Annotated in this window: 64 protein-coding genes (1 of these 64 only partly in view); 32 read left to right on the top strand and 32 right to left on the bottom strand. The window is 67.5% G+C overall.

All coding sequences use genetic code 11. From position 1 onward, the window contains the following. The 4 genes from V9G04_12350 to V9G04_12335 form a co-directional block, all read left to right on the top strand. Positions 1 to 98, top strand: partial view of a CDP-alcohol phosphatidyltransferase family protein gene (locus V9G04_12350; GenBank protein ID MEI2714048.1) — the 3' portion only. The gene continues 643 nt to the left of window position 1, outside the view; 98 of the gene's 741 nt are visible here — the last part of the coding sequence; its start codon lies beyond the left edge, outside the window; the stop codon is at positions 96 to 98. A gap of 49 nt (positions 99 to 147) precedes the next feature. Further along, positions 148 to 1041 carry a sucrase ferredoxin gene (locus V9G04_12345; GenBank protein ID MEI2714047.1) on the top strand — a complete coding sequence of 298 codons (894 nt, stop codon included), beginning with the start codon at positions 148 to 150 and terminating at the stop codon, positions 1039 to 1041. Between the two features lie 147 nt (positions 1042 to 1188). After that, on the top strand, positions 1189 to 1875 hold the full coding sequence (locus tag V9G04_12340; GenBank protein ID MEI2714046.1) for a hypothetical protein: 687 nt from the start codon (positions 1189 to 1191) through the stop codon (positions 1873 to 1875). 91 nt (positions 1876 to 1966) lie between these two features. Further along, complete coding sequence (locus tag V9G04_12335) at positions 1967 to 2203, top strand: hypothetical protein (GenBank protein MEI2714045.1); 237 nt, start codon at positions 1967 to 1969, stop codon at positions 2201 to 2203. A gap of 18 nt (positions 2204 to 2221) precedes the next feature. On the opposite strand, the gene V9G04_12330 is transcribed toward V9G04_12335, so the two are convergent. Continuing rightward, a complete protein-coding gene (locus tag V9G04_12330; protein ID MEI2714044.1) occupies positions 2222 to 2344 on the bottom strand; it encodes a hypothetical protein in 123 nt (40 codons plus the stop codon). 57 nt (positions 2345 to 2401) lie between these two features. Between V9G04_12330 and V9G04_12325 the strand changes: the two genes are divergently transcribed. Genes V9G04_12325 through V9G04_12315 form a run of 3 tightly spaced genes read left to right on the top strand, consistent with a single transcriptional unit; the run spans position 2402 to position 4712 of the window. Beyond that, positions 2402 to 3340, top strand: coding sequence for a cupin domain-containing protein (locus tag V9G04_12325; GenBank protein ID MEI2714043.1), 939 nt, complete (start codon positions 2402 to 2404; stop codon positions 3338 to 3340). Further along, positions 3337 to 4326, top strand: a complete 990-nt coding sequence (locus tag V9G04_12320; GenBank protein MEI2714042.1) for a sucrase ferredoxin — start codon at positions 3337 to 3339, stop codon at positions 4324 to 4326. The genes V9G04_12325 and V9G04_12320 overlap by 4 nt, the downstream gene beginning before the upstream one ends. Further along, positions 4323 to 4712, top strand: a complete 390-nt coding sequence (locus V9G04_12315) for a VOC family protein (protein MEI2714041.1) — start codon at positions 4323 to 4325, stop codon at positions 4710 to 4712. Before V9G04_12320 ends, V9G04_12315 begins: the two co-directional genes overlap by 4 nt. Before the next feature lie 47 nt (positions 4713 to 4759). On the opposite strand, the gene V9G04_12310 is transcribed toward V9G04_12315, so the two are convergent. From V9G04_12310 to V9G04_12275, 8 genes are all read right to left on the bottom strand, one after another. Further along, on the bottom strand, positions 4760 to 5188 hold the full coding sequence (locus V9G04_12310) for a hypothetical protein (protein MEI2714040.1): 429 nt from the start codon (positions 5186 to 5188) through the stop codon (positions 4760 to 4762). Positions 5189 to 5256: 68 nt separating this feature from the next. Beyond that, positions 5257 to 6396, bottom strand: a complete 1140-nt coding sequence (locus V9G04_12305) for a sulfotransferase (protein ID MEI2714039.1) — start codon at positions 6394 to 6396, stop codon at positions 5257 to 5259. Between the two features lies 1 nt (position 6397). Further along, entirely contained in the window at positions 6398 to 7186 is a 789-nt protein-coding gene (locus tag V9G04_12300) for an SDR family oxidoreductase (GenBank protein MEI2714038.1), read from the bottom strand. A 56-nt stretch (positions 7187 to 7242) separates the two neighbouring features. Continuing rightward, complete coding sequence (locus V9G04_12295) at positions 7243 to 8406, bottom strand: hypothetical protein (protein MEI2714037.1); 1164 nt, start codon at positions 8404 to 8406, stop codon at positions 7243 to 7245. 37 nt (positions 8407 to 8443) lie between these two features. Beyond that, positions 8444 to 8947 carry a DUF1648 domain-containing protein gene (locus V9G04_12290; GenBank protein ID MEI2714036.1) on the bottom strand — a complete coding sequence of 168 codons (504 nt, stop codon included), beginning with the start codon at positions 8945 to 8947 and terminating at the stop codon, positions 8444 to 8446. Continuing rightward, on the bottom strand, positions 8947 to 9738 hold the full coding sequence (locus tag V9G04_12285; protein ID MEI2714035.1) for a GTPase domain-containing protein: 792 nt from the start codon (positions 9736 to 9738) through the stop codon (positions 8947 to 8949). Before V9G04_12285 ends, V9G04_12290 begins: the two co-directional genes overlap by 1 nt. A 117-nt stretch (positions 9739 to 9855) precedes the next feature. Next, complete coding sequence (locus V9G04_12280; protein MEI2714034.1) at positions 9856 to 10788, bottom strand: hypothetical protein; 933 nt, start codon at positions 10786 to 10788, stop codon at positions 9856 to 9858. Further along, positions 10785 to 11318 carry a sigma-70 family RNA polymerase sigma factor gene (locus tag V9G04_12275; protein MEI2714033.1) on the bottom strand — a complete coding sequence of 178 codons (534 nt, stop codon included), beginning with the start codon at positions 11316 to 11318 and terminating at the stop codon, positions 10785 to 10787. Before V9G04_12275 ends, V9G04_12280 begins: the two co-directional genes overlap by 4 nt. A gap of 121 nt (positions 11319 to 11439) precedes the next feature. On the opposite strand from V9G04_12275, the gene V9G04_12270 reads away from it, so the two are divergent. After that, complete coding sequence (locus V9G04_12270; GenBank protein MEI2714032.1) at positions 11440 to 11676, top strand: toxin-antitoxin system antitoxin subunit; 237 nt, start codon at positions 11440 to 11442, stop codon at positions 11674 to 11676. Then, positions 11673 to 12089 carry a type II toxin-antitoxin system VapC family toxin gene (locus V9G04_12265; GenBank protein MEI2714031.1) on the top strand — a complete coding sequence of 139 codons (417 nt, stop codon included), beginning with the start codon at positions 11673 to 11675 and terminating at the stop codon, positions 12087 to 12089. The genes V9G04_12270 and V9G04_12265 overlap by 4 nt, the downstream gene beginning before the upstream one ends. Before the next feature lie 70 nt (positions 12090 to 12159). On the opposite strand, the gene V9G04_12260 is transcribed toward V9G04_12265, so the two are convergent. After that, on the bottom strand, positions 12160 to 12942 hold the full coding sequence (locus V9G04_12260; GenBank protein ID MEI2714030.1) for an aminoglycoside phosphotransferase family protein: 783 nt from the start codon (positions 12940 to 12942) through the stop codon (positions 12160 to 12162). Between the two features lie 90 nt (positions 12943 to 13032). Here V9G04_12260 and V9G04_12255 point away from each other — a divergent pair, with 90 nt between their 5' ends. From V9G04_12255 to V9G04_12240, 4 genes are all read left to right on the top strand, one after another. Beyond that, positions 13033 to 13281 (top strand): type II toxin-antitoxin system prevent-host-death family antitoxin, encoded by a 249-nt coding sequence (locus V9G04_12255; GenBank protein MEI2714029.1) that lies wholly within the window; start codon positions 13033 to 13035, stop codon positions 13279 to 13281. After that, on the top strand, positions 13266 to 13682 hold the full coding sequence (locus tag V9G04_12250; GenBank protein MEI2714028.1) for a type II toxin-antitoxin system VapC family toxin: 417 nt from the start codon (positions 13266 to 13268) through the stop codon (positions 13680 to 13682). Before V9G04_12255 ends, V9G04_12250 begins: the two co-directional genes overlap by 16 nt. Before the next feature lie 155 nt (positions 13683 to 13837). Then, positions 13838 to 14068: a ribbon-helix-helix domain-containing protein gene (locus V9G04_12245; GenBank protein ID MEI2714027.1), complete on the top strand. Its 231-nt coding sequence runs from the start codon at positions 13838 to 13840 to the stop codon at positions 14066 to 14068. Further along, positions 14055 to 14402, top strand: a complete 348-nt coding sequence (locus tag V9G04_12240; protein ID MEI2714026.1) for a type II toxin-antitoxin system PemK/MazF family toxin — start codon at positions 14055 to 14057, stop codon at positions 14400 to 14402. The genes V9G04_12245 and V9G04_12240 overlap by 14 nt, the downstream gene beginning before the upstream one ends. Positions 14403 to 14627: 225 nt before the next feature. On the opposite strand, the gene V9G04_12235 is transcribed toward V9G04_12240, so the two are convergent. The 4 genes from V9G04_12235 to V9G04_12220 form a co-directional block, all read right to left on the bottom strand. After that, a complete protein-coding gene (locus V9G04_12235; GenBank protein MEI2714025.1) occupies positions 14628 to 15245 on the bottom strand; it encodes a GyrI-like domain-containing protein in 618 nt (205 codons plus the stop codon). A gap of 4 nt (positions 15246 to 15249) precedes the next feature. Continuing rightward, positions 15250 to 16236, bottom strand: a complete 987-nt coding sequence (locus V9G04_12230; GenBank protein ID MEI2714024.1) for an LLM class flavin-dependent oxidoreductase — start codon at positions 16234 to 16236, stop codon at positions 15250 to 15252. Continuing rightward, positions 16233 to 17375 carry a hypothetical protein gene (locus tag V9G04_12225; protein ID MEI2714023.1) on the bottom strand — a complete coding sequence of 381 codons (1143 nt, stop codon included), beginning with the start codon at positions 17373 to 17375 and terminating at the stop codon, positions 16233 to 16235. Before V9G04_12225 ends, V9G04_12230 begins: the two co-directional genes overlap by 4 nt. Positions 17376 to 17513: 138 nt before the next feature. Next, the gene (locus V9G04_12220) at positions 17514 to 18389 is read right to left on the bottom strand and encodes a TIGR03619 family F420-dependent LLM class oxidoreductase (GenBank protein ID MEI2714022.1); all 876 of its coding nucleotides are present in this window, start codon (positions 18387 to 18389) and stop codon (positions 17514 to 17516) included. A 46-nt stretch (positions 18390 to 18435) separates the two neighbouring features. On the opposite strand from V9G04_12220, the gene V9G04_12215 reads away from it, so the two are divergent. From V9G04_12215 to V9G04_12205, 3 genes are read left to right on the top strand one after another with little or no spacing between them, the layout of a single operon-like run. Continuing rightward, positions 18436 to 18855: a nuclear transport factor 2 family protein gene (locus V9G04_12215; GenBank protein ID MEI2714021.1), complete on the top strand. Its 420-nt coding sequence runs from the start codon at positions 18436 to 18438 to the stop codon at positions 18853 to 18855. After that, positions 18855 to 19328 (top strand): nitroreductase family deazaflavin-dependent oxidoreductase, encoded by a 474-nt coding sequence (locus tag V9G04_12210; protein MEI2714020.1) that lies wholly within the window; start codon positions 18855 to 18857, stop codon positions 19326 to 19328. Before V9G04_12215 ends, V9G04_12210 begins: the two co-directional genes overlap by 1 nt. 43 nt (positions 19329 to 19371) lie before the next feature. Continuing rightward, complete coding sequence (locus tag V9G04_12205) at positions 19372 to 19902, top strand: hypothetical protein (GenBank protein MEI2714019.1); 531 nt, start codon at positions 19372 to 19374, stop codon at positions 19900 to 19902. Here the strand turns inward: V9G04_12205 and V9G04_12200 are convergent. Together V9G04_12200 and V9G04_12195 are read right to left on the bottom strand one after the other, a co-directional pair. Further along, positions 19883 to 21100, bottom strand: a complete 1218-nt coding sequence (locus tag V9G04_12200) for an MFS transporter (protein ID MEI2714018.1) — start codon at positions 21098 to 21100, stop codon at positions 19883 to 19885. The genes V9G04_12205 and V9G04_12200 overlap by 20 nt on opposite strands. Continuing rightward, entirely contained in the window at positions 21060 to 22010 is a 951-nt protein-coding gene (locus tag V9G04_12195; GenBank protein MEI2714017.1) for an EamA family transporter, read from the bottom strand. The genes V9G04_12200 and V9G04_12195 overlap by 41 nt, the downstream gene beginning before the upstream one ends. 76 nt (positions 22011 to 22086) lie before the next feature. On the opposite strand from V9G04_12195, the gene V9G04_12190 reads away from it, so the two are divergent. From V9G04_12190 to V9G04_12175, 4 genes are all read left to right on the top strand, one after another. Next, a complete protein-coding gene (locus tag V9G04_12190; GenBank protein MEI2714016.1) occupies positions 22087 to 22551 on the top strand; it encodes a MarR family transcriptional regulator in 465 nt (154 codons plus the stop codon). A gap of 47 nt (positions 22552 to 22598) precedes the next feature. Next, complete coding sequence (locus V9G04_12185) at positions 22599 to 23210, top strand: hypothetical protein (protein ID MEI2714015.1); 612 nt, start codon at positions 22599 to 22601, stop codon at positions 23208 to 23210. Between the two features lie 179 nt (positions 23211 to 23389). Continuing rightward, a complete protein-coding gene (locus V9G04_12180) occupies positions 23390 to 23788 on the top strand; it encodes a hypothetical protein (protein MEI2714014.1) in 399 nt (132 codons plus the stop codon). Positions 23789 to 23907: 119 nt separating this feature from the next. After that, complete coding sequence (locus tag V9G04_12175) at positions 23908 to 24297, top strand: hypothetical protein (GenBank protein MEI2714013.1); 390 nt, start codon at positions 23908 to 23910, stop codon at positions 24295 to 24297. A gap of 24 nt (positions 24298 to 24321) precedes the next feature. Here V9G04_12175 and V9G04_12170 read toward each other — a convergent pair whose 3' ends face one another. Further along, positions 24322 to 25371 (bottom strand): glycerophosphodiester phosphodiesterase family protein, encoded by a 1050-nt coding sequence (locus tag V9G04_12170; protein ID MEI2714012.1) that lies wholly within the window; start codon positions 25369 to 25371, stop codon positions 24322 to 24324. A gap of 273 nt (positions 25372 to 25644) precedes the next feature. Here V9G04_12170 and dnaK point away from each other — a divergent pair, with 273 nt between their 5' ends. From dnaK to V9G04_12150, 4 genes are read left to right on the top strand one after another with little or no spacing between them, the layout of a single operon-like run. Then, complete coding sequence (gene dnaK, locus V9G04_12165) at positions 25645 to 27537, top strand: molecular chaperone DnaK (GenBank protein MEI2714011.1); 1893 nt, start codon at positions 25645 to 25647, stop codon at positions 27535 to 27537. Beyond that, on the top strand, positions 27534 to 28208 hold the full coding sequence (gene grpE, locus V9G04_12160; protein MEI2714010.1) for a nucleotide exchange factor GrpE: 675 nt from the start codon (positions 27534 to 27536) through the stop codon (positions 28206 to 28208). Before dnaK ends, grpE begins: the two co-directional genes overlap by 4 nt. Before the next feature lie 35 nt (positions 28209 to 28243). After that, the gene (gene dnaJ, locus V9G04_12155; protein ID MEI2714009.1) at positions 28244 to 29416 is read left to right on the top strand and encodes a molecular chaperone DnaJ; all 1173 of its coding nucleotides are present in this window, start codon (positions 28244 to 28246) and stop codon (positions 29414 to 29416) included. After that, positions 29413 to 29841, top strand: coding sequence for a MerR family transcriptional regulator (locus V9G04_12150; GenBank protein ID MEI2714008.1), 429 nt, complete (start codon positions 29413 to 29415; stop codon positions 29839 to 29841). The genes dnaJ and V9G04_12150 overlap by 4 nt, the downstream gene beginning before the upstream one ends. Here the strand turns inward: V9G04_12150 and V9G04_12145 are convergent, their stop codons facing one another. Both V9G04_12145 and V9G04_12140 read right to left on the bottom strand, forming a co-directional pair. Continuing rightward, positions 29842 to 30324 (bottom strand): hypothetical protein, encoded by a 483-nt coding sequence (locus tag V9G04_12145; protein ID MEI2714007.1) that lies wholly within the window; start codon positions 30322 to 30324, stop codon positions 29842 to 29844. It abuts the gene before it with no gap. Then, complete coding sequence (locus V9G04_12140; protein ID MEI2714006.1) at positions 30321 to 31997, bottom strand: M12 family metallo-peptidase; 1677 nt, start codon at positions 31995 to 31997, stop codon at positions 30321 to 30323. Before V9G04_12140 ends, V9G04_12145 begins: the two co-directional genes overlap by 4 nt. Positions 31998 to 32300: 303 nt before the next feature. On the opposite strand from V9G04_12140, the gene clpB reads away from it, so the two are divergent. The 4 genes from clpB to V9G04_12120 all read left to right on the top strand — a co-directional run bounded on the left by clpB (position 32301) and on the right by V9G04_12120 (position 36777). Then, positions 32301 to 34886 carry an ATP-dependent chaperone ClpB gene (gene clpB, locus V9G04_12135; GenBank protein MEI2714005.1) on the top strand — a complete coding sequence of 862 codons (2586 nt, stop codon included), beginning with the start codon at positions 32301 to 32303 and terminating at the stop codon, positions 34884 to 34886. 73 nt (positions 34887 to 34959) lie between these two features. After that, complete coding sequence (locus tag V9G04_12130; GenBank protein MEI2714004.1) at positions 34960 to 35346, top strand: DUF2786 domain-containing protein; 387 nt, start codon at positions 34960 to 34962, stop codon at positions 35344 to 35346. Next, positions 35267 to 35701 (top strand): hypothetical protein, encoded by a 435-nt coding sequence (locus V9G04_12125; GenBank protein ID MEI2714003.1) that lies wholly within the window; start codon positions 35267 to 35269, stop codon positions 35699 to 35701. The genes V9G04_12130 and V9G04_12125 overlap by 80 nt, the downstream gene beginning before the upstream one ends. Before the next feature lie 41 nt (positions 35702 to 35742). Beyond that, on the top strand, positions 35743 to 36777 hold the full coding sequence (locus tag V9G04_12120; protein ID MEI2714002.1) for a hypothetical protein: 1035 nt from the start codon (positions 35743 to 35745) through the stop codon (positions 36775 to 36777). On the opposite strand, the gene V9G04_12115 is transcribed toward V9G04_12120, so the two are convergent. From V9G04_12115 to V9G04_12105, 3 genes are all read right to left on the bottom strand, one after another. Next, positions 36751 to 37911, bottom strand: coding sequence for a pyridoxal phosphate-dependent aminotransferase (locus tag V9G04_12115; protein ID MEI2714001.1), 1161 nt, complete (start codon positions 37909 to 37911; stop codon positions 36751 to 36753). The genes V9G04_12120 and V9G04_12115 overlap by 27 nt on opposite strands. 89 nt (positions 37912 to 38000) lie before the next feature. Beyond that, the gene (locus tag V9G04_12110) at positions 38001 to 38810 is read right to left on the bottom strand and encodes an ABC transporter permease (protein MEI2714000.1); all 810 of its coding nucleotides are present in this window, start codon (positions 38808 to 38810) and stop codon (positions 38001 to 38003) included. Positions 38811 to 38822: 12 nt separating this feature from the next. Beyond that, positions 38823 to 39704 (bottom strand): ATP-binding cassette domain-containing protein, encoded by an 882-nt coding sequence (locus tag V9G04_12105; protein ID MEI2713999.1) that lies wholly within the window; start codon positions 39702 to 39704, stop codon positions 38823 to 38825. Between the two features lie 111 nt (positions 39705 to 39815). Here V9G04_12105 and pyrE point away from each other — a divergent pair, with 111 nt between their 5' ends. Beyond that, the gene (gene pyrE, locus V9G04_12100) at positions 39816 to 40352 is read left to right on the top strand and encodes an orotate phosphoribosyltransferase (GenBank protein MEI2713998.1); all 537 of its coding nucleotides are present in this window, start codon (positions 39816 to 39818) and stop codon (positions 40350 to 40352) included. Positions 40353 to 40424: 72 nt separating this feature from the next. On the opposite strand, the gene V9G04_12095 is transcribed toward pyrE, so the two are convergent. The 3 genes from V9G04_12095 to V9G04_12085 are packed head-to-tail and all read right to left on the bottom strand — an operon-like array spanning position 40425 to position 43415. Next, positions 40425 to 42746, bottom strand: coding sequence for a LuxR C-terminal-related transcriptional regulator (locus tag V9G04_12095; protein MEI2713997.1), 2322 nt, complete (start codon positions 42744 to 42746; stop codon positions 40425 to 40427). Beyond that, complete coding sequence (locus tag V9G04_12090; protein MEI2713996.1) at positions 42661 to 42894, bottom strand: ATP-binding protein; 234 nt, start codon at positions 42892 to 42894, stop codon at positions 42661 to 42663. Before V9G04_12090 ends, V9G04_12095 begins: the two co-directional genes overlap by 86 nt. Beyond that, entirely contained in the window at positions 42888 to 43415 is a 528-nt protein-coding gene (locus V9G04_12085) for a hypothetical protein (protein ID MEI2713995.1), read from the bottom strand. Before V9G04_12085 ends, V9G04_12090 begins: the two co-directional genes overlap by 7 nt. Positions 43416 to 43686: 271 nt before the next feature. Here V9G04_12085 and V9G04_12080 point away from each other — a divergent pair, with 271 nt between their 5' ends. Beyond that, positions 43687 to 45321, top strand: a complete 1635-nt coding sequence (locus tag V9G04_12080; GenBank protein MEI2713994.1) for a calcium-binding protein — start codon at positions 43687 to 43689, stop codon at positions 45319 to 45321. 28 nt (positions 45322 to 45349) lie between these two features. Here the strand turns inward: V9G04_12080 and V9G04_12075 are convergent, their stop codons facing one another. Beyond that, positions 45350 to 46036 carry a TrmH family RNA methyltransferase gene (locus V9G04_12075; GenBank protein MEI2713993.1) on the bottom strand — a complete coding sequence of 229 codons (687 nt, stop codon included), beginning with the start codon at positions 46034 to 46036 and terminating at the stop codon, positions 45350 to 45352. Between the two features lie 36 nt (positions 46037 to 46072). On the opposite strand from V9G04_12075, the gene V9G04_12070 reads away from it, so the two are divergent. Together V9G04_12070 and fbaA are read left to right on the top strand one after the other, a co-directional pair. Continuing rightward, a complete protein-coding gene (locus V9G04_12070) occupies positions 46073 to 46807 on the top strand; it encodes a VTT domain-containing protein (protein MEI2713992.1) in 735 nt (244 codons plus the stop codon). 137 nt (positions 46808 to 46944) lie between these two features. Continuing rightward, positions 46945 to 47979: a class II fructose-bisphosphate aldolase gene (gene fbaA / locus V9G04_12065; protein ID MEI2713991.1), complete on the top strand. Its 1035-nt coding sequence runs from the start codon at positions 46945 to 46947 to the stop codon at positions 47977 to 47979. Between the two features lie 185 nt (positions 47980 to 48164). Here the strand turns inward: fbaA and V9G04_12060 are convergent, their stop codons facing one another. The 6 genes from V9G04_12060 to V9G04_12035 all read right to left on the bottom strand — a co-directional run bounded on the left by V9G04_12060 (position 48165) and on the right by V9G04_12035 (position 54297). Beyond that, positions 48165 to 49637 (bottom strand): DHA2 family efflux MFS transporter permease subunit, encoded by a 1473-nt coding sequence (locus V9G04_12060; GenBank protein MEI2713990.1) that lies wholly within the window; start codon positions 49635 to 49637, stop codon positions 48165 to 48167. 42 nt (positions 49638 to 49679) lie between these two features. After that, complete coding sequence (locus V9G04_12055) at positions 49680 to 50090, bottom strand: DUF3151 domain-containing protein (protein ID MEI2713989.1); 411 nt, start codon at positions 50088 to 50090, stop codon at positions 49680 to 49682. A 32-nt stretch (positions 50091 to 50122) separates the two neighbouring features. Further along, complete coding sequence (locus V9G04_12050) at positions 50123 to 50455, bottom strand: hypothetical protein (protein MEI2713988.1); 333 nt, start codon at positions 50453 to 50455, stop codon at positions 50123 to 50125. Positions 50456 to 50469: 14 nt separating this feature from the next. Next, positions 50470 to 52167, bottom strand: coding sequence for a lysine--tRNA ligase (gene lysS, locus V9G04_12045; GenBank protein ID MEI2713987.1), 1698 nt, complete (start codon positions 52165 to 52167; stop codon positions 50470 to 50472). A 126-nt stretch (positions 52168 to 52293) separates the two neighbouring features. After that, a complete protein-coding gene (locus V9G04_12040; GenBank protein ID MEI2713986.1) occupies positions 52294 to 53346 on the bottom strand; it encodes a hypothetical protein in 1053 nt (350 codons plus the stop codon). Between the two features lie 207 nt (positions 53347 to 53553). Next, complete coding sequence (locus V9G04_12035) at positions 53554 to 54297, bottom strand: diacylglycerol kinase family protein (protein MEI2713985.1); 744 nt, start codon at positions 54295 to 54297, stop codon at positions 53554 to 53556. Between the last annotated feature and the right edge of the window lie 3 nt (positions 54298 to 54300).

Below are 54300 nucleotides of genomic sequence, written 5' to 3'. Positions count from 1 at the left end.
GGGCGTCGGTGGCGTACCTGATCTACTACACCGCGCTCTCGCTGTGGCTGACTTGGCAGTTCCCACGACGCCACCCGGCCGACCCCGCGCTGGACTGAATCGGTGGACTGGACCCCCGATTTGTCCGCTCAGCCCCCGTCTGGCCGGGTGTCGAGCGGACCAGGGTCCGCTCAACCCCCGGAATTTCGCTGCTCGAACACCACCGAGCCCGCACCCGGGACCGCACCTACCGAGACCCGCTGGCTGTTGGTGGAGTACGCCGGATCGTGGGGCCATGCCGCGGTCGAGGAGAGCCGCCTCGGCGACGCCGTGAAGCGTTGGCTGGCCGAGCAGACCGACGTGTACGACTTCCGGGTGCAACTGATCCGGAGGCACAAAGGCCGGACCCCGGTGCCGATCACGCTCTACCTAGCCGATCTGACGGTCGGCCGGATTGAGGTCACCCAGGTCCAAGAGCACGACGAACTCCTCGATCTCGACCTCGGCGCCTGGCTGACCGGGGAGGTGACGTTCGCGCCGTGGAACCGGCCGCTCTGGTTGGTCTGCACCAACGGTCGTCGAGACCGTTGCTGCGCCGAACTCGGGCGCCCCGTCACCGCCGCGTTGGCCGCACAATGGCCCGAGGAGACGTGGGAGACCACGCACCTGGGCGGTCACCGCTTCGCGCCGACGTGGATGGGCCTGCCGAGCGGCTTGACCCTCGCGCACACCGATGCAGAGGCCGCACTGGCGGCGGCGGACGCGATCCACCGCGACGAGTTCCCGACCGTCTCGGTCCGCGGTCGGGCCGGGTTGCCTGCCGAGGCTCAGGTGGCCGAGTTGCACGTACGCCACGAGGGCGCCACCGAAGTGCACTGGCAGCCTCCCGTCGAGACCGACGGCGAGTTCACGACCGTACGCCTGCACGTCGACGGCGAGCCGACGACGGTCACCGTACGCACCACGAAGTCGCAGCCTCGCCGGCTCTCGTGCGGTGATCTGAAGACCAAGCCGGTGCCCGTCTTCGACGTGGTCGACGCGGGCACCGTCCGGGGACGCTGAAGTCGTGCACACGACTCCACTCACTGGCAACGCGTCTGGTGAAGGCTGGCATCTCCAACCTCGACGCCGGTCCCTGCTCAAGATCGTCGGCGTGATCGTCGCCGGCATTATGCTGGCGGCGATGTTCGGCTCACTGGGCTTCGACTCGTGGGTGGCCTGGTGTGCGCGCCGTTGTGGGTCTCGATCGGCGCGCTGCCGTTCCTCGATCGCTCGCCGGCTCGCGAGCAGCAGGCCAGCCATCACGACGGCGGACTGCTGCTGCCCGTACGCCCCTTCGCACCCGCAGGCATCGCCGTCTTCTTGATCGTGGGTGTCTTCTTCGTCGCCCTTGCCTTGGTCGCGCTCTACGCCGCCGTGGCCGACCAGATGTACTCCTTCATCATCGGGTTCCTGCTGCTCGGCGGCGTCGGCGCGATCTTCCTCACCACGGCGGTGATGAGCGTTCGTCAGTTGCGTGCAGGTGCGGGCGGCATCGTGGCCGACCCCGAGGGGATCAGACTGACGAGCCTGTCGCGCGACGTGTGGAGCGTGCCCTGGGATCAGGTCACCGGGATCCGCGCTCATTGGCTGCGGATGGCCATCGGCTTGAAGATGCCCACCGACTCGATCGCCAACTATCTCCAGATCCAAGCGCCGGAGTGGACAGCACCCGGTCGCCTGGGCCGTTTGGGTCGCACGGGTGGCCCGAACCTCGAGGTGCGCTCGTTGGCGATGGATCCGTACGCCGCTCTCCGCGTGCTCACCTATTACGTCGAGCATCCCGACGCCCGGCACGAACTGGCCACGGACGCCGCGGTGGCGCGGGCGCGTTTGTCGACCTCGTACGACAACTGACGACACCCGGCGGGGTGTGGGCCCGGGCTTGACTGCAGCGCTTGACTGGAAGCATTCGGGCGGACCCGCCGCCTCGAGGAGAGGACCAGTGATGACCTCCACACCCAACGAGCCCCTGACCAACGAACCCTTGACTGATGACCAGATGACCACGCCCACCGACCCACTGACCGGCCAGGGTGGCGGCGATGCGGACAGCACCGACGGCGATGGCACGGACGGGACCGACGGCGATGCTAGTGACGGGGACGGCACCGACGGCACTGACGGTGACGGCACTGACGGTGACGGTACAGACGGTGGCGACGCCGACGGTACGGACGCCTGAGGCGAGACACTGAACGCTCTAGACCTGCTCAGCGGCGACGCCCAGACCTTCCTTTCGAAGGTCTGGGCCTCCCGCATCCACCTGCATCGCGGCGAACCCCACGACTTCGTCGACCTGCTCTCGCTCGCCGACGTCGACCATCTGCTCAGTGAGACCGCGATCCGCACGCCTGCAGTACGCCTGGCGCAGAACGGCTCGGTGTTGCCTGCGCACCGCTTCACGCGCAGCGGCGCGACGATCGCGGGTGAGCCGCTGTCGGGCCTGGTGGATGCGCGCAAGGTGTTCGCGCTCTTCGGTGAGGGTGCGACCGTCGTCCTGCAGGGATTGCACCGGTCTTGGCCACCGCTCACTCGCCTGGTCGCCGACCTCGAACTCACGCTCGGACACCCCTGTCAGGCCAACGCCTACCTCACGCCGCCGGGCTCGCAGGGCTTCGCGGTGCACAGCGACAGCCACGACGTGTTCGTCTTCCAGACCCACGGCACCAAGTTGTGGGAGGTGCACGGCGACGAGGGAGCCGAGGAGATCCTGATGGAGCGCGGGCTCTCGATGTACCTGCCCACCGGCACCCCGCATGCGGCTCGCGCCCAGGACGGCGCGTCCCTGCACGTGACCATCGGCATCAACCAACTCACCTGGCACGGCACGGTCCGACGTGCGTTGGAATGCGCGCTTGCGCGGATGCCCGACTCGCATCTGCCGGCGGGCTACCTCGATGATCCGGCTCTGCTCAGCGAGGGACTTGCCGCGCGCCTGGAGGAGATCGCCGACGGCATTCGCTTGCTGGACGCGGCTGACGAGTCCGTACGCGAGATCCGACGCTTCCTCACGTCGCGGCCGACTCGTCAGCCGGGTGGTCTGCTCGACGTCTTGGCCGTACGCGATCTCGGTCCGACCAGCGTCGTGCAACGCCGCCACGGCCATCCCTGCGTGCTGCTGCCCGCCAAAGACTCGGACCGGCTCACGGTGTTGCTCGGTGACCGCTCCCTCGAGGTGCCCGGCTGGCTAGGACCCGCCCTGGAAGCGTTGCGGGGACCTGGCGAGGTGCGTCCGGTCGACCTCCCGATCGATGACGAGTCGGCCGTGGTGCTGTGTCGACGACTGGTCCGTGAGGGACTGCTCGAGGTCGTAGGGTGACGTTCCGCTGCTCGGTCGCCCGCGAATCACGTGGTGACGCGCTCGCAGGGACTGCCACTCAGGTGCGTGGCTGGTTGCTGATCGAGCACCAGGGGCCGTGGGGGATTGACGCCCTGCGCGACGCCCGGATGCCCGTCGGCGTCGGTGTCGAGATCAAGCGAGTCGCGGCCGACCACAGGATCCGGCCGCTGCTGATCAGGCGGCCGAATCGGCCGGGTCATGACCGACCGGAGCCCGAGCCCGGCATCCGCGTCTTCGCCGCCGTCACCCGTCACGACCGAGCGTTCCTCGAAGCCACGACCGTCGAGTCGTACGCGGACGTGCTCGCCCTCGACCTGGCTGCGCTGGGGCGCGGTCACTCGCCCGGACTGGACGCGTACGACGGCCTGCTCTATCTCGTCTGCACCCACGGCCGTCACGACGCCTGCTGCGCCGAGCGCGGCCGTCCGTTGGCGGCAGCGTCGGCCGGTCTCGCGCCCGATGAGACCTGGGAGTGCTCGCATATCGGCGGTGACCGCTTCGCCGCCAACCTGCTCGCCTTGCCGACCGGCGCCTACTACGGGTCGCTCACCCCCGAGTCGGTCGGCGCCGTGGTCTCTGCCGATCGGGCAGGGGAGTTGCACCTGGATCTGTTGCGCGGACGCTGTGTCCTGCCGATGGCCGCACAGGCGGCCGAGATCGCGCTGCGTCGAGAGTTGGGGCTGCTGCGGGTGGGTGACGTGGTGGTGACTGGGGTCAGTCGAGACGGCACGCGTACGACGGCCGAGTTCGGCGTACGGGTCTCGACTCGGCTCGACCGACCAGGTGGGCTCGACCGGGTCGACCGGTGGCGGGTCGTGGTGGAGACCGTGCTCGGCCCTCCGGCAGCGCTGACGTGCCGCGCCACAGCCGACAACCCGGTGCCACGGCACCGAATCGTCGCGATCGAGCCAGTCGTTTGGGGCGTTGCCGCCGACCGTCCTCCCGAAATAGGCTCTCGATCGTGAGCGTCTTCATCTCCCACACCACCGTCGACTGCCACGACGCTTTCGCCCTGAGCGAGTGGTGGCGCGAGGTTTTGGGCTATGAGATGGAGCCCGACGACCTGAACGAACCGGGCGACGTGGAGTGCGCGATCCGCGACGCCGAGACCGGGCACACCGTGTTGTTCATCGAGGTGCCGGATGCGGTGTTGCCGGCCAAGAGGATCCACTTCGACGTACGTCCCCGGGTGCGGTCGCGTGACGACGAGGTCGAGTCGCTGCTGGCACGTGGCGCCCGTCAGGTCGCCGACCACCGAGGTGTTCGTGGGCCGGGCACGGGATGGGTCGTCATGGCCGATCCCGAAGGCAACGAGTTGTGCGTGCTGCGCTCTGTAGCCGAGATCTCCTGACGGCGGCGATGGCGGAGCGCGAGCGGCGCGGTGCACAAGCCGGTTGATCACGCCGCCGGCCGGAACGACTCGGCAATCTCCTCCACGTCGTCGCAGAAGTCCGCGTAGTCCTCGCGCGCCATCGTCGCGGTCAGCAGGTAGCCGACCCCGTCGATGACCCACGCCCAGTGCTCGCCGAGCAGGTCGTCATCGCCTTGGCGATAGCCGTAGCGGGCGTAGGCCGCATCATGGCCGGCGACCTCGTAGGCATCCTCGTCCTCAAGGTCGAACGCCGTATGCCGACTGGCGCGGGCCAAGGCCAAGGTCTGCCACTGCTCCAATGACCCCACCCCGGCACGTCGGGTGAGCCGCGCTTGGGCGGTCAGCCCGCTCAGTCCGGCGTGGCCGGTGCGGGCGGCCAGCACCACACCGGTCGCGCGTGATCCGGTGGGCTCCCAACCGGGAGGAAGGGCAAGTTCTCGTGTCTTGGTATCCATGACACCGAGGGTCACCAAGACCGCCGACATCTCACACCCAGGCAGCCCGACCCTGTGGACAGGAGCGGTCAGAAGGCGTCCCGAACCTGCGTTTCGGTCAATCTGTAGTCCGCCAGGTCATAGCGATGTGACGGCCGACCCACGCCAGTTCGCGACTCTCGATCGATCGCAGTAACCGCCTCCGACGCGTCCGGCGTCCACTCCAGGCCGAACGCCTCGTAGATGCCACGAGTCGTTCCGACCGGGTCGGCGACGAAGTCCGAATACTCCACATCGAAGAACTGCGCCGCGTCGTAACGTGGCCGAGCAGCCGAAAATGACCGCCACGAGCGCGACAGCATCTCCAACTGCGTACACCCGATGGTCGCCCCGACGAAGGTGGTCGAATGTCCGGGCGTCGCCTCGGCCGACAACGAGCACGCCGACGCGATCGAGGTCACGGGATCACGGTGGGTGACCACGACCAGCGCGTCCGGATAGACCGTCATCAGTGCATCGAGGGCGGCCAGGTGCGAGGGGTTCTTCAGCACCCATCGCTTGTCCTGGTCGTGGAGGCCGATCACCTGCAGGTTGGCGCGGTGGCGCTCGTACGCGTCCGTCCAGTCCTGCTGGGCCAGCCAGGCGGAATAGCGCGGCACGTGGGCCAGTGACTCGTACGAAATCGACTTGCCGGTCTGGCGCAACAGCCGCCAACACTCCTCGACCGAGGTGGCGTCCATGAAATGGATCCCCATGAACTCCGGGTTGTCGATGTGGTGCTCACTGAACGCGGCCTGCATCGCCGAGAAGATCGGGTCCGACTCCCACGACGAGCGCGGGGGGCGCGGCTGGGGGTACTCGGTCAGCCACAACTCCAGACCCTGGTGTGTCGGGTCGGCCGCCAGCAGGCGGTGCAGTGCCGTGGTGCCGGTGCGTGGCAGGCCGACGACGAAGATCGGGCGTTCGATGCGTACGTCGGCATGCTCAGGATGCTGGCCCATCTGCAACTGCGACAGCAGCCGACCCACCAGCGCGCTCTTGATCTGCGAGCGCTGGAAATAGTTGCCGACGGGGGTCAAGCCCGCCTCGGGGGTCGCCAGATCGTCGACGAGCAGCCGCAGCCCCTCCTCGTGAGCCGTTCCGCCGAAGTCGCTCAGCCCGGTTGTCCGGGTCGCTGCCGCCGCGATGTCTTCGTACGACCCGACGTCGGCTCGTTCGCGCTGACTCATCTCAGGCGCCCGCGTGGAATTCGCCGCAGTCGACGTTGAGGATCTGGCCCGTCACCGCGCTGGCCAGGTCGGAGGCGAAGAACAGCGCCGCGCGCGCGACCTCGTCCGGGGTCGCGAGCCGCTTGAGGTCGGTCGGGCCGGCCTTCTCGGCATAGACCTCGTCATGCGTACGCCCCGACTCCGACGCGATCCAGTCGAAGTAGGCCTTGTTGACGTCCTCGTAGATGTAGGACGGTGCGATCGAGTTGACCCGGATGCCGCGCGGGCCGAGTTCGGTGGCCAGCGAGGACGACAGGTGTGCCAGTGCGCCTTTGGACAACTTGTAGCCCGCGAACTCCGGCTGGGAGGAGTAGAGCACGCACGAGTTGATGTTGATGATCGCGCCGCTGGTCGCGGCGAGCGCGTCTGCGAACAGGGCCGAGAGCCGCAACGGCGCGAAGACATTGGTCTCCTGGGCGTTGCGCAGGCCGTCGAGATCGAGCGTGGTGAGCGGGTCCATCGGCGGGATGCCGAAGGCGTTGTTGATCAAGCAGTCGACCCGGCCGAACTCGGCCAAAGATGCTTCCACCAGTCGGGCGCGAGCGTCCTCGTCGGTGATATCGGTCGGCACCACGAGCGCGCGGCGACCGAGATCGCGTACGACCTCCGCCATCTTCTCCAGCCGCTTCTCGGTACGCGAGACCAGCACCAGGTCGGCGCCCATCCGGGCCGCCTGTTCGCCGAGCGAGCGCCCCAAGCCGGGCCCGACGCCCGAGAGCACGATCACCTTGTCCTGCAAGAGTTCCGTCACGGCGCCAAGACTAGAACGTGTTCCAGTTTTGGTCGAGGAGTCGGTGGTCGAGACGGTCACACGTCCTCGGCGAGACCGCGCAGGTTGGCCAGGGCCTCCTCGTCGCTGTCGGCCATGGTGATCTTGCGCAGGGTCGTCCACGGGGTCGCGAGCCAGGAGGTGTCGAGCGACTCGAAGGTCGGGGCCGACGATGTGAAGGGCCGCGTGTCTGGCTCGCGCATCCGCTCCCAGGTCTCCTGGTCGGACTCGATCGTGGCCAGCATCCGCTTGCGTACGTCTTCCACCTCGACATCGATGCAGCGGCGCCTTCCGAAGCGGGTACGCAGCAGGATCCGATCGACCAGGTAGGACTGCACACCGGCCCAGGTCTGGCGACGGCCGAGATCGTCGGTGGGCAGCACTTCGTCCCCGGGCAGCGAGATGCTGGGGAGTTCGGCGTACGCATGCCGCCACGCATTCGCGCCGCGAGACCAGATCGGTTTGAGGCGCAGTTGTTCCTCGACCCGGTGGAAGTCTTCACGCAGGCGATCCAGCCCCATCTCGACCGCGGCGATCCCATCGTTGGGCGCGGCCGTGGGCATCCCGTTGAAGCCGTACGCCGGCAGTTGCGCACACCACTCGGCGATCCCCTTGGCTACTTCGTGGGCGCCCTTGCGGACCAGTGGATGCGTGATCGTCAAGATGGTGCCGACCACGGGCCGCCACAGCCCGCGGCCGTTCGCGTCGATCACGATCAGCAGTCCATCCGCGTCCCCGGGGCGGTCGTCGATGCGCGCGGTCGCCTCGACCTCCAGCCAGGGCAGGCGGGCGCGGAAGTCCAAGAATTTCGCGTCCAGGTGGTCGAAGGTGCCGTCCACGTCGACGTTCGGTGCTTCGAACCTCGCCCGTGCCACGTGGGGCGAATCCAGCGAGTTCAAGGTGGCGCGAAGCTTCGCCTCGCCCGTCGCGTCTTCGAGGTCGAGTACGACCTGCCGCGCCTCGCCGACCGTGATCGCGCCGCCCATCGGTGGATCCGAGGTTTCGACGTGGTAGGTCGAACCCGGTTGGGCGTGCTGGCCGCTCTGCAGGGTGCACCGCGTCATGGAGTCCTCGTGAACCACCGTGCCAGGGGTGGGTGAGGTCGGCATCTCGTCCAAGGCCTCGTGGACGAAGTCACCCCAGGCTTGAGCCCACTCGTCCGCCTTGGGCCAGCGGATCTCGTACTCGACGCGGTGCTTCACGTGACTATGTTTGTTGGCCGGGCAAAGTCGCAACCACTCACGCGGGCGGCCGATACCGACGCAGCAGCCCGATCGTCCAGGCGCCCATGGCGATCAGGTACGCCCCGATGATCAGCCAGAAGATCCAACCCGGGGCGCCGTCGCGACCCAGTGTCGCGACCAGGGTGGTCAGCGCCAGCAAGGCCATCAGCACCATGCCTGTGAGCGCCGACATGACCAGCATGTCGGCGAGGAAGGCACGGCGAAAATCGGCCTTGCGTTCCGGCGCGAACCAGTAGTCCTTGTGCGGCACGTTGACGAACGTGCCCTTCCCTGCGGTGGCCCAGTGGCACAACGCGGGCAGCCCGACAAACACCCCCGCACCCACGGCCGCCCACATCGCCAGCATGCCGGGCTTGCTCATCCAGTCGTCAATCTGACCGGAGCCGTCGAAGTGCGAAGGCACCGGGTCGGGGAGACGCAGGGCTGCCCAGCACCACATGGCGACGTACGTCAGGGACACCATCGCCCAGACGAACCAGGCGGCTCGCAAACGATCCATCAGACGCCGTGGCCGCTGAGTTGTTCCATGCGAGATTCCAACGCGCTCATCAGGGCCGTGCACTGTCGGCTGGTCTTGCGGTCGGTGCTCTGACTGCACACCGGCAGGACGTCGATCGACAGCTTCGCGGCGCCAGCGAGGGCGCGCAGTTCGTCGAGCTTGTCACCGAAGGGGGACCCGCTGCCGGGGGAGTAGTAGCGCACCGCCTCGTCGACCTGCCCGGGGAAGAGGTCGGTCTTGGTCACCGCGATGATCAGCCAGGTCGGCTCCTTGCGCCGGATTGCCAAGGAGGCGATCCGGTGTGCCGTGATCGACCAGTCCTCAAGCTCGGTGGCGAGTTGCTGTTCGCGGGTCGCGGTGGCGCTGCCGGTGGTGCCACCCGTACGCCGGGGGGTCGCGTGCCCGTACGACACCACATGCAGAACCCCGTCGACGGGCTCGTCGTGGAACACGTCGTCGAGGGCGCCCAGTCGGGTTGCGGCGTTCTCGCCGGGGACCACGCGGATCCGAAAACCGCGCATCCGAGTGTTGCGCCGGGTGCGATGCTCCATGGTCGCCGAGCCGACCTCGGCCGTCTCTGCCCCGGAGGTGCGTGAGAGCCGGTTGGCCAGGGCGGTCTTGCCGACTCCGGTCATGCCGGTGACCGCGATCAGCGGGTAGCGCTTGTGGAAGAGCCGCGCGAAGCGCTCGGGTGCATTGGCGAGGGCAGCCAGGGCCGTGGTCGCGAGGGTCGTACCGACCGCGGCTGCCGCGCCGCTCTTGCCCAGGCGGCGTCCCACGGGGTTGCTCATGCGCTCGTCCTTCACGAATCGGGAGTGCTGCGAATCAGTCAACCTCATCACAGGTGGCAATCTTCCCGCGTCGGGTGGTCTCGACTTTGCTCGATCGACCCGGGGTGTCAGACAACCTCAAGACGGTCCGTCGAAGACCCGATCCTCGCCGTGGGTCTCGAAGTCGGCCAGGACTTCCTCGGGCACCTGCCGGACGATCTCGCTCTGCTCCACCCGCGTCTCCCAGGTGGACGACGGATCGCTGGACTTCTCGGCGATGACCTGACCGGTGGCCTTGTCCAGGATCGTGGTCTTTTCGTCGAGGAGCGACACGAAGAACCGCCGGAAGCTGAAGGCAACGGCCGCTCGTCCGGCCACGGTCACGTCCTCGGTGTGCACGCCGCGTACCTCGGCGAGCATCTCGAGCCCGGCCGCCAACACCTGCGGTGGGAGATAGCCCGTACGCGCGGCGTCGGTGATCGCGACATAGAGCGCCTCCTGGTGGGAGTTGGAGCCACTGACGCGCTCGTCGAGGAAGGCGCGGAGTTCGGTCGCATCCGTCGGCCAGGACGAGACGAACTCCGGAGACGGGTCGTTGACCGAGGTGCCTGCCCCTTCAGGATGAAAGCGCATCAAGTCCCGATAGTTCTTGCCTTCCCGGGTCTCCACGCACCACTCCTGGCCATCCCAGCGCACCCAGCACTCGCGATGATCGACCCAGGTTCGTCCGTCGCCGAAGAGGCTGCTGTTGTCCTGGCTGGACCTGGACACCACATGGAGGAAGTCGCCTTCGCCCAGGACCGGCGCGGTGTCTTGGGCTGCGGCCCGACTCAGATCGCGCAGATCTCCGGCGGCAGCGGCCTGCTGCCAGGCGCCGAGGGCCGGTACGCCGACCAGCGCGGTCACGGTCGCGGCAGCCGTCGTACGCACGATTCGTCGCCGACGGCCCTGGGTGGATGCACGCCGCTGGGCACGCTGCAACGTGGCGGCCCGGTCTTGCTGTCCCCAGACGCGGTCGAGGTCCGACTCGTCGGGACGGGCGTTGGTGAGTGCGTTGAGCAGGTCGTTCATGACAGTCCCTCCACGGGCTGGGCGTGGGTGCCCTCCCAGGTTGTTTCCAGGCGTCGGCGGGCGCGATGCAGGCGTACGCCGAACGCATTGGGTGTGAGCCCGAGGAGTCGTGCTGCCTGGTCGGGGGTCAGTCCCTCCCAGGCGACGAGCAGGAGTGCTTCGCGATCGGTCTCACTCAGCGCTGCGAGTGCCGCCAAGGCTGCGTCACGGGTGGCGTACGCCTGCTCGGGCGAGTCGGCCGGATCGACGTGCCAGGCATCTCGGACCGCGGCGCGCCAGTGGTCGTCGCGGGTTGATTGGCGTCGTCGCTGGTTGGCGGCGAGTTTTCGTACGCAGCCCACCAGCCACGGCATCTCGCCGCCTGCCGGGATGTCATCCAGTCGCCGGATCGCCGTGGCGAACGCCTCCGCGACCAGGTCCTCGGCCTCGGTTCTCGGCGCGTGGCGACTGGCATAGACGAGCAGCCGGGGCGCGTACGCCTCGAACAGCTCAGTCAGCCGCTGGTCCTGCTGCCGTGGAATCGGTCTCACACCTAGGAGATGTCATGGGGTGACTGATTCTTACACCGACCAAGAGTTCGCTGGCCTCGTTGCTGGAACGCGCAGATGTGCGCGTCGGTCCCATTTCTAGCATTGCTGTCAGGAGGTTGGCATGAGCACTTTGACGATCAGGCAACTCAATGAGCGCACGCAGGCTCGGCTGCGCGGCCGGGCGGCCAAGCATGGTCGGTCGGTCGAGGCGGAGGTCCGTGCCATCTTGGACGCGGCCGTAGACATGCCCGAGGACAACTTCTTGCTGACCCTGCACGCCGCGATGGCCGGGGTCGGCGTGGACGATCTGCCGACGCCACCTCGCGATGATCAGCCTCGACCGGTGAACCTACGGTGATCATCGCCGACACCAACGTGGTCTCGGAGTTCATGCGGGATGAACCCGACGCCAGGGCACTTGGCTGGGCCCAGTCCCTGGGATCTTCGGAGTTGAGCATCTGCATGGTCACCGTTGAAGAGATCGAACGAGGACTGGCCCGTCTCTCCGCTGGACATCGGCGGCGAACCCTGGAACACCGCTGGAACAGTCTGATGGACGCCTTTGCGGACATGGTTGCCGTGTATGACAAGCCCGCTGCCAGTGCCACCGCGCGGGTGCTGGTTCACGCCGAAGCATCCGGTCGGCGGATGGGGCTGGCTGATGCTCAGATCGCCGGCATCTGCCTCTCCGGTGGGAGGCAGCTCGCGACCAGGAACGTACGCGACTTCGCTGACGTCCCCGAGCTGGCAGTGGTCAACCCGTTCGCGTAGCGAAACGCCTGCGGCCCCGATGCTCCACTCGACGGCGCGAGTGCGAGTGCGTGCCTTGATCAAGGTCGGGTCAGGGCGAGAAGACAGACCTGTTCTCCTCGATCCAGGCGATCTCGGCGAGATCCTCTTTCTCGACGCTGCCTTCTTCGACCCAGGTCTTCTGCGGCTCTTGTCCTTGGGCTGCCAGGAACCGGACGTGCTCGCCTGTGTATCGGATGCGGTCGACAACGGCATCGACGACATCGAAGTCGGCTGGGATCCCGTACGCGTCCAAGAACTCCTCGATGCGCGACCTGCGGTCGGGGACCTCCGGGAAGTGGTGCCACTCGAGGGCGGCCCCGTCATCCCGGAGGGGCGCGAACCAGTGGAGGGCGTACGAGATGTCGCTGAGCCTGGGCGCCCGGTGGAGGAAATCCCAGTCGATCAGTGCGACGGCCTCACCGTCGCGCCAGACGAAATTCCAAGGCCCGGGGTCTGCGTGGACGTGGACATCGCCGCCCGCGACGGCCGGTGCTGCGAAGACAGCATCGTCGGGCGGGACCCAGTCAGCGGAGGCATCGTGGATGCGCCGCAAGAGTCGCGCTGCTGACCGCAACCCGCGCACGTCGTGCTGGTGCTTCCACCCGTCACCGCCACTCTCACCCTGGATGAATCGGAGCGTCTCGGTCGCTTCGTTCAACGAGAGAGGCTCGGGAACGCAGTGCAGACCCTTCGCGCGAAGATGGCGCAGGAACGCGTGCACCGTCGGGGTGTGCGGCCCCGCTGGGCGGGTGACGGTCTCGGCGTTGATCTCGATTGGGCGGTACTGCTCGTTCACTTCGGCAGCTCGGTTGAGCACCTCGTCGTTCGCCATGCGGGCACCCTCGCATCGGCGGTAACTGCCCGCAAACGAGTTTCCAGAGTGGCATGAGCGGACATGTAGCACAGGTGCTAGCGTGAGGTGATGCAAACGGTTGGACTCCGCGAGTTGAGGCAGGACGCATCCGGTCTCGTGCGTCGGGTCGAGGAGGGCGAGGAGATCGTCATCACCGTGTCCGGCAGACCAACCGCGCGACTCGTACCTGCTCGGCCGCGCCGGTGGCACACCTGGGTCGACGTAGCGGACCTGTTCGGCGGGCCTGGCGACCCTGACTGGAGCAGCGACCGCGAACTGCTCGATCAGACCGTCCGTGATCCGTGGGCGCCGCAGTGACCGGGGCGACGGAAAGTGCCCATCGTGGCTTGCTCGACACAAGCGTCGTGATCGCGGAGGATATCGCCCCTCTCCCCGGGGTTCTGGCCATCAGTGCCGTCACGCTCGCGGAGCTGCACTTCGGAGTTCTGGCTGTTCGATCACACGACACGCGAGCAGAACGACTCAGACGATTGAGCGTCTTGCAGCGCAGGTTCGACGCCCTGCCCCTCGACGATGAAGTCGCCGCCAGCTACGGCCGACTCGCGGCGGCGGTTGTCGCGTCCGGTCGGCAGCCGCGGCGGCGGGTCATGAACCTCCTGATCGCGGCGACTGCGCATGCGCACGACGCAACGCTCTACACACGCAACCCGGATGACTTCACCGGCCTGGAGGGGCTGGTCGACGTTCAATCGGTCTAGCGATCGGCGCCATGAGCGGACGTTGCCGCCTCGCCCCATATGGTCTTGGCTGTGCACGAAGGGGCGATCGCATGGGCTGGTGTCCCGCCCTTGCTGCGAGGCGCGCACTCCGCGTCGGGGTAGCATGAAGGGTGCTACCCGAGTAGCATGGACACATGAAGCTGAGCGTGAGCCTGAGTGAAGACGACCTCGCGGCACTCGACCGCTACGTCGAGGTTGCTGGTCTTGAATCACGTTCGGCCGCTGTGCAGCAGGCAATCCGGCGCCTGCGCGATCCAGAGTTAGAAGCCGACTATGCCTCTGCCTGGGAGGAGTGGGTTAGCGCAGGCGACGAGAGTGACTGGGTGACGACTTCTTCAGACGGGATCACCGATGCAGCGCGGTGAGATCGTGCTCGTCGACCTGGACCCCGCCCGCGGGAGTGAGGCCAACAAGCGTCGCCCGGCGGTCCTGGTCAGCAACGATCGAGCCAACACGACTGCCGGACGACTCGGCCGCGGGGTCGTGACGGTGGTCCCGATCACCAGCAACGTGGAACGGGTGTTTCCGTTCCAGGTGCTGTTGCCCTCGGGCGAGACTGGTCTGCGCGTGGACTCCAAAGCGCAAGCCGAGCAGGTGCGTTCGGTGTCGGTCGACCGGCTCGGCTCCGCAGTGGGACGCGTCTCGTCAAGACTCATGGTCGCCCTTGACCAAGCGCTTCGGCTCCATCTGCAGCTCTGATCGCGATCAGCGGCAGATTCGGACACCCGAAGTCCGTAGTGTGAGCCCCGGCCATCCCGGCAGGTAAGAGGGAGAGACGGGTTCCACCGCAGGGTGGAAGAAGTGCTGGGAAGTAGACCCCGCCTCCTCGCCGACCATCGACTCATCGCGGCCAGAACAGTGCCCTGCGCCGAGCGAGTCTTGAGACCCTGTGCGTGCTCATCGCCCGATCGGACTGGTCACGAACTACCCAGCCGGCTGGACCGGCTGACGCAGGATCGTACGCAGCCGCGCAGGAGGGACTCGCCGCGCGTCGCTGAGATAGATCTCGTGGTGTTTGCCGGTCCTTTCCAGACCATGGGAGGGGATCACCGACGAGTGCATCTCCTCCAAGACTGGGCCCTCGTCGTCGTACGACCCCACGTGCAGCGTCTGCACGCAGGCCCCTTCGGCCAGGGCGCCAAGCCTGAGCAGTGGCAACGCGGGGCCGGGCTGCTTCGTCGATGCCACGGAAACGGCCGATCCGAAGAACTCGTCTGGCACCCATTCCGGCACCAGGATCATCGTGGTCCAGTGCCACGCCGACTTGTCACGCGCGGTCGTGAACGAGGCCATGTCGTCGGCCCACCACAGGGCTTCGAGTGGCGGCACCACGTAGTCACGGTCGAGTTCTCGCTTGCTCGCGAACTTCAACGCGTACGCCACGGGGTAGAGCGCGGCGAGCGCATCGGCGTACGCAACTGACGTGTTGGGATCACCGCTCCCGTCGATCATCAGATAGCGCGCGGGCGGTAGATCGACGAAACGAAACTCACCGACGCGAGCGCGATACCCGTCGAGCGTCTTCTTGAGATCGACCTTCACTGGATCATCCAAGCGAGGCGAGAGCCGGTCGTACGACCTCACGCAGCAGTCGCAGACTCTCCCAGCCCGGCTCGGGGGGAAGCCCGCCGCACAACGGATGCGACGTGATCACCGGCCACTCGCCACTGTTGCAGCGCGCGATCGCTTCGTCGGGCGTCACGACGACGTGCCGCCCCGCGGCGCGCAGTTCACCGACGCTCGACGAGCGGTCGATGACGTGGTGATGCGAGTCGGTCTGCCACGCGGCGTACGCCTGGGCGTCGGCGAGCAACAGGTGGCCGTACGCATCCCACCACGCGTCGGGATCATCGGTGACGAAGACCGAAGCCGGACCGCGCGGTGGCTGATAGAACCACCCGGGTTCGCGCCCAAGATCGCGGCAGGCCTGCTGGTAGATCTCCTTCAACTCCGGATCGCGCACCTGCGGAGCGAAACCGAGACCGAAGCGGGCAGCACGCCGCGCCGCTGCAGGCGAGCCACCGCCCACGAAGACCAGCGGCGTCGACGCGGGCGTCGGCTGCACCCGCACGGTGCGCCCTTCGTACGAGAACGGCTCGCCCGTCCACGCGTCGAGGATCGCGCGCAGGTTGCGGTCGAGGTCGCGACCGCGCGAGGACCACGGCCGATCGAACATCGCGTACTCCTCCTCGCGATAGCCCAACCCGACCGTGTAGGAGACCCGCCCACCCGACACCAGGTCGAGCACTGCCATGTCCTCGGCCATCCGCAGCGGGTCGTGCAGATTGACGAGCAGGGCAGCTACCTGGATCGGGACCGTGCGCGTACGCGCCGCGATCGCGGAGGCGAGGACCAGTGGTGAGGGCAGGTATCCGTCGTCGGACGCGTGGTGCTCCGACACGATGATCGCGATATCGCCGGACTCCTCGACGTAGGACGCGATGTCCAAGGCCCGGGCATAGAACTCCGCGCGTTCTGCCCGTCCGACTCCCGGGAGCCGGAAGTCGAAGCGGGTCACGAACGAGCTGGTCACGAGATCATCCGGCGCGCGATGCCGACCTGGCGGTCGGCGATGCGCTGCGTGTGGGAGTACGGACCAATGTGTTGAGCAGCCAACTGCGGTACGCGTGAACGCAGGTCGTCGAAGGGCACGATTTCGCACTTTGGTCCGTGCGCAGGACTGAGCGGGGCGTCGACCCGCTGCCAGCGCAGCATCATCACGCCACGCTCATGTCCGGTCGTGTCCAACCAGTTGGCGATCCCCGGTGACTTCGAACTGATCACATAACGCAGCAGCCCGTCGTCGTCGACGTGGGACTGGGCGCGCGTGAGAGAGGTCTGGTGGTGCTCGTAGTCGGTGGAGACGTACCACTTCGAGCCGATCTGGATCGCCTGGTAGGGCGCGTCGCTCGCGGGCACCGTGACCACGAGCGCCTCGTCGTTCGACAGCGCGTAGTGGCCGATCGAGGAGAACTGCGAAGCGAGGCCGCCGGGTGTGGTCGCCGGGGCGGTCAGCGTGTTGACCGGTTCCTTGTAGGTGAACCACTCCGGGAACGCGAACCAGGTCTTGATCCGGCCCACCAGCATCTTCGCGGCAACGCCGTAGCGCTTCTCGACCGACGCCGTGTCCAACTCCGCGCGAGGCGCGCCCGCGGTGTCCAGGCGCTGGATTCGCAAGGTGCCGCGCTCCTCGGTGTTCCAGTCGTCAAAGACCTCGCGCACGATCAGGGTTGCTCCCTTGCGCAACCCCAACTCGGGTCCGAAGTGCCACTCGAAGGCGCCGTCGGAGGCGACGTCCAGCTCCCGGTCGTCGAAGGCGACCACCGTGTTGGGCGCGCCCGCATCCGAATAGGTCCCGTCCATGATCTGGAAGGACAGGTCCGCCGTGGTGCCGCGGCGGCCGGTGACGAGGTACGACGCCCCTTCCGTCAGGTAGGCGTTGAAATAGATCGCGTCGGGATTGTCGAGTCCCTGTCGCGCGTACTGATGGGTCGGGTTGATCAGCACCGGGTGGTCGAGCGAGTAGTCGAAGGCCATTTGGATCGAAGACCGGATCGAACCGGCCAGGTAGTCGAGGCCCTCGGCCAGTTCCTGCTCGGTGATCTCGAACGGAGGATTGCGGATCAGCTCCTCCGCTTCGGCGATGGCGTTGCGGAACGCGTCGAGGCTCATGTGGTGCTCCGTGGTTTCGAGGCTCGCTTCGCTCGCACCTCAACCACCGGGAGAGGCCGCTGCGCTCGCACCTCAACCACCGGGAGAGGCCGCTGCGCTCGCACCTCAACCACCGGGAGAGGCCGCTGCGCTCGCACCTCAACCACCGACCTTGGCGATGACGTCCTCGGCATAGCGCTCCAGGTGCGCGATCTTCTTCTCCAGGGGCTCGGTGTCGGGACCCTTGATGTACGGCACCCGGAAGCCGACGATCGCATCGGTCACGCCCCGGTCCTCCAGGCGCTTGACGCCGTCGGGGGTGTACGCGTCGTACGAGATCACGTGGATCTCGAAGTCGTCGCGGTTGTCGCCTTCGGCGCGCCGGATCTCATCGAGCCGATCCAGCAGCCGAGCCAACTCCTCGCCGTCGCCGCCCGCGTGCATCCAGCCGTCGCCCTTGAGCACCGCTCGACGCAAAGCCGCATCCGAGTGACCGCCCACGAGCAGCGGGATCCGCGGGGGAGTCGGGCACTGCTTGACCGGCGCCAATTCATAGAACTCACCGGAATAGCCGAAGAAGTCGCCGCTCCACAGCCCGCGCAGGATGTCCATGCACTCGTCCATCCGCTTGCCGCGCCGCTCCCACGACACGCCCAACGCGGCGAAGTCCTCCGGCCACGGAGACAGCCCCACGCCGAGCCCGAGCCGACCGCCGGACAGGTGCGCGATCGACGATGCCTGTTTGGCGACGAGTACGGGTGGGCGTACGGGCAACTTCAACACGAACGGCGTGAACCGCAAGGTCGACGTCGAGGCAGCCAGCCACGAGACGAGTGTCATCGTCTCGATGAACTCCTTGTCCTCGAGGAACTCCCGGTCGCCGGTGTCGGTGTAGGGGTAGGTCGTGTCCGACTCCTGCGGATAGATCAGCGAGTCGGCGACGGTCATCGACGTGTAGCCCGCCGCCTCGGCTGCCTGCGCCAACGGCGTGTAGTAGGACGCGTGGGTCATCGCCTCGGCGTACGTGAATCGCATGGCGCCCAGGGTAGAACGTGTTCTAAATCCGTGCCAGAGTCGTCCCATGGACCTCCAGGAACTCTCCGACCGCGCCGAGATCGCCGACGTGATCACCCGCTACACCCGCGCGGTCGACACCAAGACGTACGCCCCGGCGGATACCTTCACCAACGACGCGATCCTCGACTACACCCAGGCCGGCGGCCCGGCGACCGACGCCAAGGCCGCGTTGGAGTGGGTCGGGCAGATGATGGGCGCGTTCGAGCGCTGGCAGCACACGATCGGCCAGATCGAGTACGACATCGACGGCGACCAGGCCCACGTGACGGCCTACTTCACCAACCCGATGGTGGCCAAGCGCGAGGATGGCTCCGAGCACGTGATCGAGGTCGGTGGCTACTACCACCACGACCTCGTGCGTACGCCCGGTGGTTGGCGCAGCCGCAAGATGGTCGACGACATCGTGTGGATGCGCGGGTTCTGATGCAGAACAAGCCGAAGGGGCTCGACGCGGACTGGGTGCGCTACCTGTTGAAGTACATGGGTGGCGCGAACGTACGCATCTATCGGGCCACCGGTGGACGGGTGCTCGGGAACCTGCGGGTGCCGCCCACGTTCAAGCCGGTGCCTTTGCTGTTGCTCGATCACGTCGGGCGCAAGTCGGGCAAGGCGTTCACGACGCCACTGGTCTATCTGCGCGACGGCGACGACCTCGTGGTGGTGGCGAGCCAGGGTGGGCGGCCGACCAATCCCGCGTGGTTCTACAACCTGATGGCCACACCGGAGACGACTGTGCAGATCAAGCGTGACGTGCTTGCGATGCGCGCACGCCGGGCAAGCGCCGAGGAGAAAGCGCGGATCTGGCCGAAGCTGGTGGAGTTGTACGCCGACTTCGATTCGTACGCCAGCTGGACCGACCGCGACATCCCCGTCGTGATCCTCGAACCACGAGCCTGACCGTCGTTTGGCCCCATCACCACGCGTCGTCAACAATGGCCCGGTGAGCCAGCGCAGAGAACACCCCATCGTCGAGGGACTCCTCGCGCTGCTCGTGGGTGCCCTGGCGCTGGCACTGGCGTTGGGGCTTGGCGCCTGGCTGGTCGCGAAGGTCGCCGGCGTCGGCGGCGGCTCTGACGCGAGGGCCGACTCGCGCGATGAGGCATCGATGTATCTGCCCAAGCCGGAGAAGACCGGCGACTACACGGCCGGCCCGCTGATCAGTGCGGGTCCTGGGCCTAGCGCGTCGGAGTCGGCCAGTGACACCGGCATCACGTTGCAGTCCCCGCAAGCCGAGGTCGGCGTACTCCAGCAGATCACCCTGTCCGGGGAGTACCCCGGCGGTGACGGCGCGGTGCTCCAGGTGCAGCGGTTCGCGTCCGGCTCCTGGGTCGACTTCCCAGTGACGGCCAACGTCAGTGGCGGGAAGTTCTCGACCTACATCCAGACCGGCCAGACCGGGGAGAACAAGTTCCGGATGACCGACAAGTCCAACGAGACCAGTTCCAACGAGATCACGGTGACGATCGGCTGACGCGTAGGTGCGCGTCTAACCTGTGCGTCCAGTACGCCACCCAGCCGGCTCCGAGAAACGCGAGTACGCCGACCGCGATCGCCGCCGAGGCCAGCGAGAACGCCGCCGCCAAGGCACTCACCAGCAGCGGTCCGCCGGTGCCTCCGATGTCACCGCACAGCCGCCAGCCGCCCAGGTATTGAGCGCGACCTTCGGTCGGCGCGGTGTCAGCGCCGATGGTCAGCGCGATGCCCGAACTCAGACCGTTGGAGACCGCGATCACCGACATCACGATCGCCAGACCGGCCAGCGTCCGTACGCCCGGCAACGCCAACGCGGCCACGGCGACTCCCAGCACGACCGGCACGGCGACGACCATCCGGCCGTACCGATCCATCAACAGCCCGCCCGGATAGAACATCACGATGTCGATCAACGCGACGAGAGCGAACACCAGCGATGTCGCCGCTGCGGTGATGCCGATGTGGTCAGCCCACAGCGGGAGCAGAGTCGTACGCACCGAGCGCGACGCCGAGATGATGATGATCGCGACGCCGAGAGTGGCGAGCGTACGACGGTGTGCCCAGATGACCGACCGCACCGAGTGGAAGCCGCTCTCGCGTCCGGCGGCACGTCCCTCCTGGCCAAGGTCAGGCATGGTGCTCGCGACGAGTCCGGCCAACACCGACATCACGGCCGCCAGCCACCAGGCGGCGGACAGGCTCCACCAGTGAATCAGCGCGGCGCCGATCAGCGGCCCGATAAAGAGCCCGATTCGGAAGGTGCCCCCGAGCGCCGACATCGCCCGAGCGCGCATCGCGAACGGCACCACGTCGATCATGAAGCCCTGGCGGGCGATCAGGAACACCGTCCAGGCTGCGCCGCCCACCAGGGTCGCGGCGCCGAGGACCCAGACCGATGACGCCGTGGCAGCCACGACATTGGCGACGACGTCGACGGCGGCGGCGATCATCAGGGCCGTACGTTCGCCGATCCGCGCCACGAGGGCACCTGCGGGCAGCGAGGTCAAGAACATGCCGATCCCGGCCAGGGCGACCACGAAGGCCGCGACGCCCACACTCGCGCCGAGGTCGCGGGCGAGCAGCGCGATGATCGGGGCGGTGGCGCCGTACCCGATCGCGCTGATCAGCGTCGGTGCGTACGCATAGACCGCGATCTCACGAAGCCGGAACGCACTCTCGTCCCCGGCGTTCGTCATCGGCACAGGCTGTCACAGCTCGTCGTCGGCTGGTCGCGAGGCCGCGCAGGCGGGCGCGTACGGCTGGCTGTCCAAGCAGCACACCGATGAGCACCAGCACGACGCCCGCCCCTTGGGTTAGTGCGAAGGTCTCGCTGGCGAAGACAACGCCCAGCCCGATGCCGACGACCGGGTTCACCAGGCCGATCAGAGCAGTCGGGCCGGCTCCGAGGTGCCTGATGCCCGCGAACCAGCAGACGTACGCCAACCCGGTGCCGACCAGACCGAGATAGGCGTACGCACCGACTGCCGGCCAGTCCAGGGCCGGGGGTGCCCCCTCCCGCAGGAAGGCCACGGGGAGGAGCACCAGCCCGCCGGCGACCAGCTGCCAGGACGTGAAGGTGAGCAGATCTGTCGGTGGGGTCCAGCGTTTGACGAGGACGAAGCCCACGGCGGAGACGAGTACGGCCGCGAGCGCCGCAGCGACGCCGACGGGATCGAGTGCGCCCCCTGGCTGGAGCACGAGGAGCGCTACGCCGATGAGTCCGAGTGTGGCCCCGAACAGTCCGAGGGCGTTTGCTCGCTCGCCGGCGAGCGGCCAGGCCAGCAACATGACCACCAGGGGAGAGAGGGCCGTGACGGTCGCGGCGACCCCGCCGGGCAGGCGGTACGCCGCCTCGAAGATCAGCAGGAAGAAGACGCCGATGTTGAGCGTGCCCAGCACTCCAGCGCGCCACCACCACGAACCCTGGGGGAGTTGGCGGCGCCAGACCAGCAGGAGCAGCCCGACCGGCAGGGCGCGCACGAGTGCGGAGAAGACCGGCCGCCCCTCAGGGAGGAACGTCGTGGTCGTCAGGTAGGTGCTGCCCCAGGCGATGGGCGCGACCGCTGTCAGCAGGATCCATCTGATATTAGTTTCCACGGAAGACATAATGCCTTCCGGAGAAGATATATTCCAGCCATGGAGAGTTCGGGGCAGTCGGAAGCTCGATCATGTTGCGCGCCTGATGGTCCAGTGGCGACGCGAACGGCCGGATCTCGACGTCCGACCGATGGGCATCATCGGGCGCCTGCACCGGCTAGGGGACGCATTGCATCGCGAACTGCGTCCGGTGTTCGAGGCGGCAGGTCTCACTGACGGGGACTTCGACGTGCTGGCCGCGTTGCGTCGTGCGGGGGAGCCGTACGAGCTCAGTCCGAGCGCACTCGCGCAGACCACCATGGTGACCTCGGGTGCGATCACCAAGCGCGCCGACCGGCTGATCGAGCTTGGTTTGGTGACGCGGCGCGTCGGCGACGGTGACGCACGCTCCCGGGTCATCGCTCTCTCGAACGCCGGACTCGAACTGGTGGATCGCCTCGTTGTCGAGCACCTGGCCAATGAGGAGCGGCTGCTCGCAGGGCTGACGGACCTCGAACGCACCCGGCTGGAGGCTTTGCTGGAGCGGTGGGGGCGCCTGCTCGGCGTCTGAACGCTTCCGGTGCCTGACCCGCGGGCGCTGATCGCTAGTCTGCGCCGATGAACGATGCCCCTGCCGCCTCGATGGGCCGACGGCTGGGCCAGCTCCTCGTCGGCTGTGTGGTGCTCGGCGTCGGGATCGCGCTGCTGCTCGCGGCGCGGCTAGGTGCTGATGGCTACACGATGCTGGTCAGCGGCACGGTGATCGCGTCGGGCGTCGAGTTCTGGGTCATCAACACCGTTCTCGGTCTGCTTTTGGTGCTGGTCGCGCTGCTGCGGGGACGTCGCCCCGGCCTCGGGACGCTGGTGCAGCCGGTCGTCGTCGGCGTCACCGTCAGCCTGGTGTTGCCGTACGTCCCCGAGCCCGAGTCTCTGGTAGCGCGCGCGCTGGAGTTCGGGCTGGGGTTCCTCACGCTCGCGCTCGGAGTGGCGATGTATCTGGCCGTACGCCTCGGTGCCGGCCCCGCCGAGGGTGCGGCGCTCGCGTTCGATCCGCCGCTGCCGTTCAAATGGAGCTATTCGGTCTTCCAGGCGGTGACGACCCTGGTCGGCTGGGCGCTCGGCGCCACGCTCGGGATCGGCACACTGATCGTGATTGTGGGCATCGGTCCGCTTGTTGACCGACTCATCCCGCTGCTCACCCCGCGTGGCGATGTCCGGCCTGCGGCTTAGCGGGTGCCAGGCTGCCAGCAGGTGGCAACGTCGTACTCACCAAGCGACTGGCCCACTAAGCGACTGGCCAGACCTTTTCGCCCGCGATGCGTTCCGCGGAAGCCTTCCAGGGTTCACAGTGTGGAGATGACGAGGATCGCTCAGGTGATGGCTGGCGTCATTGCCGCGTCGCTGTTTGCATGTATGCCTCCAGCCACGACCGCCAACGCGGCCTCGGTCACTTCCCCAATGTCGCGCGCTACTGGAAGAAATACATGAAGCGAGTCGCCATGTACCAACATGCATACACCCCCGGCCGAGACTCGTGCCGGGAGATCACGGAGGACTTATATGCCGCCAACCCTCCGAAGCCCATCCACATTGCGAAGATCCGCTGGGTAGGGATGCAAAGCGGCGACATCTCGCTGGTGCGCCTGACCGACACCAAGGGCAATAAGAAGCTCTACATCCTCGTCGTGGAGAAGGGCGCCTGGAAGGTTCGCGGTCCCCTCTGCCAGTACGACGAACAGACCTGTACGGAAATGGGGGCCTGGCCCCCGGATGAGGTGGCCCGTGCGGGGACACGTCGCGGCCTGTGAAACCAACTCCTCGGCTTCTGGGCCTCTTGACGGCAGTGTCGCTCCTCGCGGCTCTGCCTCCTGCCGCCACTGCCAGGGCGGCCTCTGTCACTTCGCCCAGTGTCTCGCCGACGGTCGTCGTGCGGACCGTCATCGAGGGAATCGCCGCAACTGACCCCACCATGGTGTGCCCTAACGTCGCGCGCTACTTCAAGAAATTCATGAAACAACTTGCCATATATCAAGGGGCACACACCGCGGGCCGCAACTCGTGTCGGGAGGTTCTCGAGGACCTCTACACCTATTATCCGCCCAAGCCCACCCGCATCGCGAAACTCCGCTGGGTTGGGATGCAAGGTGACGACATCGCACTGGTGCGCCTGACCGACACCAAGGGCAAGAAGGAGCTCATCGTCCTCGTAGTGGAAAGGGGTGCTTGGAAGTACCGCGGGGGTGTGTGCCAATACGGCGAAAAGATGTGCACGGAAATGGGGGCCTGGCACCCGTCGGGATCCCGAACCCGACGCTGAGAAGAACTGCCGAGGCAGCACAACTCACGCGCAGGGGTTGACCCCCGGCGTGCCGGGGCGCTCGTACCCGCCCTTGTCCAGGATCCTTTCGAACAACTTCGGCCGGGCCGGCATCAACCCGTCCGCACAGGTGGCGATCATCGCCTTGTAGGTCGCCGCATCGTCGGGCGCGGTGCCGCTGAACCACACGTGCACCGCATAGCCGTCGGCGTGCGCGCGAGCCACGAACTCCTTGGTGACGACCGGCACCTTGGTGCCGCCGTATTCGTACGTCACCGGCACCTGGAGTGCGACCGTGCCCTCGATCGGCTTGATGTCTTGCAGGTAGTAGTCGAGCAGCCCCTGGCGGCCGGGAGCCAAGGGGACCTTGGGTGCCAGTTTGTGAAACAGCGCCAGCGCGTCGTCATTGAAAGACGTCACGATCACATCGGTGCGGCCGTTGTCCTTCAAGAAGGCCGCGAGCAGTCGCGCGGCGCGCTTGAACGACTTCACATCGAAGTCGTTGGTGCCCTTGATCTCGATATTGATCGGCGTGGTCTTGAAGCGCTTGAAAACCGTGTCGAGGGCGGGCACAGCGAAGTCCGTCTTGCGGTAGCCCTTGATCTTGCGCTCGCCATAGCGCGCGCCGCGCAGGGTGTACACCTTCTTGCGCGCGTCGTGAGTGGTGCCCTTCTTGGGTACGAACCAGTGCGCCGCGTCATAGGACTGGACCTGCTTGAGCGTGAGGTCCTTGACGAAGCCGGTGCCGTCGGTGGTCTCGTCGATTGTCGCGTTGTGGATCACGGCGAGCTGCTTGTCCTTGGTGGACTGCACATCGAGCTCGAGCACGTCGGCGCCGAGCCGCTTGGCCCGCTTGAAGGCATACATCGTGTTGGTGGGTGCTTCGTTCTCGCCACCGGAGTGCGCCATGTTGGCGACCCGGAACTTGAGCCAGTCAACCGACCCGTCCGCAGAGGCCTGGGCAGCTGCGGACTGGGCGGCCGTGGCCCGGGCAGCTGCGGACTGGGCGGCCGTGGCGGGCGTGAGCAGAGCGGCGGGCAGGGCCAAGGCGAGGGCGAGCAGTCGTACGCGCATGTCCGCGACGATAAGCGCCCCACCCGGGGGCCGTCGAGAAAATCGACCACTCAGCCCCCGGTTTGTCCGCTCAGCCCCCGGTTCTCCGGGGGTCGAGCGGACCACAGTGCGCTCAACCCGCGCGCGGCGGGCGGGCCAGCAAGCGCGCACCCACAAGAAAACCCCACCCCCCCGGGAACAACCCGGCCCCCACCTTGCGTTAACCTCTCGTAGCAAAGTTGAGCCGACCAGACTCAACCACCCAAGCCCTGCACAACACGGAGGAAACACAACATGGCACGAGCCGTTGGCATCGACCTGGGGACGACCAACAGCGTCGTCTCCGTTCTCGAAGGTGGCGAGCCCACCGTCATCGCGAACGCCGAGGGCGCTCGCACCACCCCGTCGGTCGTGGCGTTCGCCAAGAACGGCGAGGTCCTCGTCGGCGAGGTCGCCAAGCGTCAGGCGGTCACCAACGTCGACCGTACGATCCGCTCTGTCAAGCGCCACATGGGCACCGACTGGAGCATCAAGATCGACGACAAGTCGTTCAACCCCCAGCAGATCAGCGCGTTCGTGCTGCAAAAGCTCAAGCGCGACGCGGAGGCGTACCTCGGCGAGACGGTCACCGACGCGGTGATCACCGTCCCGGCGTACTTCTCCGACGCGCAGCGCCAGGCCACCAAGGAAGCCGGCGAGATCGCGGGCCTCAACGTCAGCCGGATTGTCAACGAGCCCACCGCTGCCGCGCTGGCGTACGGCCTGGACAAGGGCGACGACCAGACCATTCTCGTCTTCGACCTCGGTGGTGGCACGTTCGACGTGTCGCTGCTGGAGATCGGTGAAGGCGTCGTGGAGGTCAAGGCCACCAGCGGTGACAACCACCTCGGTGGCGACGACTGGGACAACCGCGTCGTCGACTGGATGGTCAAGAAGTTCAAGGACGCCAACGGTGTCGACCTGGCCGCTGACAAGATCGCCAAGCAGCGCCTCCAGGAGGCTGCGGAGAAGGCCAAGATCGAACTCTCGTCCTCCAGCGAGACCACGATCCACCTGCCCTACATCACCCACGGCGAGTCCGGCCCGCTGCACTTCGAGGAGAAGCTGACCCGTTCGGAGTTCCAGAAGCTCACCGCTGACCTTCTCGAGCGCACGAAGGCGCCGTTCCAGAGCGTGCTGCGAGACGGTGGCGTCGCGGTCGACAAGATCGACCACGTCGTGCTCGTCGGCGGCTCCACCCGGATGCCCGCCGTGACCGATGTCGTCAAGGAACTCCTCGGCGGCAAGGAGCCCAACAAGGGTGTCAACCCCGACGAGGTCGTCGCGGTCGGTGCCGCGCTCCAGGCTGGTGTCCTCAAGGGCGAGGTCAAGGACGTACTGCTCCTCGACGTCACCCCGCTGAGCCTCGGCATCGAGACCAAGGGCGGCGTGATGACCACGCTGATCGAGCGCAACACCACGATCCCGACCAAGCGGTCGGAGATCTTCACCACCGCTGACGACAACCAGCCCAGCGTGGAGATCAAGGTCGCGCAGGGTGAGCGTCAGATGTGGGCGCAGAACCAGCCGCTCGGCAACTTCGAGCTCACCGGCCTGCCGCCCGCGCCGCGGGGCATCCCCAAGATCGAGGTCACCTTCGACATCGACGCCAACGGCATCGTCCACGTCTCCGCCAAGGACCACGCGTCCGGTCGCGAGCAGTCGATGACGATCTCTGGTGGCTCGGCGCTCGGCAAGGACGAGATCGACCGGATGGTCAAGGAGGCAGAGCAGTACGCCGAGGAGGACGCCAAGCGTCGCCAGAGCGTCGAGACTCGCAACCAGGCCGACCAGCTCGTCTACACGACCGAGAAGTTCCTGGCCGACAACGGCGACAAGATCCCCGACGAGGTCAAGACCGAGGTCCAGGCCGACGTCGACAGCCTCAAGGCCACCTTGGAGAACGCGGAGGCCTCGTCCGACGAGATCCAGGCCGGTGTCACCAAGCTCGGTGAGTCCAGCCAGAAGATGGGTGCCGCGATGTACGCCGCCGCCGAGGCCGACCAGGCCGCTGCGGGTGGCTCGACCGGTGCGACCGGTGAAGCTGACGACGACGTCGTCGACGCCGAGATCATCGACGAGGACGCCCCCTCGGGCGACCAGGCCCCCACCGGAGACGCAGCCCCTGGTGAGGGTGAGTCCAAGTGACCCAGTCCGGCGACGAAACCTTCGGTGACGAAGCCGGCGAGATGGCCAACGAGACCGAGGTCGAGGCCCCTGTGCAGCAGGGTGCCTCGGCCTCGGCCGGGCATCACCAGCCCGTGGCCAACGAGCCCGGCCCAGCGGACACCAGCGGCATCGGGCACATGGTCGACGAGGGCGCACCACTGGAACCGGCAGACATTGCCGCGGCCAACCCAGAGGAGTCCAACCCGGAGGACGCGAATCCGCTCGAAGAGGCGCACGTCAAGATCGCGGGCCTGACCAACGATCTTCAACGCCTCCAGGCCGAGTTCCTCAACTACAAGCGCCGAGTCGACCGCGAACGAGACCGCGTCCGTGAGGACACGATCTTTGCCACGCTCACCCCGATCGTGGACGTCCTCGACAACATCGACCGCGCCCGCGAACACGGTGAGTTGGATCCCGGCTTCGAAGCCGTGGCACAGCAGCTCCAGACCGCGGTGGCGGGACGGGGCCTGATCCGGTACGGCGAGGTGGGCGAGGCGTTCGACCCGACGGTGCACGACGCGTTGTCGCACCTGGGTGCCGATCCCGACGTGAGTGTCACCTCGATCAAGGTGCTGGCCAAGGCCGGCTACAAGATCGGCGATCGGGTCGTGCGCGCCGCCCAGGTCCTGGTCGTGGACCCTGAGTGATCTCACATTGCTAAGACGAGGAAGGGAGGTGCGCGATGGCTGACGACGGCTTCCGCAACGACTGGTTGAACAAGGACTTCTACAAGGTCTTGGGGGTCTCCAAGGACGCGAGTCCAGAAGACATCAAGAAGGCGTTCAAGGCCATCGCGCGCGACAACCACCCTGACCGCAATCCAGGCGACGAGGCCAAGCACGAGAAGTTCAAGGCGGCGGCTGAGGCGTACGACGTGGTCGGCGACACCGACAAGCGCAAGAAGTACGACGAGATGCGGCGACTCGGCGCATCCGGTGGCTTCGGCGGCTTCGGGCGAGGAGGTTCCGGCCAGGGCGGATTCGACGTCAACGACTTCCTGCGCGATCAGGCAGGCCAGGGCGGATTCGGCGATCTCTTCGGGGACCTCTTCGGAGGCGGTGGGCGCAGCAGCGGTCGTACGCGGCCACAACCTCGTCCCACCAAGGGTGCGGACCAGGAGACCACGGCGACGATCTCGTTCATGGACGCGATCGACGGGGTCACGATCTCGCTGCGGCTGACCTCTGATGCGGCCTGTCCTACGTGCAATGGCACGGGCGGCAAGCCCGGCACCAAGCCGCACGTGTGCCCCGAGTGCGAGGGCGCGGGTTTCGTGGTGTCGACCATGGGCGGCGCGTTCTCGATGAACGAGACCTGCCCGGCCTGCGGTGGTCGCCAATTGGTGTACGACGACGCGTGCCCGACCTGCCACGGCAGCGGGCGGGGTCAGTCGGCGCGCACCGTGCAAGCGCGAATCCCGGCGGGCGTACGCGACGGTCAGAAGATCCGGCTGCGCGGCAAGGGCGGAGCAGGGGAGAACGGCGGCCCGCGTGGCGACCTCTTCGTCACCGTCAAAGTAAGTGCTCACCGACTCTTCGGGCGCAAGGGTGACAACCTCACGCTCGACGTGCCGATCTCGTTCGACGAGGCGGTGCTCGGCGCCGAGGTCAAGATCCCGACGCTCGGATCGTCGCCGGTCACCTTGAAGATCCCGGCCGGCACCCCCAACGGGCGCACCTTCCGCGTCCGCGGGAAGGGCGCGGCCAAGAAGGACGGCACCAAGGGCGACCTGCTCGCCACCGTCGAAGTCCAGGTGCCTGCCGTGGTCGACGCGGCTGCTCGTGAGGCGGTCGAGGCCTATCGCGCCGCCACGGTCGGCAAGCCGCTGCGCGCCAACCTCTTCGAGTCGCCATGAGCACCCACCTGGGGGCGCCCGACCCGGACAGCGCGATCTTCGTGATCAGTGTTGCGGCGCAATTGACCGGGCTCCATCCGCAGACGCTGCGTGCGTACGAGCGGATGGGCCTGGTCACCCCGGGCCGCACCGGGGGCGGCGGTCGCCGCTATTCCGGCCGCGACCTGGAGAGACTGCGTACGATCGCCGAGCTCACCGCGTCCGGCATCGGGATCGAAGGCGTACGCCGACTGCTGGAGTTGGAGAACCAACTCGCGGCACTGCAAGCGCGCAACGAGGAGTTGACGGCCGAGTTGGCCGCGACTCAGGAGGCCCTGCGGGCGGCGATCGGCGTACGCCGTCGCGCAGCTCCGGTCGGCAACCTACCCGCGTTGCGCACTGCGAGCGCCGGATCCGTCGTGGTCTGGCGCCGCAATCAGGGCTGATCACCCGACTTCGTCGAACTCTTCCTGCTTGGTGTATTCCATCTGGCTCACGACGTACGTCCCGTCCGGCCTGGCGGCCACCTGGAACACCCCCTCGGGGCTGATCGCCCCGATCCGATAGGCGCTGCCCGAGCGAGTCACCAACACGGTGCTGTCCTTGACGCCCGTGAGCACTCCGGTCCACTGCTCGACACCGTTCTCTTCCGCATAGGTCAGATCGGTGTCGTAGGTGACGTCGTCGAAGAACTTCAACGTGACGTCGCCGGCCGACTCCGGCTGGGAGTCGTCGTCCAGGATGACGCTTGGTTCGACCTTCACGACACCCGTACGCACCGCGCCGTCCAGCGGTTCGGGTGCGGCGCGGTCGACGGGGATGACGAGCGCCGGTTCGTCGTCACTACACCCGGAAATGGAGCCGGCGACCACCCCGCACAGCATCGCCACGAGGGCCGCCGTACGAAGTGGTCGCCGACGTGAGATCACTTGACGATCTTGATGTTGCTGTTGATCAGCACCGGGCGGTAGGACTTCTTGCGACCGGTCACCTGGACGAAGACGGGCAGCCCGCGCCACTTCTTCTTGAGCTTCAGGCGCTGCTTCTTGCCCTTCTTGCCCGACACAGCCTGGTAGTTGACGTACCACTGGTAGCGGACCTTGACCTTGCCCGGATTCCACTTCTTCTTCTTGGTCACCGCGCGCAGCCGCTTGCCGGCCTTGGGCTTGCCCTTGGCCTTGACCGGACGGGGGTAGATCTGGCCGAGCTTGATGCGAGCCATCCGTTTGGCGGTCTTGTTGTGCACCCGGGTGTTGTGCTGCACCGCCGAGCCCACGGGGGCGCCGTTGTAGGCCAGGTTGGGGTTGGAGAACACCGCGAGCCGGGTGCAGTTGAAGCCGTTGTCGACGCACTGCTGGTTGTAGGCCATCACCGTGCGCCACTGGCCGGCCAGGTTGACCAGGCCCTGGCCGTACTTGAAGGCCAGTCCACCGCAGGTGGTGCACTGGGCGACGGCGTACGGGTCGTGTGAGGCGCCGTAGTTGTGGCCGACCTCATGGGTGACGGTGAAGTTGTCGATGCACTCGACGCTGGAGATGCTGTAGGGGCGCAGCCAGTACTTCTTCTTCGAGTCGGGCGTGTTGAGCCATCCGAGACCGCAGTATTGGCTGTTGGGCCCGGTGAGCATGTGCACCACGTCCGCGTGCCGCTTCGTACGCCACTTCTTGATCGCCTTGTACTTGCCCTTGTGCTTGGACAGGGCCGTCAGGGTCGCGCCGTAGTCGCTGCTCTCGTTTGCCTTGCTGACCTTGGTGCCGACGAGGTTCCAGGCGACGCCGATCTGCGAGTTGCTGTACGTCTGGTTGTTCAGCGCGACGGCGAACGCGGCGCTGGCGTTGGCGTTCTCCAGGGTGCCGTAGGACGCCGACATCGCTTGTGGGGTGAAGACGATGCCGATGTCGAGTTTGCTCGCAGGGTCCCGACGCAGGCTGAAGTCGGTCACCTCGATCGGGGCGGCTGCCGGGGCGGTGGTCTCGGCGCCGGCGTGCGTCTCGACGCCGGCGTTGAAGTCGCCCGTGGGCGTCGGCAGGTCGACGGCCTTGGCGGCAGCCTTCTCCAACCTCGGCACGTCCTTGACGCTGACCTCGTCGTCGCCCTCGTGCTTGGGAGCCGACAACTGCGCGGCGCGGTAGACGCTCTGGGTTCCGCTGGCGCGGGTCAATGAGTACGAGCCCTTGGGGGAGATCACCGCGGCCCGGAACGTCTCACCCACCTGCACGGCCACGAAGGTGCCGAGCGGGTCGTCGGCGAGCTGACCGCTCCACGACTTGTAGAGGCTGTTGCCACCGACGTGCTCGACCTTGGCGACGAAGCGGGCGTTGTCGAAGAAGGACAGCGCGACCTTCTGGCCGCTCGCCTTGGCAGGCAGGGCGCGTCCGTCGAAGGTGACCAGGCGCTCACGTGTGGCCAGGCTGTTCTTGGGCAGCGTCGCCGAGCGAGCAGAGATGTTCGAGCCGGAGATCAGTTCGGGCACCGCAGGCTGCTTGCTGGAGGCGGCTGCGGCGGGCGTACCGCTGGCGGCGGTGGTGCCGCCGACCTGCAGGCCCGAGATCACCAGAGCCGCGGCCGCCAGGGCGCCGACTCTCTTGAGATGGGTAGACACGTGAAGGACCTTTCCGAGGTTTGGCTTCAAGGGCCCGGAACTGGGCTGCCCCGGGTCGAGAACTGTCCTTCCCCGGATGTTGTCAGGTATTCCCGAGGAGCGGACGTCGTACGAGAGGGTGGTCACCGTACGCATGCTCCGATGGTCTCCCGACCCGGAAAGTTCGTCCTGTGATTGCGTCAAAGTTGAGGGGAATCGACTCAACTTCTGGGGTGTTGAATCGACAAGGACCACAGTGGTCCCGACAGCCGCGCGGTGGCGAAACGCGGCAGTCACAGTTCGTTCCACCGAAGGAGACCTGCGTTGAGTCAGTTCGGAGCCGAGAAGTTCACCACCCGCAGCCGCGAGGTGATCGAGGCTGCCCAGTTGTCGGCGACCAAGGCCGGCAACACCCAGACCGAGCCCATCCACCTGCTCGTCGCGCTGTTGCGTCAGGAGGAGGGCACCGCCAAGTCGCTGGTCACCAAGTCCGGTGTCGAGGTCGGCTCGCTGACTGCCACGGCCGAGCGCGTCCAGGGCGCGCTGCCCACCGCGTCGGGCCAGACCGTGCAGCAACCGGCCGCCTCCGCCTCCCTGACGCGCGTCCTTGCGGCGGCGCTCGACCTGGCGTCCTCGATGAAGGACGACTATGTCGCGACCGAGCACCTGCTGATCGGGTTGGCGACGGTCGAGTCCTCGGCACAGCAGGTGCTCCTCGACGCTGGTCTGAGCGCCGACGGGCTGCGCGAGGGATTGACGGCCGTGCGCGGCAATCGTCGGGTCACCAGCCCCGAGGCCGAATCGACGTACGAGGCGCTGGAGAAGTTCTCGGTCGATCTCACCGCCGCCGCAGAGGACGGCAAGCTCGATCCCGTGATCGGGCGAGACGCCGAGATCCGCCGAGTCATCCAGGTGTTGTCGCGGCGTACGAAGAACAACCCGGTCCTGATCGGCGAGCCGGGCGTCGGCAAGACCGCCGTCGTCGAAGGGCTCGCCCAGCGCATCGTCGCGGGCGACGTGCCCGACTCGCTCAAGGGACGACGCCTGCTGTCGCTCGACCTGGCCGGCATGGTGGCCGGTGCGAAGTATCGCGGCGAGTTCGAGGAGCGACTCAAGGCAGTGCTCGACGAGATCAAGGAGGCCGGCGGTCAGGTCATCACCTTCATCGACGAACTGCACACCGTGGTCGGCGCCGGTGCCGGCGGCGACTCGTCCATGGACGCGGGCAACATGCTCAAGCCGATGCTCGCGCGCGGAGAGTTGCACATGATCGGTGCGACCACACTCGACGAATTCCGTGAGCGGATCGAGAAGGACCCCGCGCTGGAGCGTCGCTTCCAGCAGGTCTTCGTGGGCGAGCCGTCCGTCGAGGACACCATCCAGATCCTGCGCGGGATCCAGGAGAAGTACGAAGCCCACCACGGCGTACGCATCACCGACGCGGCGCTCGTCGCGGCGGCGACCTTGAGCGATCGCTACATCACCGGGCGGCAACTGCCCGACAAGGCGATCGACCTGATCGACGAGGCGTCGTCGCGACTGCGGATGGAGATCGAGTCCTCACCCGAGGAGATCGACCAGCTGCGGCGCCAGGTCGACCGCTTCAAGATGGAGCAGTTCGCGCTGGAGAAGGAGACCGACCCCGCGTCGGTGGAGCGGCTGGCCGCACTGCGTCAGGAATTAGCCGACGCAGAAGAGGAGTTGCGTGGGCTGGAGAACCGATGGGAGCGCGAGCGCGACCAACTCCAGGGCGAGGGCGAACTGCGCCGTGCACTCGATCAGCTGAAGATCGAGGCCGACAAGTTCCTGCGCGAGGGCAACCTCGAGGCGGCGTCCAAGATCCGCTATGAGTCGATCCCCGAGTTGGAGAAGAAGATCGCCGAGGTCGAGATGGCCGAGCAGGCCGACTTCGAACCGCTCGTCGGCGAGGAGGTCGGAGCCGAGCAGATCGCCGAGGTCGTCGAGGCCTGGACCGGCATCCCCACCGGGAAGATGTTGCAGGGCGAGACGGCCAAGCTGCTGGAGATGGAGCAGGTCATCGGTGAGCGATTGATCGGACAGAAGGCGGCGGTCAATGCCGTATCGGATGCCGTACGTCGTTCGCGCGCGGGCATCGCGGACCCCAACCGTCCTACCGGCTCGTTCCTCTTCCTCGGCCCTACGGGCACCGGCAAGACCGAGCTGGCCAAGTCCCTGGCGGACTTCCTCTTCGACGACGAGCGCGCGATCATCCGCATCGACATGAGCGAATACTCCGAGAAGCACTCGGTCTCGCGACTGGTCGGTGCGCCTCCGGGCTATGTCGGGTACGACGAAGGTGGGCAGTTGACCGAGGCCGTACGCCGTCGGCCCTACTCCGTCGTGCTCCTCGACGAGGTTGAGAAGGCCCACCCGGAGGTCTTCGACATCTTGTTGCAGGTGCTCGACGACGGACGACTGACCGACGGCCAGGGGCGTACGGTCGACTTCCGCAACACGTTGCTGATCTTGACCTCCAACCTCGGTTCGAACTTCCTGGTCGACCCGACCATGTCGCCGGAGGCCAAACACGAGGCGGTGATGGGTGTCGTACGCGCGTCGTTCAAGCCGGAGTTCCTCAACCGGTTGGACGAGGTCGTGATGTTCGAGGCGTTGTCGAAGGCCGACCTCGCGCACATCGTCGGCCTGCAACTGGCTTTGTTGGAGAAGCGGTTGGCCGTACGCCGGATCGCGATCGTGGTCAGTGACGCGGCCCGGCAGTGGCTGGCGGACACCGGCTACGACCCGGCGTACGGCGCGCGGCCACTGCGACGGCTGATCCAGACCGCGATCGGTGACCCGCTCGCGCGGATGCTGATCAGCGGTCAGGTGGTCGACGGCGGCACGGTCTCCGTGGACGTGGGCGAGGACGGGCTGACGCTTCGCACCTGATCCTCGATGTCGGTGGTCGGTGTCAGGGTTGACTCCTCGCCTCGTATGAGGCGTCTCGGGACGAGGAGAAGACATGAGCGACGACAACCGACTGGCGCGGATCCGCAAGCTGCTGGCTCAGGCTGAGGATCCGGCCTGTACGCCGGCGGAGGCCGAGGCCTTCACGGCCAAGGCGGCCGACCTGATGGCGCGCTACGGCATCGATGAAGCGCTGCTGGCCCAATCCGATCCGGGACGCGATCCGATGGGGGATCGCGTTGTGGACCTGCTCGCGCCCTATGGGTACGAGAAGGCCTGGCTGGGCGCCGAGCTTCGCCGACGCGCTGCGCTGTCGCAGCGTGATCAAGAAGGCGCGCCTTGCTGGCAACAGCACCTTCTCGTTGCACTTGTTCGGCCATGCGTCCGACCTCACCCTGGTCGAGATCCTGCTGACCAGCCTGTTGGTGCAGGGCAGCCGTGACCTGGCGCGGGCGGGAGTCCCCTGGGACGAGCACCCGGGGGCCTACCGACGCTCGTGGTGGCTCGGCTTCGGGCATGCCGTCGGTGACCGCCTCCGCGAGGCGGAGGCACAGGCAGCGGCAGCGGCCGAGGAGAGGTTTGCCGCGCAGGGCACGTCGGCGGCGTTGGTGCTGGCCGACCGGGCGGCGTTGGCCGAGCAGGCGATGCGTGCGGCGTACGACGATCTGCGCACCGCGCCACGACGCCGGCTCTCGGGCGGCGGGATGGGGGAGGGATATGCCGCTGGTCAGCGCGCGGATCTGGGAAGAGGTCCGAGGGTCTCCGGTGGCAGCCGTGCTGCGCTGGGTGGCGCCTGAGCGCCTGCCGGCGATTTTCGTACGTCTGAAAACATGTCCTCGTGACTTCCCCGAGCGATGAGCGTCCGCGCCAGGTGACCCTGCTGGGCTGGACGATCGTGATCGGCTCCGTCTTCGTGGTCTTGTTCGCGTTCCAGACGGTGTCCGGGCTGCAGTCGCTGGCCACGCGCGAGGCCGTGGAGAAGTTCCTCGCCGAGCCTCCGGGTGATGGCCTCGGGTTGGACGTGGCGGGTGCGCTCGACCTGATGCGGTGGATGAGCATGGCCGCTGCCGCGTGTGCCGCCGCGACCGGGATCTTGGGCTGGCACGTAATGCGGCGCAATCGGTCGGCTCGGCTGGGCCTGACCATCTTGGCTCTCCCGCTCGCCGCCACCGGGATGGTCCTGGGCGGCTTCATGTCGGCGATGGTGATGGCCGCTTCACTGATGCTGTGGCTCGCACCTGCCAAGCAGTGGTTGGAGCGGACCGCGCCGGTGGATGTGCCGGTGGATGTGCCCGTGGATGCCGATGCGCCGATGCGGGCATCCGGCCCGTGGTCTCCCTCTCAGACCCCGACTCAAGAACCAGCGGCGCCGTCGACTCGACAGCCGTGGCAGCCGCCTGCTCGAAATGATGGCGCGACGGGATCGATTCGTCCCCCTGAAATCCGGGTCGCGTGCTTCATGACCTGGATCTTCTCGGCGCTGGCGATCTTGGGGATGATCGCCGGGGTCGCCTATCTGGCTACCAACCCCGAGGGGCTGCTCGACGAGATGCGCCGCCAGAATCCCGAGTTCGAAACAGCCGGGGTCAGCGACCAACTCGTGCTCACGACCACGTATGTGCTCAGTGGGATCTTCCTGCTCTGGGCGTTCGCGGCGATCGCGCTCGCGGCGCTGGTCTGGCGCGGGGTCGGCTGGGCGCGGATCCTGTTGATCGTCTCGACGTTCGGGTGTGTGGGGTTGTGCCTGCTCGGAATGCTGTCCAGCCTGGTCATGGCGGTGCCGCTGCTGGCGGCGATCCTCACCGTGCGGTGGTTGGCTAGCCCCGCGTCAGCGCGGTTTTGTCGGTCACGAGTGCCGAGCGAGATCGGCTGAGGCGAGACGGCGTACGCCTTCCTCGACGACGCGTGCGTCTTTGCAGAAGGCCCATCGCACCAGCTGGCTGCCAGCGTGGGAGTCATAGAAGGGCTGGGCCGGGATCGCCACCACCCCCGCGCGTTCGGGCAGCGCGAGACAGAACTCCATTCCGTCGGCCCAGCCGAGCGCGCTGATGTCGGTGAGCACGAAATAGGTGCCTTCGCTCGGCCGGGCGTGCAGCCCGGCGTCGGCGAGCCCCCGGACGAGGAGATCGCGGTGGGTTCTCAGCTCAGCCGCGAGGGCGCGAGGAAAGTCCGGCTCGTGGTCGAGGGCGTACGCGATCGCGGGTTGGAACGCGCTGCCACTGGTGAACGTGAGCCACTGCTTGGCCGCCAGCACCGCCTGCACCAGGTGCCGCGGGCCGGTGGCCCAGCCGACCTTCCAGCCGGTGAAGGAGTAGGACTTGCCGGCACTGGACAACGTGAGCGTGCGCTCGGCCATGCCGGGCAAGGTGGCGATCGGGACGTGCACGTGCTCGTCGAACGTCAGATGCTCATAGACCTCGTCGGTGATCACGATCAGGTCGTGGGCGAGGGCGAGATCGGCAACCGCCTGGAGTTCCTCGGTGTTGAGGACGGTGCCCGTGGGGTTGTGCGGCGTGTTGAGCAGGAGGAAGCGGGACTTGTCGGTGACCGCGGCTCGTAGCGCGTCGGGGTCGAGGCGGAAGTCGGGCGCGTGCAGGGTGACGGGTTTGCGTACGGCTCCGGCCATCTGCAACATCGCGGTGTAGGAGTCGTAGTAGGGCTCCAGCACGATCACCTCGTCGCCGGGATTGACCAGCCCCAGCAGGGCCGCCGCGATTGCCTCGGTGCACCCGGTGGTCACGATGACCTCGGAGTCGGGGTCGAGCTCGATCCCATAGTGGCGCTGCTGGTGTCGCGCGATCGCGGCTCGAAGGCCGGGGATGCCGATGCCGGGAGCGTATTGATTGCCGCTCCCGTGCACCGCCTCGACGACCTGGTCGGCCACGGTTCGTGGGCCCGCCGTGTCGGGGAAGCCCTGCCCGAGATTGACCGCCCCGGTGCGTACGGCCAGCGCGGACATCGTGGTGAAGATCGTGGGCGGGATCCCGGCGAGGCGGTGCGCGAGCATTCCCCGACCCTAGTCGGGGGTCGAGCGGACCCGAGTCCGCTCAACCCCCGGAGAACCGGGGGCTGAGCGGACAAATCGGGGGCTGAGTACTACTTCACCTCGGCGCGGAGGAGCGCTCGTACGCCCAGAGCCAGCGGCAGCCACAAGCACAACGCGGTCGACGTCGCCAGTTGCACCCACCCCTTCGCGTCAGGGGTGACGTCGAAGAGCAACGTGATGTTCTGATTCGGGTCGATCCACGGCTGGGCGTCGGCGAACCACTGCTGGTACATCGCCAGCATTCCGGCCACTCCCGGCAGCACCAGCGAGTACACGAAGTACCCCACGATCGCGGCAGGGGAGTTGCGTGTCACGACGCCGAGCATGAACCCCATCAGCATGCCCAGCACGTTGGCCAGACAGATCAACGCGAAGCTCTCCAGGGTCAGCCCCCACACGGGATCCACGCCGTGTACGGCCCCACCCAGCACGGTGCCGAGGGCGCCCACCACGAGGCTGAGCAACATGCTCGCGATCCCGACCAGCAGCACCGCGACCAGTTTGGCGCTGATGATCCGACCACGATGAGGCACCAGGGTGAACGTGCTCAACGCCGTGCGCTGGCTGTACTCACTGGTTACCGAGAGCACTGCGATCACCGGCAACAGCACGGCCATCGGCATCCCGATCGCGGCCGAGAAAGTCTCCTGGCTGACCTGGCTGTCCGAGCCCCACATCAGGACGGCTGCGGTCGCGCACAGGGCCGTGATCGCGATGCCCGCCATCAGCCAGAAGCCCGAGCGGGTGTCGAACATCTTGCGCAGCTCGATCTTGACGAGTCGGGCGAGGGGGACCGGGGCGATCGGGGCCCGCGCTCTGGTCGCGACCTGCGCGGGGGCCGATTGCAGGGTGGTGGTCATGCTGCTGCTCCTTCACGGGAGGTGTCGGCGGTGAGTTGGAGGAACATCTCTTCGAGACCGGCGCTGTCCGCGGGCCGGAAGCTCGGTGAGGGCGACACCCGCGGCGAGCGCGATCTCGCCGACGAGGGTGGGGTCGGCGTCGACGCGCAGGGAGGTGTCGCCGTAGTGGGCCGTGAGCCCGTGGATTTCGAGCGCGGTTGCCAGCGGCTTGAGGTCCCGAGCGCGTACGACCGTCCCGGCGCCAGCCAGCAGGTCGGCTTTGGTGCCCTGCGCCACGATTCGGCCTTGGCCGATCACAACGAGATCGTCCGCAACGACCTCGATCTCGTGGAGCAGGTGGGACGACAACAGCACCGTGCCACCGTCATCGGCGTACGACCGGAGCAGATCACGCATCCACCGGATGCCGGCCGGGTCCAGGCCGTTGGCCGGCTCATCGAGGATGAGGACCCGCGGGTCACCGATCAGAGCAGCGGCGATGCCCAGACGCTGGCGCATGCCGAGGGAGTAGTGGCGTACGCGTCGGCGAGCCTCGGTCTCAGTCAGGCCTACCCGGTCGAGCATGGCCGGGACTGACGTACGCGAAAGCCCCATCGTGTCGGCGGCGATAGTCAGGATCTCGCGGCCCGTGCGTCCCGCGTGCTGGGCCGATGCGTCGAGCAGGACGCCGACCTCGCGGCCAGGGTTGACGAAGTCGTGGATGTGACGGCCGTGGATCAGCGCGCTACCCGCGGTGGGCCGGGTGAGCCCGACCATCATCCGCATGGCGGTGGACTTCCCCGCACCGTTGGGTCCGAGGAATCCGGTGACCCTTCCGGTCTCGGCGGTGAACGTGATGTCATCGACGGCGGTGAAGCTGCCGTACTTCTTGGTCAGGGACTCGACGGTGATCATGGCTCCACCGTCTCGCTCGTCCGGGCGTACGCGCATCGGGAGGAACGCCGACTTCGGCCCTGATCTCGACCCTGAGAATCCCCCAGGGTGCCCCTGATTAAGGTGTGGGGCATGGCCACCGTCGACACCACTCTCGCCGCCGATATCGACGCAACCTGCCGCTTGACCGGGGAGTTCACGCTGCGTTCGGGCCAGGTCAGTCACGAGTACTTCGACAAGTACCTATTCGAGGCCGATCCGCTCCTGCTTGGGCGGGTGGCTCGCGAAATGATTCAACTCATCCCACAAGACACCGAACTTCTCGGGGGTCTGGAGATGGGCGGCATCCCGATCGCGACCGCCGTCAGCGCCATTGTGGGCACGCCGACGTTGTTCGTACGCAAGGCCGCCAAGGAGTACGGCACCTGCAAGCTCGCCGAAGGGCCGGACTTCGCGGGCAAGCGGGTCACCCTGATCGAGGACGTGATCACGACCGGTGGTGCGGTGCGCGACGCGACACATGCCTTACGCGAGGCTGGCGCCATCGTGGAGGTCGTCGTGTGTGCGATCGACCGCTCCCCGGAGGGCGAGAACCCGCTCGCCGATGTCGAACTCGAAGTGCGCGCAGTCTTGACGAAAGCCGACCTGGACGCCGCCCGAGAGGGCTAGCCCCGCCAGGCGCCGTCGCCGACCACACCTCTGGTGCGGTCTGGTCGAGGACCAGGAAGCTGCGCCGCTGGATCAGTCCGGCTCGCCAGCGAGCATCGCGACGAGCTGGGCGCGGTTGCTGGCCCCCAGTTTGCGGCGGGCGCTGGCGATCTGGGTTTGGACGGTCCGGTGGGCGATGCCGAGCCGGGCGGCGATCTCCGCGTCCGTGTGACCCGCGGTCGCCAACGCGGTGACCTCCTCCTCACGGGCGCTCAGCACCGAACCGCTCGACCGCGAAGCCGGCACTCGTACGCCAAGGGCACGCAACGACCGTCCGCACCGCGCGACGACGGGCGCGAGGCCCAGCTCCCTGGCCTCGGTGGCAGCATCCTCGAGCAGCGTACGAGCGTCGTCGCGGCCGGCTAGCCGGGCCGCCTCGCCCGCACCCCAGCGGCACAGCAGCGCCCGGTCGAGCCTGGGGCCGTGGGCCGAGGCGGCCTTGAGGAACAGGTCGTGAGCCGCGGCGAAGTTGCTCGCGGCGAGCGAGGCGATGCCGTCGAGTTCGGCGGGGACGCCGGCGAGCAGTCCTGCCTCCTCCAACAACGGCCGTTCGGGAAGCGGGAGGCCAGCGTCGAGGGCTGCCCACGCCCATACCTGCGCGGCGTCGGTGAGGATGAACTCGTCAGGGTTCATCGCCAGGAAGGGTGCGTGCTCGTCGTGGGCGCGCTCCGCCTGTCCGGCGAGCAGGTAGGCGGTGCCGCGGACCTGGTGGTAGGCCATGACGTGGGAGTCGTGACCCTCGAGCTGGGCAGTGCAGGTGAGCGCCTGTTCCAGCTCGCCGAGCTGGGCATGGGCCGAGCCGATGGTGGCCAAGGTGTCGTAGCGGTCGATCGGGCGCAGCGGTTTCGCGAGCAGTTGGGTGCCCTCGGCGACCACGTGGCGCAGGTCGGCGCAGTAGGCCGCGGCGGTGAGCTCACAGGTGTCGAAGCACAGCTCCCACCGGGTTAGGCGCAGCCTGCGGCAGCGCTCGATCATTTCGCGCACGAGCTCGCGTGACGCTTCGACCTGGGCGTCGGAGAGCAGCGCGATGAAAAGGTTGAGAGCCGAGGTGACCTCGAGGAACGAGTTGCCCGACTCGCGCGCGGCCAGCACCGCGCCGCGCAGCAGCCGGGCCTTCTCCTTCATCGTCGGGGCGGAGTCGCCGGCCACCTTGATGGCCTCGCCGGTCGAGTGGCCGCGCGCCTGTGCGGTCTCAAGCGCGTGCAGCGCCAGCGCGTGGGCCTTGACCGAGTCGCGATCCATCAGCAACACCTTGGACGCATTGGTCGACAGCAGCCGTGTCTGGATCGCACTGCCCTCGGGCGCGACAGCGGTGGCCTCGGCGAGGAGCTCGACGTAGTCGTTCCAGCGCCCCTGCTGGAAGGCGATCGACGTGCGGACGACGAGTGCCCGGGCCAGCAACTCGGGGTCGTCGGGCAGGTCGGTGACGAGGCGGTCGGCTGCGTTGAGTTGGAGGGCCCGGACGGCGGCCTCGGCGGCCTCGACCCGCAGCTCGGTCGCCGTCTGTGGGTCGGCGGCTTCGGCAGCGGTGACCAGGAATGACCAGCGCTCGCCCAGCGTGGCGGCAGAGCCGACCGCCTCCATCGCCGCCGCGTAGGCGGCGTCGCGCTCGCCCGCAGCGAGTAGGTGCCGGGCGCGCTCGCCAGGGTGCTCGGCCAGGTCGACCAGCGCGCGATGGCAGCGCACCGCGCGGTCGCGCGCGATCAGTTGGCCGAACACCTCTCCGATCAGCGCGTGCCGGATCGACACCTCGCCGCGGCTGGTCATGGTGAGCCCCGAGTCAGCGAGACCCTGGGCGCCAGGCACCTGCGCCTGCGGAAGCGGGCGGCCGGCGAGGGCCAGCAGCGCGAGCGCTTCGAGTTGATCCTCGGGCAGCGCGCGGCAGCGGGCCAACAGCGACAACTCAAGGCTGGTGATGTCGTGCGGCGAGCGGGCGAGTTCCTCGACGAGCAGCGGGTTTCCACCGCTGCGATCGACGATGGAGGCGACCTCCTCGGGCACCATGCCCGGCCGCACACGTAATGCCAACTCGGCGGCGTCGGGCCCCTCGAGCGGATCGAGATCGAGGCGCTTGGCGTCTACGTCGGCCATCGCCGCCAGTGCCGCTTCGGCGCCCGGGTCACCGCGACGTACGGTCACCACGAGGCGTACGCGACCGGCCAGCAACCCCAGTGCCTGGACCGTCGCGGGGTCGGCCCAGTGCAGGTCTTCGACCCACAGCACACCGTCGCCGACGGCGGTCTCGATCTGCAGGGCGACGTGCTCGGGGTCACCGGTCCAGATGTCGTCGGGCAGGTCGGCGAAGGCGCGCCGCAGCGCCAGGAACGGCAGCCAATTCGAGCGTCGCGAGCGCACCCCCCTCGTGATGCTCGGCTTCGTCCAGTGCGGCTCGCACCAGCGCGCTCTTGCCCACGCCCGCCTCGCCGTGCACCAGGACGCAGGCCGTCGCGTCCCGGACCGCACTGCGGATGCGGGCCTCCTCCGAGGTGCGCCCGATCAGCATGTGACCAGACTAGCCACCACGGCTCTCACGGGGCGGGGAGTCGCTCGACCCCGGCGTCGATAGGCCGCCAGAGCGGCGCTGGTCGACTCAGCCCCCAGCGCCTGCCGCGCCGCTGCGAGCCGGCGGTCGGCCGAGCGCCGCGACAAGTGCAACGCGGTCGCCGCCGCGCCGAGGGTCGCGCCACCGGAGAGCAGCCGCAGCAGCGCGTGCTCGTCGTCGCCCAGGGTACCGGCCGGCGCGTCGACCCGGTGGTCGAGGACGCCCAGCCGACGGAGGTCGTCGCAGAGCGGGTCGAGCACCTCGCGTGGTGCCGTTGCGTCGACCAGGAGCCCGACCCCCGCGACAGCCGCGAGCACCACCTCGGCCGCCGCCAGGCCGTCGGCGACGGTGGTTGCCCAGATCGTGCCGGGACCCGCGTCGCGGTGGGAGACATGCACCTCCCAGCCGCGCGAGACGAGCTCACCGCGGGCATCCGCGAGTGCCGCTGGACCGGCCTCGACCACGACGAACGGCAGGGTCATGTCTGCGACAATAGGGGGCCTGATCGCGTCCCGCCTCCCACCGCCCGAGTTCCGGGAAGTCAGAGGTCGTAGGCACGTTGGGACCCGGCGAATGTGCAGCAGCGCGGTGAAAGGTGGCGCAAATGCACGATGCGGCGCGGGAGCGCTCGGGCCCACATTGGTGCATGGCCCGTTCGGGCTATCCGACACATCAGCCCCGGGCCGATGCCCTCCCCGGGGCAACCCGGTGCAATCCACGCTCGCCTTTTCACGATTCTCGGAGGAACTCATCATGCGCTCTCGTCCCGTCCGTCTCGCACCCCATGCCGTCGCCGCCACCGCGCTCGCGGCCACCACTGCACTCGTGGCTGCTCCAGCCCAGGCGGCCACGAGCGCCTCGTTTGCGGGGGGCGTACTGACCGTCAGCCTGGGGTCGCCCACCGGCTTCGTCGTGATGCCCTACGGGAGTGGCTACTCCGTCACCTCCGACGAGGGCATCACGAGCCTGCCGGGCTGCGGCAAGGACGACATTGACCAATGGCACTGCACGGGCGTCACCAAGGTGGTGGTGACAGGGACCAGCGGCGCCGACTACGTCTCCGTGGAAGGCGACTTCCTCGTGGAGGCCCGGCTCGGCGCCGGCGACGACGAGCTCTATGCCGAGAGCACTCGCAAAGTCACGGCCTATACCGAGGCCGGAGCGGACCGTGTGCTGCTGTCCAACCACAACAACCTGGCCAACATCCAGGCCGCCCACATCGACGGTGGCGACGGTGACGACTGGATCGTCGGCGGCTCCGGCGGCGACACCCTCATCGGCGGCTCCGGCAACGACGAGATCGCCGGGGGTGCAGGCAACGACTCCATTCAGGGCGGCGAGGGCGCTGACAAGCTCTTCGGGGGCAGGTTCGACAAGAACCCGATCGACGGCGGCGACGGTGACGACGTCCTCGACGGGGGTGGCGGCGACGACCTCATGTATGGCGGCCTGGGCGCCGACGTCTTCAACGGCGGCGCCGGAGTCGACACCGTCGACTACGACAACGCCTATGACTTCAACGTCACTCGTGTGTTCAACGCCTCCCTCGACGGCATCGCCAACGACGGCGTGAGCGGCGAGGGCGACAACATCGGCGCCGACGGCGGGGTCGAGAACCTGTTCATCGACGCGTACGGCACCTTCAACCCGATGACTGTCGTCGGCAACGACGCCGCCAACACGATCACCGGTGCTCCCTCTGGCACGGTCAGCGTCGACCTGCGCGGCGGCAACGACTCCTTCGTGGGTGGCGCCTCCGACGGCGGCACCATCAGTGTCGTTGGTGGTGCCGGCGACGACCGGATCACCACGTGGGGCAAGGAGATCAGTGTCGACGGCGGGACAGGCGCCGACATGATCAAGACTCAGGACGGCGACTCCACCGTCACCGGTGGGCCGGGGTCGGACTCGATTATCACCGGCGCTGGCAACGACACCATCAACTCCCGCGACGGCGAGGTCGACTCCATCTCCTGCGGCATCGGCGCCGACACGCTGATCGGCGACTCCCACGACGTCGTCAACGCCGACCCGCTCGCCTTCTGCGAGTCGCAGGACTTGGCCGCTGCCGTCGCTGGTGAGGTAGAAATCGCCATCGGTGCCCGCACCAAGGTGAGCAAGAAGGGCGTCGCGAAGTTCAAGGTCGCCAATGGCCTGACTAACTCGGTCACCGTCAAGGCCATCGTGAAGTCCACAAAGCCCAAACTGCGGGCCGGTGTCCGCAAGGCGACGATCAAGGCGGGCGCCAAGGGCGCCATCAAGGTCAAGCTCTCAAAGAAGGCGTTCCGACTCCTCAAGCGCAAGGGCAAGCTCAAGGTGGTTGTCACCGTGAGGATCGTGTCCGGAGCGCAGGGCAAGGTGACCCGCAAGACAGTCCTGAAGCGCTGAGCTGACCCGGCGGCCCGACCGCACGGCGTCAGCCCCGCCAGGCTTCGTCGCCGCCGAGGTTTGCGAACGCCCGGATCCACGAGTGCATGGCAATCGCGGCAGCCGCAGACGCATTGATCGACCTGGTCGAGCCGAACTGCGCGATCGAGAAGGTGCCATCACACACGTCACGTGCGGCATCGGACAGCCCCGGGCCCTCCTGGCCGAAGAGGAAGCAGACGTCACGCGGAAGTTCCATCGTCTCCAGGTGCTCCGAGCCGGGCAGGTTGTCGATGCCCCACAGACGTGGTGCGGGATCGAGGGAGGCCAGATATTTGGCGAGGGCAGGCACGTCCGAGTGATGGCGTACGTGTTGGTAACGGTCGGTGACCATCGCACCCCGCCGATTCCAGCGGCGGTTGCCGACGATGTGCACCTCGGCGGCTAGGAACGCGTTGGCCGTACGCACGATTGTGCCGATGTTGAAGTCGTGCTGCCAGTTCTCGATCGCGACGTGAAAGGTGTGCCGCCGGGTGTCCAGATCTGCGCGGATCGCCTCCAAGGTCCAATAGCGATAGCGGTCGACGACGTTGCGCCGATCGCCCTCGGCCAGCAGCGCCGGGTCGTACTCAGCACCAGAGGGCCAGGCGCCCTCCCACGGCCCCACGCCAACCTCGCCGGGGCCATGCGGCATCGGGTCGTACGGCGCTCTCGCCTCGGCGCTGGCGTCGTCCATTCGGGCAGCCTAGGGGTCGCTGGCTAGGGTGCTGTCGTGACCCACGCTGGACTGCTGCATCCACTGCTCCTGGGCATCGACTGGATGGATCCCAACTGGCTCCTGGAACGCTTCGGCGCCGAGCTCTTCTGGATCGCGTTGATCATCGTCTTCGTCGAGTGCGGGCTGTTCTTCCCGATCCTGCCGGGCGACACCCTGCTGTTCGCTCTGGGCTTGTTCATCGCGACCGGCCAGCTCGATCTCCTGCCCGGCCCGCCGTTCGTCGAACTGTTGGCAGGAATGGCCTCATTAATGGTGGCCGGGTTCTTGGGCAATATCGTGGGTTATGAGATCGGTCGCAAGATCGGGCCGCCCCTTTATGAGCGTGACGGCAGGATCATCAAGCGGAAGTACTTCGACCAGACCACCGCGTTCTTCGACAAGCACGGCAACAAGGCGCTGGTGATCGGCCGGTTCGTGCCGTTCGTACGCACCTACATCACCGTAGTCGCAGGTGTTACCAAGATGGAACGGCATCGGTTCTTCGTCTGGAGCGGCGTGGGTGCCGTGCTCTGGGTGAGTTCGATCATGCTGCTCGGATTCTTCCTCGGTGACGCCTTCCCGAGTCTGGGTGAACAGATCGACAAGTTGATCATCGTGATCGTCGCGTTCTCGTTGATCCCGCTGGTCTTCGAATGGTGGCGCCACAAGCGTACGAACGCCGCCGGCGCCGAAATCGGCTCTCACGACGGCGGACCCGACCGCGACATCCTGGGCGAGAACGTCGACTGAGGCGCGACTCAACCCCGAGCGGGACGTGACCCAACGCTCTTGCGCAAACGCCTGCCCGCCACTAGCCGATGAGGCTGACCAGCCAGTAGCCACTAGGCTGGAAACGCCGGCGATCCAGTCCGTTCAGAGGAGAAATCATGCCCATCGCCACCCCCGAGATCTATGCGCAGATGCTCGACACCGCCAAGGAGAAGGGCTTCGCCTTCCCGGCGATCAACGTGTCGTCGTCGCAGACGCTGAACGCCGCGCTCCAGGGCTTCGCCGACGCGGGTTCCGACGGCATCATCCAGGTCTCGACCGGGGGTGCCGAATACTTCTCGGGGCCGTCGATCAAGAACATGGTGACCGGCTCGGCCGCCTTCGCTGCGTTCGCCGCCGAGGTCGCCAAGAACTACCCGATCAACGTCGCGCTGCACACCGACCACTGCCCCAAGGACAAGTTGGACGGCTTCGTACGCCCCCTGATCGACATCTCCGCCGAGCGGGTCGCGCGCGGTGAGTTGCCCCTCTTCCAGTCACACATGTGGGACGGCTCGGCCGTGCCGCTGGACGAGAACCTCGTCATTGCCGAGGAACTGCTCGCCAAGTGCGCCGCAGCCAACATCATTCTCGAGATCGAGGTCGGTGTCGTCGGCGGTGAGGAGGACGGCGTCGCCCACGAGATCAACGACAAGCTCTACAGCACCCCCGAGGACGCGATCGCGACCGTCAAGGCGCTCGGGGCCGGCGAGCGTGGCCGCTACATGACCGCCCTGACCTTCGGCAACGTGCACGGCGTCTACAAGCCGGGCAACGTGAAACTGCGTCCCGAGGTGCTCAAGGCCGCCCAGGAGGCGGCGGTCGCGGAACTCGGTCTCGAGGCTGGCGCGCGCCCGTTCGACCTGGTCTTCCACGGCGGCTCGGGCTCGCTGCCCGAGGAGATCGCTGCTGCGGTCGACTTCGGTGTGGTGAAGATGAACGTCGACACCGACACCCAGTACGCGTTCACCCGCCCGGTCGTGTCGCACATGTTCAACCACTATGACGGCGTGCTGAAGATCGACGGTGAGGTCGGCAACAAGAAGCAGTACGACCCCCGCGCCTGGGGCAAGGCCGCCGAGGCCGGCATGGCCGCGCGCGTGGTCGAGGCCTGCGAGAACCTGCGCTCGACGGGGCACTCGCTCGGGGCCTGAGTCGGCCGCGAAATTGCGGGGGTCGAGCGGACCATGGTCCGCTCAACCCCCGGAGAACCGGGTGCTGAGCGGACAAATCGGGGGCTGAGTCCCCGGCCAGCCCGCTGATCCAGTCACATCCCACCACGTCCGACGGTGCGGGCGCCCAGGCGCCCGCACCGTCAGACGTGGTGCATGAAGCGAGTTCAGTCGCGTACCAGATGGCGCGGACGCTCGAAGAACAACGTGGCGACCAGCCCCACCAGCAGCACCGCCGGCAGCAACAGGATTGACTGCGCCATGGCGTCGGTGAAGGGCTGCGCGATGGCGGCGGGCAACGTGCCACTGCCGCCGAATCCCCGCGACGGATCAAGGCTCAGCCCGTTCGCCGCCAGGCGCGCGTCCATCAGCACGGCGATCGCGGCCGATCCCAGCACCGCGCCGACCTGTCGGGTGGCGTTGTAGACGCCCGACCCGGCCCCGGCGCGGGCGGGTGGCAGGTTCCGATTTGCCGTGGTGGCGAGCGGACCCCACAAGAAGGTCGACCCGAGCCCGACCAGCGCCAACGCCAGGAGGAGTTCCCACAACGGGGCGATGGGACGCATCGAGAAGTACAGCAGCACCAGACCGCCGGCCGAGATTGCGAAACCCAGCGCAGTGAGGATCCGCGGATGCACCCGGTCGGTGAGTCGCCCGGCCAGCGGCGCCATCACGATGGTCACGACGGCCATCGGGACCAGGAGGAGCCCGGCCTCAGTGGGGGAGTAGCCGCGCACCACCTGGGCGTACAACATGAACGGGAACCCCATCGCGGTGAACGTGAACCCCACGGTGGTGATGGCCAGGTTCGACACCGAGAAGTTGCGATCTCGAAATAGCGAGAGAGGTACGAGCGGTTCGTTGCGGTTGCGTGCCTGCCACCACACGAACAGTGCGAAGACCACCACGCCGCCCACGATCAGCCGCCAGACGGTGAAGGGGCCGGTGATGGTCGACCAGTCGTACTGATGGCCCTCCTGGATGCCGAACACGAGCAAGAACATCCCGGCGCCCGCCAGCGCCACCCCCAGCCAGTCGAAGCGGTGCGGATGTGTCTGCAGACGCGGCACGAGTCGGTACGCCAGCACCCAACCCAGCAGCCCGACCGGCAGGTTGACGAAGAAGATCCACTCCCAGCCGAGATGGTCGACCAGCACACCGCCCAGGATCGGTCCGACGAGCGTCGCGACGCCGGCAGTGGCTCCCCACAACGCCATCGCACTGCCGCGCCGCTCGGCCGGGAAGATCCGGGTGATCACGGCCATCGTCTGCGGAGTCATCAGCGAGGCGCCGAGGCCTTGGAAGACGCGCGCCACGATCAGGCCTTCGATCGTGCTCGTCAGCCCGCACCACAACGAAGCAAGGGTGAAGACGGTCAGCCCGAGCAGATAGAGCCGCTTGGGTCCGAAGCGGTCTCCGAGGCGACCGGTGATCAGCACCGGCACGGCGTACGCCAACAGGTACGCGCTGGTCACCCAGACGACCTCGTTGACCCCTGCGTTCAGGTCCTCGATGATCGCGGGCGTCGCCACGCTGACGATGGTCGTGTCGACCAGGATCATGAAGAAGCCCAGACACAGCGCGATCAGCGCCGGCCACGGATTCTCCAGGTGCTCGCTTTCGCGGGTCTGCTGGGTCACGGGAGAAGTCAACACCGGGCGGGTGTCGACGCTTCCCCTCGGTCAAAGCAGCGCGTCGGCGGCCTCCGCGCTGGTCTCGCGCAGGAACGTGGAGCAGCGTTCCCACTCGTCGTTCTCGCCGATGGCGCGAGCCTGGAGCGCGAGGAGCCCGAGAGCAGTGAGGAAGCCGCGGTTGGGCTCGTGTGACCACGGCACCGGACCGTGCCCTTTCCAGCCGTTGCGTCGCAGCAGGTCCAGTGAGCGGTGGTAACCGACCCGGGCGTACGCATACACGGTCACGTCGTCGGCGTCGCCGTCACGCGCCTGAGTCGCCAGTGCTGCCCACGCGGCGGGCGAGGCGGGGAACTGGCGTACGACGTCCGCAGCCGACTGGCCCGCGGTGAGTGCCTGGTCGGCGGGGTCGGCGGGCAGCAGGGTGGGCGGCGGTCCGGCCATCAGATCGACATAACTCATGGGCCAAGCCTGCCATGAGCGCAGGCCCGAGGTCAGCGGGAGCCGACGAAGACCGCCGCGAGCAGCCCGGCACAGGCGACCATGACGCCCCCGATCGTGAACCACTGGATCCGCCGGGGCCAGCGGAAGAGTTGCGCGACCAACAGCAGCACAACGCCGGCGCAGCCTGCGACCATGCAGGCGGTCTTGAGCGCCGGGGTGGCCGACTCCGACATCGCGCCCGCGACCAGGCCGATGATCGCGACAGTCACCGCGACACGCAGCATCATGATGCGCCCGAGGTCCTCGCCGATGTACGCCCCGAGGTCGCCGCCGTCGGCATCGTCGGGGATCTCGTGCGGGTCCAGCGGGTGCCGGTCACTCACGGAGGGAGGCCTTCCTAGTCGCTGCCGAGAAGCGGAGCCACGCGCTCTCGGCCGAGGGCGAGCAGCAGCGTCGGCAGTCGTGGGCCGCGATCCTTGTCGACCAGCAGGTTGTAGAGCAGCCGGAAGAAGTCCTTCTGGTCCGCCTTCACCTCGTCGGTGGGATCGTCGTCCACGGTAAGTCCGCGGGCCAGTTTGGGTACGCCGTAGACCAGGCCGGTGAGATGGTCGAGTTCGTCGGAGAAGCCGTCGAGCAGCAGGCGCAGCCACTGCTGCTCCCTGTCGCTGAGCGAGTCCAGGCGTGCCATATCGGGGGTCGAGCGTACGGTCGTACGCTCATCCTCCGGCACATACTCTGCGGTCCACTGCATCGCCTTGGTGAGCCGCGGGTCGAGGTCGGCGACACCGTCGTGGGCGAAGCCGGACGACTCGACGATCCGCGAGATCTGCTCGGCCGATCCGGCTGTCACGTCGGCGACCGACGAGAGGGTCCTGAAGGGTACGACCACCCGAGGCGTCGGCAGCCCGCCAACAGCCGCCGTGCTGGACGCGCGCTCCCAGGCCAGGGTGGCTACGTCCCGCTTCTCGGGGTCTGCGGCCTTGCGCCCGAGTGCATCCCATTCGTCGTAGAGCCGGGTAACGGCCGACCCGAAGTCGATGTCGAAGGCCTGCCGCGGCTGGCGGCGTACGTAGAGCCACCGCAGGATCGGGGCCTCCAGGATACGCAACGCGTCGCTTGCGGTGGGCACGCCTCCTGCGGACGACGACATCTTCTGTACGCCCGCGAACCCGACGAAGGCATAGATGACCCGCGCGGGCGCCTTCCAGTCGAAGATGTCGCGAACGAGCTCGGTGCCGACGGTGTACGACGACCCGGGCGTCATGTGGTCGAGACCGGCCGGCTCGAAGTTGACCTTCTCGTACGCCCACCGCATCGGCCAGTCGACCTTCCACACCAATTTGCCGTCGGTGTCGGTCGAGAGATCAGTGGTGCCCTCGAACCCACAACTCGTGCAGGCGTAGGACAGCCTCGTGGTCTCGTCGTCGTACGCGGTGGTGGTGACGGTGTCGCGGCCGCACTCGCGGCAGTACGGCCGGTAGGGGAACCGCGCGATGGCGTCTGCGCCGGCCGCCTCGTCCTCATTGGCCACCGAGTCCGCCAGCGACTGCGCCTCCTGCACGCTCGCGTCCTCGTCGGCGGTGACCTTCTTCGTACGGTGTTGGGCCAGCACCGCCTCGATCTCGGCGCGCCGCCGGACTGCGAGCAGGATCTGGTCGCGGTAGTCGCCGTTGCGGTACTTCTCCGTCTGGTCGATCTCCTCCATCTCGACGCCCATCTCGGCCAGCGCGGCGCGCAGGGGCGCCTTGAAGTGCTCGGCCCAGTTGGGGTGGCACTCCCATGGATCGGGCACGTCGGAGAGGGGGCGGCCGATGTGCTCGGCCCACTCGGAGGGTACGCCGCTGGGCACCTTGCGGAAGCGGTCGAAGTCATCCCAGCTGTGCAGATGGCGAACCGGCACCCCGCGACGTCGCAGTTCCTCCGCGACGAAGTGGGGAGTGATGAACTCGCGCAGGTTGCCCAGGTGGATCGGTCCGCTCGGGGACGCGCCCGAGGCCACCGTGACGAGGTTGCCCTCGCCCGCGTGCCGGATCGCGTCATCGGCCGCCCGCGTCACCCAGTCGACCGGATCGCCTTGTTGTTTCCCTCGTGCCATGCGGGCGATTGTCTCAGCCCCCCGGCGGCGGGATCGGAGGTGGTCGAGCGGACCGTGGTCCGCTCAACCCCCGGAGATCCGGGGGCTGAGCGGACAAAGCGGGTGTCTAGCTGCTGCACGGCCGGCTCACGCTGCTCGATCCAGGTCGCTTGGGCGCCACAAGGTGCCGAGCGGGCGAGGGTGTGCATCGGCGAACCGGCGAAGGTGCTCGGGCAGGGTCTCGCCGAAGCGGGTAGCGGTCACGGCGTACTCTCGGCGCAGCCGCGCGCGAGCGATCTGACGTCCATGGCCGAAGAGGTCCTCCCAGACGATGGTGGACACCCCGAGCCCGACGGCTCGGAGGGCTGTTTCTCTCGCGCGCTGATCCCGCAGCACATTCGGTGCCGAATCTCTGGCCACGCCACCTTCCTCGGGAGGGAGCATTTTGATGAAGCCGTGGCATTCGAAGATGTGGCAGCCGATGCGGATGTCACACCACACGACGCGGCCATCCATGAGTCTGACGCCGAACTGAGTCTCGACGACCCCCAAGTCCAACTCGATGAGAAAGTCGCGCGCGAGAGTTTCAAGAGCGCTCTCTGAGCCGGCGTCGGATGCGTCGAGTGCGGAGCGTGCTCGTGCGATGTGCGGGTGTGTGTGCATGCGCGCGAGTTCCACCTCGAAGTCGACCCGGGGCACGCCGCTGTTTAGCGCGCCGTCGATGGCCACGAGGGCGTGCGTGTAACCGTGCAAGCGGCCAAGGTCCAGGGCTGTACGAGCGTGCGAGGTGGCGGGGAGGCCGTCGTGCCATTCCGTACATAGGGGCAACAGGTCGCGATGTCGCGTCACGGTCCCCGACTTTCGTGTACCGCGGCCACCACGATGGGTGAGATGGGTTCCTGGCACCTCGACGCGCAGAGTGCGTAGGCCGAGCAGTCGCGCCGCCGAGCCGTGGCTCAGCACCGCTGGTCTTCTGGCTTGGATGAGCGCCGCTCGGTCCCGTAGTTGCCAGCGCTGGCTTGCTTCGAGTTCATCCAGATGGTCTTCCGTGACATAGACGCCACTGTGGATGAGCCTCCACGGCCCGGCGGGCCTGGTGTTGGCCTTGATCTCCCGGTCGGTGTACCCAGCCGCCAAGGCTTGGACGCGGGTAAAGGCGCCGTGTTGTCGGTCGATGTCAGATTGCAGTCGTGGTCTCATGGCACGAGCCTTCGTGGCCGCGCAGACAATCGGCCGCGCTGCATGAGGGTCCTGGGGATAACGCGGCCCGGAACTGGCCTTGTGGACACAAAGTGGCGAGTTGAGGCATTCCGCCCCGTGGGTCGGTCAGCTCAACACCCGGTTTGTCCGCTATGCACCCGGATCGTTGGTGGTTGAGCGGACTGCAGTCCGCTCAACCACCGAGGGTCACGGGAGAACCATCCGGTACGCACCCCGCTCCAGCCGCCACGACTGCTGCCGCTCCGGCCCCTCGATCTCGCCGTCGGCCGAGCTGTAGAACTCGTCACCGCTGACCGACACCTCGGTCCCGCGCAGGTAGAGCACGTCGTCGCGTTCGGGATGCGTACGCCGGGCGAGATCCACGACGTAGCCCAACTTGGCCGTCGGGGTCACCGCCCGCGAGATCATCACGTCGACCTTGCCGTCCTCCGGGTCTGCTTCGGGGGTCAACTCGGCTCCGCCGCCCACGCTTACGCCGTTGCCGATCGCGACCATGAGCACCGGACGGTCCACGTCGTTGACGAGTTCGCCGTCGAGGGAGACGCTCAGCCGCAGGGAGGGTGGGATCAGCGCCGACTGCAGGGCGCCGAGGGGATAGCCGAGCTTGCCGAGGTTGACGTTGCCGACGCCGATCGAGCCGAGGCGCTCCTTCCAGCGCGCACCTCGCCGCGCGGCCTGGGCCCCCGCTCCGACATGGACGTTGTTGACGACCACCTTGCCGGTCGAGTCGACGAGCAGATCGACCGGGCGTACCTCGCCGTCGATCACCAGTCTCGCCGCCTCTTCGACCTCGAGCGGGATACCCATGGCGCGCGCGAAGTCGTTGCCCGTGCCCATCGGCAGCAGCCCGACAACGCATTTGGAGAGTTCGTTGCGACGATGCAAGGACGAGATGACGGCATGCAGCGACCCGTCGCCGCCGGCCACCACGAC

The organism is Nocardioides sp. (assembly GCA_037045645.1).
Classification (GTDB): Bacteria; Actinomycetota; Actinomycetes; order Propionibacteriales; family Nocardioidaceae; genus Nocardioides.
Note: the sequence above shows the minus strand (reverse complement) of the source record. Positions and strands in the feature narration are given on the sequence as shown.

Bases quoted from the DNA above. Each gene is read 5' to 3' on its own strand.
- V9G04_12335 (MEI2714045.1), top strand. From the start codon at position 1,967: ATGACCTCCACACCCAACGAGCCCCTGACCAACGAACCCTTGACTGAT.
- V9G04_12330 (MEI2714044.1), bottom strand. From the start codon at position 2,344: ATGGTCGACGTCGGCGAGCGAGAGCAGGTCGACGAAGTCGTGGGGTTC.
- V9G04_12310 (MEI2714040.1), bottom strand. From the start codon at position 5,188: ATGGATACCAAGACACGAGAACTTGCCCTTCCTCCCGGTTGGGAGCCC.
- V9G04_12305 (MEI2714039.1), bottom strand. From the start codon at position 6,396: ATGAGTCAGCGCGAACGAGCCGACGTCGGGTCGTACGAAGACATCGCG.
- V9G04_12290 (MEI2714036.1), bottom strand. From the start codon at position 8,947: ATGGATCGTTTGCGAGCCGCCTGGTTCGTCTGGGCGATGGTGTCCCTG.
- V9G04_12285 (MEI2714035.1), bottom strand. From the start codon at position 9,738: ATGAGCAACCCCGTGGGACGCCGCCTGGGCAAGAGCGGCGCGGCAGCC.
- V9G04_12280 (MEI2714034.1), bottom strand. From the start codon at position 10,788: ATGAACGACCTGCTCAACGCACTCACCAACGCCCGTCCCGACGAGTCG.
- V9G04_12270 (MEI2714032.1), top strand. From the start codon at position 11,440: ATGAGCACTTTGACGATCAGGCAACTCAATGAGCGCACGCAGGCTCGG.
- V9G04_12260 (MEI2714030.1), bottom strand. From the start codon at position 12,942: ATGGCGAACGACGAGGTGCTCAACCGAGCTGCCGAAGTGAACGAGCAG.
- V9G04_12255 (MEI2714029.1), top strand. From the start codon at position 13,033: ATGCAAACGGTTGGACTCCGCGAGTTGAGGCAGGACGCATCCGGTCTC.
- V9G04_12245 (MEI2714027.1), top strand. From the start codon at position 13,838: ATGAAGCTGAGCGTGAGCCTGAGTGAAGACGACCTCGCGGCACTCGAC.
- V9G04_12240 (MEI2714026.1), top strand. From the start codon at position 14,055: ATGCAGCGCGGTGAGATCGTGCTCGTCGACCTGGACCCCGCCCGCGGG.
- V9G04_12225 (MEI2714023.1), bottom strand. From the start codon at position 17,375: ATGAGCCTCGACGCGTTCCGCAACGCCATCGCCGAAGCGGAGGAGCTG.
- V9G04_12220 (MEI2714022.1), bottom strand. From the start codon at position 18,389: ATGCGATTCACGTACGCCGAGGCGATGACCCACGCGTCCTACTACACG.
- V9G04_12215 (MEI2714021.1), top strand. From the start codon at position 18,436: ATGGACCTCCAGGAACTCTCCGACCGCGCCGAGATCGCCGACGTGATC.
- V9G04_12210 (MEI2714020.1), top strand. From the start codon at position 18,855: ATGCAGAACAAGCCGAAGGGGCTCGACGCGGACTGGGTGCGCTACCTG.
- V9G04_12200 (MEI2714018.1), bottom strand. From the start codon at position 21,100: ATGACGAACGCCGGGGACGAGAGTGCGTTCCGGCTTCGTGAGATCGCG.
- V9G04_12195 (MEI2714017.1), bottom strand. From the start codon at position 22,010: ATGTCTTCCGTGGAAACTAATATCAGATGGATCCTGCTGACAGCGGTC.
- V9G04_12190 (MEI2714016.1), top strand. From the start codon at position 22,087: ATGGTCCAGTGGCGACGCGAACGGCCGGATCTCGACGTCCGACCGATG.
- V9G04_12185 (MEI2714015.1), top strand. From the start codon at position 22,599: ATGAACGATGCCCCTGCCGCCTCGATGGGCCGACGGCTGGGCCAGCTC.
- V9G04_12180 (MEI2714014.1), top strand. From the start codon at position 23,390: ATGTATGCCTCCAGCCACGACCGCCAACGCGGCCTCGGTCACTTCCCC.
- V9G04_12170 (MEI2714012.1), bottom strand. From the start codon at position 25,371: ATGCGCGTACGACTGCTCGCCCTCGCCTTGGCCCTGCCCGCCGCTCTG.
- dnaK (MEI2714011.1), top strand. From the start codon at position 25,645: ATGGCACGAGCCGTTGGCATCGACCTGGGGACGACCAACAGCGTCGTC.
- dnaJ (MEI2714009.1), top strand. From the start codon at position 28,244: ATGGCTGACGACGGCTTCCGCAACGACTGGTTGAACAAGGACTTCTAC.
- V9G04_12150 (MEI2714008.1), top strand. From the start codon at position 29,413: ATGAGCACCCACCTGGGGGCGCCCGACCCGGACAGCGCGATCTTCGTG.
- V9G04_12130 (MEI2714004.1), top strand. From the start codon at position 34,960: ATGAGCGACGACAACCGACTGGCGCGGATCCGCAAGCTGCTGGCTCAG.
- V9G04_12115 (MEI2714001.1), bottom strand. From the start codon at position 37,911: ATGCTCGCGCACCGCCTCGCCGGGATCCCGCCCACGATCTTCACCACG.
- V9G04_12110 (MEI2714000.1), bottom strand. From the start codon at position 38,810: ATGACCACCACCCTGCAATCGGCCCCCGCGCAGGTCGCGACCAGAGCG.
- V9G04_12105 (MEI2713999.1), bottom strand. From the start codon at position 39,704: ATGATCACCGTCGAGTCCCTGACCAAGAAGTACGGCAGCTTCACCGCC.
- pyrE (MEI2713998.1), top strand. From the start codon at position 39,816: ATGGCCACCGTCGACACCACTCTCGCCGCCGATATCGACGCAACCTGC.
- V9G04_12090 (MEI2713996.1), bottom strand. From the start codon at position 42,894: ATGCTGATCGGGCGCACCTCGGAGGAGGCCCGCATCCGCAGTGCGGTC.
- V9G04_12085 (MEI2713995.1), bottom strand. From the start codon at position 43,415: ATGACCCTGCCGTTCGTCGTGGTCGAGGCCGGTCCAGCGGCACTCGCG.
- V9G04_12080 (MEI2713994.1), top strand. From the start codon at position 43,687: ATGCGCTCTCGTCCCGTCCGTCTCGCACCCCATGCCGTCGCCGCCACC.
- V9G04_12075 (MEI2713993.1), bottom strand. From the start codon at position 46,036: ATGGACGACGCCAGCGCCGAGGCGAGAGCGCCGTACGACCCGATGCCG.
- fbaA (MEI2713991.1), top strand. From the start codon at position 46,945: ATGCCCATCGCCACCCCCGAGATCTATGCGCAGATGCTCGACACCGCC.
- V9G04_12055 (MEI2713989.1), bottom strand. From the start codon at position 50,090: ATGAGTTATGTCGATCTGATGGCCGGACCGCCGCCCACCCTGCTGCCC.
- lysS (MEI2713987.1), bottom strand. From the start codon at position 52,167: ATGGCACGAGGGAAACAACAAGGCGATCCGGTCGACTGGGTGACGCGG.
- V9G04_12040 (MEI2713986.1), bottom strand. From the start codon at position 53,346: ATGAGACCACGACTGCAATCTGACATCGACCGACAACACGGCGCCTTT.